The sequence below is a fragment of the Azospirillum thiophilum genome, from assembly GCF_001305595.1.
GTDB classification, from domain to species: Bacteria; Pseudomonadota; Alphaproteobacteria; order Azospirillales; family Azospirillaceae; genus Azospirillum; species Azospirillum thiophilum.
This window is the reverse complement of the sequence record NZ_CP012401.1, coordinates 1,657,306-1,712,003: the sequence shown is the minus strand read 5'-3', so window position 1 is coordinate 1,712,003 and position 54,698 is coordinate 1,657,306. Positions and strand designations below refer to the sequence as shown.

Below are 54,698 nucleotides of genomic sequence, written 5' to 3'. Positions count from 1 at the left end.
GCGCATAGGTGCTCTTGCCAAGGCAGATCACCAGCACGTCGCGCGGGATGCGGAAATACTCCACCGTGCGGGCCAGCGCGAAGCTGTTGGGCGGGATGATGCAGACGTCGGTCTTGCGGTCGACGAAGCTCGAGTCGTCGAAGCGCTTGGGATCGACGATGGCATTGTCGACATTGGTGAAGATCTTGAACTCGTCGGCGACCCGGGCGTCGTAGCCGTAGGACGACACGCCGTAGGAGATCACGCCTTCGCGCTTCTGGGTCTCGACGAAGGGTTCGATCATGCCCTTGGTCTCGGCCATCTCGCGGATCCAGCTGTCCGGCATGATGCCCATCGCGGGGGTACTCCTTGGCGTATCGATTGGAGGGTGGGTCGTGAAGGCTGGTTTGTAGCCGAGCGCGCGGCAAGGCTCAAGGAAACGAAGGCCGCTCGGCACGCATGGTCGGCTCTTTATCACGGCGCTGGTCTTCGCCGCCGCGGGCACTAAGCTCGGCCGCCATGAACCGAAGCCTCACCCTGTCCGTGACGGACACCCCCGCCCCGGCCGATCTGGCCGGCGTCTATGACGGCCTGCGCGCCTACAACGAGGCGTCGCTCGGCCGCGCCTACGACCGCCGCGACCTGGTGGCGGCGGCCCGCGCGCCGGACGGCACGCTGAAGGGCGGGCTGGTCGGCTACACCAACTGGGACTGGCTGTATGTCGACCTGCTGTGGGTCGACGAATCCACGCGCGGCAGCGGTCTCGGCGGACGGCTGCTGGACGCGGCGGAAGCGGAGGCGCGGGCACGCGGCTGCCGCTGGTCCCGGCTCTACACCTACGACTTCCAGGCCCCCGGCTTCTATCCGAAGCAAGGCTACGAGGTGTGGGCGGAGATGGAGGGATACCCGCCGGGGCACCGGCAGATCTGGTTCAGGAAGGCGCTGGGCTGAGCGTTCCGCTCCACGCCACAGGACGCCAAGGGAGACGCCATGGAGGAGGGCTAGCCCTCCTCCTTCTCCCGTTGCCGGGCCTGTTCCTTGCGCTTGCGCAGATTCTCGCGCAGGCGGGCGGCGAGACGGTCGTCACGCCCACCCGCCGGCTTTGGCTTTGGCGGAGCCGGCGGGGGCTTCATACTTTCCGCGGTATCGTCCATCGGCGCGGCTCCGCCCCGCGGGCTCAGTGGTCGGAATGATGCAGGATCTGGTCGCGCAGACCGGTCTCATAGGCGACGCCGGTGGCGGTCAGGATCGCGGCACCGGGGGTGCGCTTGACGATGCCCTTGCGCTCCAGGATGGTCCAGACCGCATCGTTCTGCAGGCCGGTGGCATCCTTGGTGGCGACGACGGCATGGCCGACGTGGAAGTGGTTGCCATGGGCATGCGGCAGGGCGGTGATCTGGAAGCCGCCCTCCTCGTCCTCCGCCGGCTTGTTCTCCAGCCGGGCAAGCTCCTGCAGCAGGGTCAGGGTGCGCAGTTGCAGCGGGTTCAGGTTCAGCGGATTCTTCTTCGGGGGCATCGGAATGGTCCCATCGGTCCTGGTGGTGGCTTGTCGCCTGTGTCGCGGTCGCGCAGTAGACCGGCAGGGCCGAGCGGCTGTCAAGCATGCGAACCGCCGGGCGGCAAGCATGGGAAGGAGGCTGGCGCCCCGGTCGCCGCTGGGGCATAAGACCGGCGGACCATCGGCAGAGAGGCCCCGACCATGACCATCCTAGTCACCGGCGCCGCCGGCTTCATCGGATCGCACGTCGCCGCGGCGTTGCTGGACCGGGGAGAGGACGTGCTCGGCCTCGACAACCTGAACGACTATTATTCGGTGGCGCTGAAGGAGGCACGGCTGGCCCGGCTGCTGGACCGGCCCGGCTTCCGCTTCGTCAAGGCCGACATCTCCGACCGGGCGGCCGTCGAGGGGCTGTGGCCGCAGTTCGCCGACGTGACGGGCGTGGTCCATCTGGCGGCGCAGCCGGGCGTGCGCTATTCCATCGAGAACCCCTACGCCTATGTCGACGCCAACGTCACCGGACAGGTGACGCTGCTGGAGGCGGCGCGGCGGATGCCGGAGCTCCGGCATTTCGTCTATGCCTCGACCTCGTCGGTCTATGGCGCCAACCGCAAGATGCCCTTCTCGGTGGAGGACCGGGTCGACAGCCCGGTGTCGGTCTATGCCGCCACCAAGAAGGCGGCGGAGATGCTGGCCTTCACCTACAGCCACCTCTACCGGCTGCCGATGACCGGCCTGCGCTTCTTCACGGTCTACGGCCCGTGGAGCCGTCCGGACATGGCGACCTGGTTGTTCGCCGACGCCATCACCGCCGGCCGGCCGATCCGCGTCTTCAACGGCGGCCGGATGAAGCGCGACTTCACCTATATCGACGACATCGTCGCCGGCGTGCTGGCCGCGCTCGACCGTCCCGCGCCCGTCGATGCGGAGACCGGCGCCCCGCACCGGCTGTTCAACCTCGGCAACAACCGTTGCGAGGAGCTGATGCATTTCATCGCCGTGCTGGAACGGGCGCTGGGCCGGGAGGCGGTCAAGGCGATGGAGCCGATGCAGGCCGGCGACGTGCAGGAAACCGCCGCCGACATCGAGCTGAGCCGCGAAATCCTCGGCTTCGAGCCGAAAACCCCGATCGAGGTCGGCCTGCCCCGCTTCGTCGAGTGGTACAAGGGCTACCACAAGCTCTGACCCGTCCCATCCCCGTCCTCGCAGCTGGGCCGCCATGACCTCCACCGCCTATTCGACCGTGCTGACCGTTGTCTTCCTGCTGTGTCTGGCCACCGGCTGGTATCTGTCGACGCGGGTGCTGCGATACCTGCTGGCCCGCCAAATCATGGACATCCCGAACGAACGGTCGAGCCATCAGGCGCCGACCCCGCGCGGCGGCGGCTGGGCGGTGATGCTGACGGTCGTTCCGGTCTTCGCCGCCGCCGGGATCGCCTTCGGCAAGCCGCTGGAGACCGGGGCCGTGCTGCTGGGCACGCTGGCGCTGATGGGCGTGTCGTGGATGGACGACCGGCGCGCGCTGTCGCCGCTGCTGCGGCTGGTGGTGCAGGCGCTGGCGGTGGCCTTCGGGCTGCTGGCTCTGCCGGCCGATCAGATGGTGTGGCAAGGCTGGCTGCCCTGGGGGCTCGACCGGGCGGCGACCGCCTTCCTGTGGCTGTGGTTCGTCAACCTCTACAATTTCATGGACGGGATCGACGGGCTGGCCGGCAGCGAAACCGTCCTGGTCGGCGGCGGCGTGGCGCTGGTGTCGCTGGCCACGGCGGATTTCGGGCTGACCGGCACGGCGGGCGCGGCGCTGGCCGGAGCGGCGGCCGGCTTCCTCACCCACAATTGGCGGCCGGCCCGCATGTTCATGGGCGATGTCGGCAGCATCCCGCTCGGCCATATCCTGGCCTTCCTGCTGGCGTCGCTGGCGGCGCGGGGCGACTGGGCCGCGGCGCTGATCCTGCCCGCCTATTACCTGACCGACGCCACCATCACCCTGCTGCGCCGGCTGCTGCGCGGCGAGAAGATCTGGCAGGCCCATCGCGAGCATTTCTATCAGAAGGCCGCCAAGGGCGTCGGCCGGCACGACCGCGTGGTGCTGACCATCATCGCCTACAGCCTGGTTCTGGTCGCCGCCGCGCTGGCCGCCGGCGCGTTCGGCGCCTGGACGCTGGCGCCCGGCGCCGTCACGGTGGCGCTGCTGCTGGTGACGCTGACCCGCATGTCGAAGGCCTGACCCATCATGACCGCACTTCTCGACCTGTCGGTCGTCCTCTATCACCCCGATCCGGACCTGCTGGCCCGCTCGCTCGACACCATCGGAGCCGCCGCCGACCGGCTGGCGGAAGAAACCGGCGTGCAGACGCGGCTGTGGGTGATCGACAACGGCGCGCCCCTGGGCGGCAGCGCCCCAAACCCATTCCGGGCGCTGCTGGACCGTTATGCCGAGGGGGGACGGCCGCCCGCGACGCTGATCGCCGGCCAGGGCAATGTCGGCTATGGCGCGGGGCACAATCTGGCGATCCGGCGGGGCGACGCGCCCTATCACCTGATCCTCAACTACGACATCCTGCTGGAGCCGGACGCGCTGCTGGCCGGCTGGCGCTACATGGAGGCGCATCCGCGCACCGTGCTGCTGACACCCAAGGTGTTCGGCCCGTCGGGGGAGCAGGAGTTCCTGTGCAAGCGCCGGCCGACCGTGCTGGATCTGGCCTTGCGCGCCTTCGCGCCGGCAGCGGTGAAGCGGATGTTCGCAGCGCGGCTGGACCGCTACGAGATGCGCGACGTCACCGGCGACGCCGTCGTCACCGGGCTGGAGCAGGTCAGCGGCGCCTTCATGCTGTTCCGGCGCGACGCGCTGGCCCTGCTGGGCGGCTTCGACGACGGCTATTTCCTGTATTTCGAGGATTTCGACCTGTCGCGCCGGGCGATGGCGATGGGCGAGATCGCCTATGTGCCCGACGTGCGCATGGTGCATTTCGGCGGCAAGGCAGCACGCAAGGGCGGCGCGCACATCCGGATGTTCGCGCGCTCGGCCCTACGCTTTTTCAATACCCACGGCTGGCGGCTGATCTGACGGGTGCGCCTTGCGCAGCCCCGGCCTGCCACGCGTCTTCAGCAACAGCGGGTTCCAGGCGATCATGCGGGCGACCTGCCACAAGCTGGCCTTGCGGTCGCGCTGGATGGCGCGGCGCTTGGCGATCATGCGCGGCAGGCCGCAAAGCGCGTCGCGGATGCCGCGGCCGATGGCACCGGTGCGCCCGCTGCCCAGGCTGCGGAAGACCAGATAGACCACCAGCAGCGAATGGCCGAAGAACGCCAGCGGCAGCAACGGCAGCGGCATGTTCTTCACCATGGTCCACACCAGATTGCGGACGCCGTGATACTGGGCGAAGGTTCCGTACTGCTTGGACACCCCGCTGCTGACATGCTCGACCACCGCGTCGCCGACCTGGACCGCCGGAGCGCCGCGCAGCCGGATGCGGAAGCCGAGGTCGACATCCTCGCAATAGCAGAAGAAATCCTCGTCGAAGCCGCCGACGGCTTCGTAGTGGTCGCGCCGGTACATGGCGGCGGCGGCGCAGGGCGAGAAGACCGCACCGCTGTAGTAGGGCGGCTTCAGCATGCGGCGATAATTGACCCGCCAGGCGAAGCCGAAGATGGAATACTGGTCGCCCTCCCCGTCCACCATGCGGGGATCGTGCGAGAACAGCTGGGTCGAACCGAACATCGCCACGTCCGGCTGCGCATGCGCGGCAGTCTGCAGCCGCTCCATCCAGTCGCGGCGCGGAAAGGCGTCGGGGTTCAACGTCACGATCCAGGGAACGGTAGCGCCGGCGGCGCCGACGTTGTTCGCCTTGGCGAACCCGACATTGCTGTCCATCCGGATCATGCGGAAACGCGGGTCGGCGGGCAAGGCGATGCCGTCGACGTCCTTCGACGCATTGTCGACGATCACGACCTCGAAAGCGGGATCGGTCTGGTCGAGCAGGCAGCCAATGACGCGGTTGACGAAGTCGGCGCAATTAAAGCTGACGATGATGATGCGGCTGTGCCGATCATTCGCACCGTCCACGAAGTGTGACATGTCTTGGTAGCGTCCTTATTCACGCGTCCCTGCCCAGCTTATAACCATTCCTTCACCCGACCGAAAGCCGGAAAAGGGTAGTGGGACTTTGTGCCATGGCGCCCCCAGGCCAAACCGGATAATAAAGCGCCGTTCAGTCGTCACTACGATTTCAGTCGGGACACTCCTGCACATGCGCGTTCTCCTGACCGGCGCAACCGGCTTCGTCGGCCGCAACACCGCCCCCCTGCTGGCCGCCCGCGGGCATCGGGTGCGCGCGGCGCTGCGCGCGCCCTCGGAGAGTCCATGGGAACCGGCGGTGGTCGGAGAGATCGGCCCCGATACCGACTGGAGGGCCGCCCTGACCGGGGTCGACAGTGTCGTCCATATGGCGGCACGTGTCCATGTGATGCGCGACAGCGCAGCCGACCCGCTGGCGGAGTTCCGCCGCGTCAACACCGCCGGCACGATCCGGCTGGCGGAACAGGCCGCTGCGGCCGGGGTGAAGCGCTTCGTCTTCCTCAGCAGCATCAAGGCGGTGGTCGACGAAAGCCGCCCCGCCCCGCTGGACGAGGCGACGCCCCCCGCCCCTCACAGCCCCTATGGAGTCTCGAAACTGGAGGCCGAGCGGGCGCTGGCGGAGATTTCGGCCCGTACCGGCATGGAGCTGGTGGTGATCCGCCCGCCGCTGGTCTACGGCCCCGGTGCCGCCGGCAACATGCGCTCCCTGGTGAAACTGGTGGCGACCGGCCTGCCGCTGCCGTTGGGGGCCATCCACAACCGGCGCAGCCTGATCTATGTCGGCAACCTCGCCGATGCGGTGGCGACGGTGCTGGAGCATCCGGCGGCAGCCGGACAGACCTTCCTGGTTCAGGACGGGGAACCGGTATCGACCGCCGGCCTGGTGCAGGCCATCGCGACGGCGCTGGGCCGGCCGGCGCGGCTGGTCCCGGTACCGCGCCCGCTGATGGCGCTGGCGGCGGGCCTGACCGGAACGCGGGCGCTGTTCGACAGGCTGGCCGGAACGCTGACGGTGGACGATGGCCCCATCCGCAAGAGGCTGGGCTGGCGCCCGCCCCATGACCTTGCGTCCGGGTTGCGCGCCACCGCGGAATGGTTCAATGCTTCCCGCGACCGACCCCGCCGCCGCTCGCGCGGGCGGGCGAACGGCGACTAGATTTGGCGACAAGGTTGAGCGGCATGCGTATCCCGTCCGCGCGGGCGTCCCTGGTGTTCCTGCACGATCTGGCGATGACCGGGGTGGCCCTGGTCGTCGCCCTGTACCTGCGGGTGGGCGGGTCCGCCTTTGGCCTCTATTCCGAAGCGCTGGCGACAGCATTGCCGGTGCTGGTCGGCGTGTCGGCGGCGGTGTTCGTCCTGTTCGGGCTGTACCGCGGCATCTGGCGCTACGCCTCCATCCCCGACCTGATGCAGGTGGTGCGCGCCGTCACCGTGGCGGTGCTGTGCTTCGTGCTGGCGATGTTCCTGCTGACCCGCGCCGAACTGCTGCCGCGCTCGCTGCCGCCGATCCTGTGGCTGGTGCAGATGCTGCTGCTGGGCGGCCCGCGCTTCGCCTACCGCTTCCTGAAGGACCGCCGCTTCAGCTGGGCCGAGGCGGTGGAGGGCGTTCCGCGCATCCCCGTCCTGCTCCTCGGTGTCGGCGACGCGGCCGAGCTGTTCATCCGCTCGCTCGACCAGCCGGGGCAGTCGGCCTACCGCGTCGTCGGCATCCTCGACGACAAGGGCCGGCGCGTCGGCCACGCCGTGCGCGGCGTGCCGGTACTGGGCGGTCCCGACGACCTGGAACAGGTGGTCCGGACGCTGGAGCGCAAGGGCGAGCGGCCGCAGCGGCTGATCGTGACCAAGGGCAACGCCGAGTTGAAGGGGTCGATCCTGCGCAGCCTGCTCGACCGGGCGGAGGCGCTGGGGCTGGTGCTGTCGCGCCTGCCCAGCCTGACCGAGTTCAAGTCGGCGCTGGGCGAGGGCAAGGGCATCGAGGTGCGCCCGATCGCGCTGGAGGATCTGCTGGGCCGGCCGCAGGCGGTGCTGGACCGCGGCGCGATATCCGGGCTGGTCGGTGGGCGGCGGGTGATCGTCACCGGCGCCGGCGGCACAATCGGCAGCGAGCTGGTCCGCCAGATCGCGGCGCTGGGGCCGGAACGGCTGATCCTGCTCGATGCCGGGGAATTCAACCTCTACAGCATCGAGATGGAGCTGCGGGAGAAGTTCCCGGCCCAGGACACCCGCGCGGTGATCGCCGACGTGCGCGACCGCGAGCGCATCATGCGCCTGTTCCAGGACGAGCGCCCCGCCCTGGTTTTCCATGCCGCGGCGCTCAAGCATGTGCCGCTGGTGGAGGCCAACCCGTGCGAAGGCGCGCTGACCAACGTCGTCGGCACCCGCAACGTCGCCGACGCGGCGCGCGCCGCCGGCTGCCTCGCCATGGTGCTGATCTCCACCGACAAGGCGATCCGCCCGACCAGCGTGATGGGAGCGGCCAAGCGCTTCGCCGAGACCTATTGCCAGGCGCTGGACGTGCTGCCGCCGCGCGACGGAACGGAGCATGCCACCCGCTACATGACGGTGCGCTTCGGCAACGTCCTCGGCTCGTCGGGCTCGGTGGTGCCGCTGTTCACCCGGCAGCTGGCCCAGGGCGGCCCGCTGACCGTCACCCATCCCGACATGCGCCGCTATTTCATGACGGTGCGCGAGGCGGTGGAACTGGTGCTGCAGGCTTCGGCCCATGGCGTCACCCGCGCCGAAGACCGCGGCAAGATCCTGGTGCTGGACATGGGGGAGCCGGTGAAGATCGCCGACCTCGCCCGCCAGATGATCCGGCTGGCCGGCTACCGCCCCGGCGTGGACATCGCCATCGCCTATACCGGGCTGCGGCCCGGCGAGAAGCTGTTCGAGGAGATCCTGACCGCCGCCGAGGCGCCGAGCCGCACCGAGGCCGATGGCGTCTTCCTCGCCTCGCCCCGGCTGATCGACTATGCGCTGATCAACCGCGCGGTGGGCGAGCTCGAGGCGGTGGCGCGGGCCGGCGACGGGGAGCGGGTGCTGTCGATCATCGGCACGATCGTGCCGGATTTCCGTGCCGAGGCGGTGCTGCCGCCCGCGGCGACGCAGGCGTAGGTCCGGGCATAAATCCGGAGGCGGAGAAAAGTGCGGCGTGGGGTGATTTTAAGCGCTTGCATCCCCCAAGGGCCTGTGGCATAACCCGCGCCACTTCGGGGGGCGGCCTAGCCTGGACGCCTCACCCGGACGCATCGCCCCGGCGATGATCGGTTATCGGGGCTGCCGTAGCTCAGTGGTAGAGCACTCCCTTGGTAAGGGAGAGGTCGAGAGTTCAATCCTCTCTGGCAGCACCATTCCTCCGATCCCGTCAGCGGGCGCCTGCATCTGGCGCTGCCGTAGCTCAGTGGTAGAGCACTCCCTTGGTAAGGGAGAGGTCGAGAGTTCAATCCTCTCTGGCAGCACCATTCCCTCTTTTGAAATTCCACCTTAAAATCAGCGCATCGCCTCCTTGACCTTGCCGCCGAAAGGCCGCAAGAAACGCGGCACCCGCCATCAGGTCGCGGGTTCGTCTCGGGAGGATGTCACCATGGCCGGCAACAGCTTCGGCACGCTTTTCCGTTTCACCACCTGGGGCGAAAGCCACGGTCCGGCCATCGGCGTCGTCGTCGACGGCTGCCCCTCGCTGCTGGACCTGACGGAAGCGGACATCCAGCCCTGGATGGAAAAGCGCCGCCCCGGCCAATCGCGCTACACCACCCAGCGCCAGGAACCCGATCAGGTGAAGATCCTGTCCGGCGTGTTCGAGGGCAGGACGACCGGCACCCCGATCTCGCTGCTGATCGAGAACACCGACCAGCGCTCCAAGGACTACAGCGACATCGCGGCCAAGTTCCGGCCCGGCCATGCCGACTACACCTATTGGCAGAAATACGGCATCCGCGACTATCGCGGCGGCGGCCGCTCCTCGGCGCGGGAAACCGCCTGCCGGGTCGCCGCCGGCGCGGTGGCGCGCAAGGTGCTGGGCAGTGCCATCCAGGTGCGCGGCGCCCTGGTGCAGATCGGCCCGCACAGGATCGACCGCAGCCGCTGGGACTGGGCGGAGATCGACAACAACCCCTTCTTCTGCCCCGATCCGGTCGCGGCCACACAGTGGGCCGACTATCTCGACGGCATCCGCAAGAGCGGCTCGTCGGTCGGCGCGGTGGTGGAGCTGGTGGCGTCCGGCGTGCCGGTCGGGCTGGGCGACCCGCTCTACGACAAGCTCGACAGCGACCTTGCCTGCGCGATGATGACCATCAACGCGGTGAAGGGCGTCGAGATCGGCAACGGCTTCGCCGCCGCGGAACTGACCGGCGAGGAGAACGCCGACCAGATGCGCATGGGACCCGACGGCCTGCCGCAGTTCCTGTCCAACCAGTCCGGCGGCATCCTGGGCGGCATCTCCACCGGGCAGGACATCGTCGTCCGCTTCGCCGTGAAGCCGACCAGTTCCATCCTGACACCGCGCCAGACGGTGGACACCGCCGGCAACGACACCGACATCCTGACCAAGGGCCGCCACGACCCCTGCGTCGGCATCCGCGCCGTCCCGGTCGGCGAAGCGATGATGGCCTGCGTGCTGGCCGACCATCTGCTGCGCCGGCGGGTGGAGCGGCGCGAGTAAAGGGCGGAGGCTCCTTGGGAGGTTGGACCCCCACCTATCCTCCCCCGCTCTCAGCGGATCTTTGGTCCGCCTGCCGCGTCAGCACAAAGCGTTGCTTTGTGCGAAAGCTGGGCGGAGAGGGACTTGCCGGCACTCTCCCGCACGCAGTTTCCCGCACAAGCACTTGTCCCCTCCCCCGCCCAGCGGGGGAGGGTTAGGGTGGGGGCGACACCCTCCCGTCTCAGAACAGCTCCACAGGACCGCCCCATGCCCGCCTGCCTCCACGGACTGCGCCTGATCCTCGCCCTGGCGATGCTGATCGCCGCCGCTCCCGCGGCCGTGGCGGACAACCGGCCCTTCCAGGAGTTCGACGAAACCTTCAAGTCCTGGAAGCTCTACTGCCAGCTCTGGCCATCCACCCGGCAGGTGGAATGCGAACTGACCGCCCGCGGCGCCAACGACCGCACCGCCCGGCTGGTCTGGCTGCGGTCGACCGAGAAATGGCGGGAGGGGCTGCGCTTCCGCGTCTCCGCCGACTCGCTGGATTTGGACAAGCTGGTGCGGGTCTGGTCCGACCGCGCCGTGTTCAAGCCCGATTCCCCCTGCAAGCCCTACCGCTTCGAAACCAACACCTGTGCGGTGACCGATCCCGACATCAACCGCCGCATGGTCGAGAAGATCGCTCCGGCGCCGGAGGTCTCCATCGTCGGCCAGTCGCCGGCCGGCGAGAAGACGGAGGTGCGCTTCCCGCTCGCCGGCTTCCGTGAGGCGCTGGAGCGCAGCGAGGCGGTGCGCGCGATGGCAGGCCGACCCTGGGCGACGAGCCCCGGCGCGGATTGATCCCTATATAGCCTTTCCCACGACAAGAACCGACGGACCCCCCGCCCCGTGACCGACAGCCGTTTCCCCAGCAAGGACGCCATCCTCGCCTTCATCCGGTCCAGCACCACCCCGGTCGGCAAGCGCGAGATCGCCCGCGCCTTCAAGCTGTCCGGCTCGGCCGACCGCGAGATGCTGAAGGATCTGCTGCGCGATCTGGAGGCCGACGGCACGGTGGAGCGCGGGCGCAACAAGCGCGTCGCCCCGCCGCAATCCCTGCCGGCCGTCGCCGTGCTGCTGGTCACCGGCGCCGATGCCGACGGCGAGCTGTCGGCCCGCCCGCTGACCTGGACCGGCGAGGGCAACCCGCCGCGCATCTTCCTGCTGCCCGAGCGCAGGAGCCGCGGCGAGGACAGGCCGCCCACCGTCGGCGACACGCTGCTGGCGAAGCTCGCCCGCATCAACGACCGTCTCTATGAGGCCCGCGTCATCCGCCGCATCGGCAGCGGGGACGGTGGCGAGCGCGAGGGCCGCATCCTCGGCGTCTACCGGCCGAGCGCCGAAGGAGGGCGCCTCCAGCCGACCGACCGCCGCCACAAGACCGAATTCCTGGTTCTGCCGCCCAACCGCGGCGAAGCGGAGCCCGGCGACCTCGTCTTCGCCGACATCCTGCCGGCCGGGCGCGCCGGCCAGCCGCAGGCTCGCGTGGTGGAGCGGCTGGGCTCCACCAAAGAGCCGCGCGCCTTCAGCCTGATCGCCATCCATGCCCATGGCCTGCCCACCGTCTTCCCCCACGCAGCGTTGCGCGAAGCGGAACTGGCGGCGGTGCCGGCGCTGATGCAACGCGAGGATCTGCGCGACATCCCGCTGGTCACCATCGACGGGGCCGATGCCCGCGATTTCGACGATGCAGTGTGGGCCGAGCCCGACAGCGATCCGGAGAACCCGGAGGGCTGGCACCTGATCGTCGCCATCGCCGACGTGTCCTATTATGTGCGGCCCGGATCGGCACTCGACCGGGCGGCGTACGAGCGCGGCAACTCGGTGTATTTCCCCGACCGCGTCGTGCCGATGCTGCCGGAGGCGCTGTCGAACGGGCTTTGTTCGCTGCGGCCGGGGGAGGATCGCGCCTGCCTCGCCTTCCACCTGTGGATCGGCCGCAACGGTGTGCTGATCCGGCATCGGCTGGTCCGTGGCCTGATGCGGTCGGTGGCACGGCTGACCTATGACCAGGTGCAGGCGTGCCACGACGGGCGGCCCGACGAGGAGACGGCGCCGCTGGCCGGCAGCGTGATCGCCCCGCTGTTCGCCGCCTATGCCCGGATGGCCGGCGCGCGCGCCAAGCGCGGCACGCTGGAACTGGACCTGCCCGAACGCCGGGTGCGGATCGACGGGCGCGGCCGGGTCGCCGAGATCGCGGTGCGCGAACGCCACGACAGCCATCGGCTGATCGAGGAGTTCATGATCGCCGCCAACGTCGCGGCCGCCGAGGTGCTGGAGGGGCGCAGCATGCCCGGCCTCTACCGCATCCACGACCGCCCCTCGATGGACAAGATGGAGGCGTTGCGCGGCTTCCTCGCCGGCATCGGCCAGCCGCTGGGCAAGAGCGCCGACCTGACGCCCGACCAGTTCACCCGCATCCTGCGCAAGGTGGCGGGCACGTCGCATGCGACGCTGGTCAGCGAGGTCATCCTGCGCGCCCAGGCCCAGGCCGCCTACAGCCCCGACAATATCGGGCATTTCGGGCTCGCGCTGCACCGCTACGCCCATTTCACCTCGCCGATCCGCCGCTATGCCGACCTGATCGTCCATCGGGCGCTGATCCGCACGCTGGGGCTGGGGGTCGGCGGGTTGGACGACGAGACGCTTGGCCGGCTGGCGGAGGTCGGGGAGCATCTGTCCCGGACCGAGCGCCGCGCCGCAACGGCGGAACGCGATGCGGTGGACCGCTACACCGCCGCCTTCCTCGCCGACCGGGTGGGGGAGCGGTTCGGCGGCCGCATCTCCGGCGTCAGCCGCTTCGGCCTGTTCGTCCGGCTGGACGAGAGCGGAGCCGACGGGCTGATCCCGGTCAGCACCTTGCCCGACGACAGGTACGACCATGACGAAGCCGCACATACGCTGACCGGCCAGCGTACGGGCCGGACGTACCGCCTCGGCAGCCCGGTAGGGATCGTACTGGTGGAGGCGGATCCGATCAGCGGCAGCACGCTGTTCCGGCTCGCCGACTCGAACGGCTAAGCGGTAACCATCCGATACCGTGGCGCCACGGCAACGCTTGGGCACTGTGGCGGTTTCGTGGCCGCGCCTGGGGTTTGCCACAGTCCCACCATACAAGCGTGGCCTTGGCGCCACAGGGCGGGACATTTCACGATATTGCGAAATCCTCCGCAATTTTGTCCCGCCCGCCCTCCTGAACGAAGGTGTATCTATCACCCATCCGGGATCGGGAACATCCTCCTCCGATCCGGTTGCAGGAAAGGGAGGCCGCGGTTAGCCCCATGGCCAAGTGCGATCACACCGTGCCCTCGCGCGTATCGCCGCTTCGGATCCCCGCCATGTCGAGCTTGGCGCAGCGCCTGCGCCAATCGCTCAAATGTCCGGCATTCCGGCATTCGGCCCTCCTTCCCGCCGCCGCCCTGCTTGCCCTCACCGCCACAACCGCCCTCCATGCCGCCCCGTCCCGGGCCGCGGGCGGAGCCGCGCCGGGCGCCGCCTCCGAATCCATCAGCGAGCAGGTCTTCGCCGTCGGCTTCGGCAAGATCGCCGAGGTCTATCTGGAGGCGGTGTCCTTCGACCGGCTGGGCATGGACGGGCTGAAGGGACTGACATCCGTCGATCCAGCCGTGACGGTGGAGCGCACCGGCAGCATCGTACGTCTGTACGTGTCGGGCTCGCTCGCGGCGGAGTACGGCGTCGCCTCGGCAGGTGATGCCAGCGGCTGGGCCACTCTGACCACCCGCGTCATCGACCGCGCCCGCAGCCATTCCCCGGCGCTGTCCAAGGCGACGTCGGAACGGCTCTACCAAGTGGTGTTCGACGGAGTCACCGCAGACCTCGACGGCTATTCCCGCTATACAGGCGTTCAGCGTGCGACCAACGAGCGGGCGCAACGCGAGGGTTATGGCGGCGTCGGCCTCTCGCTGGACAGCGGCACGAACGGCCGCGTCACCGTGCATGACGTCACGCCGCACAGCCCGGCCGAACGCGTCGGCATCCTCGACGGCGACCAATTGCTTGCGATCGACGGCGAGCTGACGAGCCGGATGACCGGGACGGACATGCGCGACCGGCTGCGCGGCCCGACGGGCACCCTCGTCACGCTGACGGTCGCACGCGACGGCACCCCCCCTCGGCGCCTGCCGCTGCGACGCGAGCGGGTCGTGCCCAACACCATCTCCTATTCGCTGTCCGGCGACGTCGGGCTCGTAAAGCTGGACCGCTTCAACGCCACCACGGCATCCAGCCTGCGGACTGCGGTGACCACCATCCGCCAGACCGCCGGCCCGACCCTGCGCGGGATGGTGCTGGATCTGCGCGGCAATCCTGGCGGTCTGCTCGACCAGGCGGTTTCGGTGGCCGACCTGTTCATGCGCCGGGGCCGGATCATCTCCACCGAAGGGCGAAACCCCGAAAGCCGCCAGCGCTTCGACGCCAATCCCGACGACCTGCTCGACGGGCTGCCGCTGGTGGTGCTGGTCGACGGCCGCTCCGCCTCCTCCGCCGAGGTGGTGGCGTCGGCGTTGCAGGACTCGGGCCGCGCGGTGGTGGTGGGGGCGTCCAGCTACGGCAAGGGCAGCGTCCAGACGGTGACGCGCCTGCCCAACGACGGCGAGCTGTTCCTAACCTGGAGTCGCATCTACACCCCGGCCGGCTACACACTGCACCGTCAGGGCGTGCAGCCGACCGTCTGCACCAGCCGTGCCGGCCAGACCGATCCGGACATCCTGCTGTCCGACCTGCGCGAGGGGCGGCTGCGCCCGGCGCAGATTGCCAGCTGGCGCTCCAAGGCCGCGGACGACGAACAGGCCTTGAGCCATCTGCGCGAGGCCTGTCCGTGGAAGGAGCATGAGCCCGACCTGGACCTGAAGGTCGCGATGCGGCTTTTGTCGGAGCCGGCGCTGTACCAGCGCGCGGTCGCCATGGCCGTGGTCAACACCGTGGCGGAACGCTGAAACTGAGGGCACCGGGGCATCGGTGGGGCATCCGCCGATTTGACCGCAGTCCGACCGTCCATAGGGCTTGACATCGCGGCGTCAGACGGTATGTTCCGCCGCTACGACGCCGCCCCCGCCGGGCCGGCGGGGCACGGATTTTTTTGTCGGGATCGAGATCATGGCCAAGCAGAACACCGTCCTCATCAAGCTGGTGAGCACGGCTGACACCGGTTTCTTCTACGTGAAGAAGAAGAACCCGAAGAAGACCACCGAGAAGCTGTCGTTCCGCAAGTACGACCCGGTGGCGCGCAAGCACGTCGAGTTCAAGGAAGCCAAGATCAAGTAAGGCTTGGCCGACACTGAGCTGTGCTTCGAATGAACAAGGCCGCCTTCCTGGCGGCCTTTTCGTTTTGGTCTTTTCGCTTTTCGGCCTTTGCAAGTGCGGCATCCGGCCGCTCCCGCTAATTGCGGTGACGGTCGCACCACGGATGCATGCATTCCAATCGGTCCGTTCCAGGTGGACACTCTCCGGAAGACGTCGTTCCAGAGGGACCGCCCGTGCCCGACACACATCCGATTCCACTTTCCGGCCCGTTTCCCAGCCCGGGGCCTGACGCATCGACCGGCGACCGCCGCCAGGCGCTGGCGACCCGGTTCCAGAAGGCGCGCGCCCGCACGGCGGAACTGGTCGCCACCCTGACGCCGGAAGACCTGATGGTCCAGACGGTGCCGGACGGCGCCCCGGCGAAATGGCACCTCGCCCATACCAGCTGGCTGTTCGAGGTGGCGGTGCTGATTCCCTTCAGCCCAGGCTATCGCCCCTGCGACCCTGCCTTCCTCGACCTGTTCGGGACGCGCGGCGACCTGCATCCCGCACCACCCCGCATAGTGTCGCGTCCCGGCGCCGCCGAGATCATGCGCCACCGCGATCAGATCAACGCCGCGGTGCTGCACCTGATCGACCAGATCGATGACGGGTTGTGGGACGAGGCCGAATCGGCGCTGGCAATGACCATCGCCCACGAGCGCCGCCATCAGGAGCGCATGCTGTTGCACATCAAGCACGCGTTCTGGTCCAACCCGCTGCGGCCTGCCTATGAGCCGGTGCCCGACCACCTTCATCTCGGCGCGCCGCCCGACGGCTGGCTGGAGCAACCCGGCGGGCTGGTGGAGGTCGGCCGTCCTGAGCCGCTGCCCGGCTTCGACCATGAGGGGCCGCGTCACCGCGTCTGGCTGGAGCCCTACCGGCTGGCCGCCCGCCCGGTCACCTGCGGCGAGTTCCTGGACTTCATCGAGGCCGGCGGCTACGGCGACCGCAAGCTGTGGCTGTCCGACGGCTGGGAGGTCGCCCGGGCGGAAGGCTGGATGGCACCGCTCTATTGGGAACGCAGCGGCAGCGGATCGGGCGGGGCCTCGGGGTCGGGCTGGCAGATCTTCACCCTCTACGGCATGCAGCCGTTCGATCCCGGCGAACCGGTCTGCCATGTCAGCTGGTACGAGGCCGACGCCTATGCCCGCTGGGCCGGCAAGCGTCTGCCGCTGGAGGCGGAGTGGGAAACCGTGGCAGCATGCTGCGACAGCATGGGAAATCTGCTGGGCTCCGGCCACCGCCACCCGCGCGCCGGAACCTGCCACGGCACCGGCCCCTGGCAGATGTGCGGCGACGTCTGGGAATGGACCGCTGACGCCTTCACCCTCTACCCCGGCTACCGCCGTCCCGACGGCCCGGACGAGGCGGTGAATGGCCGCCTGGCAAGCAACCGCATGGTCCTGCGCGGCGGCAGCTGCCTGACGCCCTTCGACCATGCGGGCCCCTGGACCCGCCATTGCCTGCGTCCCGAAACCCGCCTGTCGATGACGGGATTCAGGCTGGCGGAGGATGGAATCTAGGAGGTCGCCGAGAGCAGGCCCGGCCCATCGCCCGCGATCAATGCACGCGCCTGGCCCTGGGTGACTATGCCCCGCTCGGTGAGACGGGCGAACAGCGCAGCGGCCAGTTCGGCCTGCGCGAGCGCCTCCGCCTGGGGGCCGATGCGCGGGCGGCGCGTCAGGGAGAAGGCATCCGCCAGCCGGTCGAAGGACGCGCCGGCCAGCGTCGGATCGAGCGCCGCCGCCAACCCGCCGATATCGAAGCCCGGCGGCAGGACCGGTTCGGCGACACCGGCCTGGACGGCCGAGCGGCTCAGTGCCGCGAGTGCCGAATCGACGCCGACCCCAACGGCGATGCAATGGTGCAGCGCGTCCCGGATGGCCGGCCAGACTTCGGGAAAATGGCGTTCACCTGCCACCATGGCCGTGTCGATGCCGTGGCGCGCGGTCGCTTCGGCCGGCACCGGATCGACCGGGTCGATCAGCAAGGCCAGCGATACGGTGCGGAAAATGCGCGTTCCGGCAAGACGCACGGTTCCCACCGCGATCACCGGCCCGGAGTCCGGCTCGATGCCGGCGGTCGCCACCCACAGCGCGACGAAGGGTAGTGCGGCCAGCGGCTCCTCGTCGCCCAAGGCAACGGACGGCTGGGCCGGGCGCAGGCCAAGGGTGCGCATGCCGGCGGCGTGACCCAGACCACCATGGCCCAGGCCGCCATGCCCGGCAGCGAAGGCCATGCCGCGTGCAGGAAAGGAAAGGACCACCCCGGCATTCAGGCCGAGATCGGCGATTCGTGCCGGCAGTTCGCCGGCGTCGATCCGGCGCAGCACCGCCGCGACGGGGGTGCCGCTGCCGCGCGCCCGTTCGATGGCGCGGGCCAGATCGTCGCGGAACAGCGATTTGCCGATATCGCTCCCCTCCTCCGACCCCAACAGACGGGCGGCAGCAGGATTCTGCCGCTCCACCCGCCCATGCTCGTCGAGGATCAGCAGAGGCTCTTCCGTCAGCGCCAGCACACCCTGCACCACCCGCTCCCAACGTCCGCCGCCGGGAACACCGCCAAGCGGACCGTCGCCGCCGCGGACCAGCCCAGCCGCCGCGGCAGCCAGACGCGCCACCTCGCCGCCGCGACCGCCGGACCACGGATCCAGATCGACACGGCCCGGTTTCCCCGACAGCCGGTCGGACAGGCGATCGAGATCGCGGAAGTGACGGGACAGCCTGGAAAAGACATACCAGACCGCCAGCAGCCCGACACCGCAACCCACCAGTCCGCGCACCAGAGCGGTACGGTCATCGGCGGCATGCCCACCGGCCGTCAGCTGCATGACCCCCACGCCCAGAAAGACCAGCGCCGCGGCCGCCATCGCCAGACCCGGCATCACCACACGCCACACGCCGCCCTTCATCGGGCCGCCTCCCCATCGTTATGCCCCAAGACTAGCCGGCGGAAGGGAAACGGTGAAGCGAAGCCGGTGATCCGGAGTCCGTCGCGAAAGCCAAGGATCCCTTAACGGAGCAGCCTGTCAGTGCCGATGCCCCACTTTTGTCTTCGCCACGCGGCAATTCGGCGCCCAATTCGCAAATGGAGAACGTGCTTTTCACGTCACGAGCAGGCGCGCGCCCTTTGTTGCCCGCCCTGCGCTTTCAGGCTACCGCCTTTGTATAAAATACATGGAAACTCCCGACCAATCTTTTGCTCTGTCTTTGCTGCATTTCCCGGTTTGCCTGCTTGTCGGATGATGCTAAGAGTCATGCATCCAACGACAACAGTCCTTTTCGCATAGATATTTGCTTGGGAGGCCGGCAATGACTTTGGTCTATCGTCCCCTGCCCTATGGCGGGCACGAAGACCGGCGGACGGGCCGCCACCTGCTGCTGGTGGTCGCCCTGATCCTCGCCATCCCGACCGCGCTCGGCGCAGGCTGCACCGTCGACGCCTTGCGCAGCTATGCGGTCGAAGCGAGGCTGTCACAGGCCGTCGACTCCGCCGCGCTGGCTGGCGGGCGGGTGATGTTCGATTCCCAGCGCGATGGCCATATCAGAAGCTTCTTCGACAAGGCCTTCCCCAACGGCTTCCTCGGGTCGAGCCTGTCGCCGCTGACCATCGCGGAGGATACGGCCGCCGGCACCCTGACGGTCAGCGCCCACGCCACCGTCAACGCCATCTTCCTGCGCCTGTTCGGCAAGAAGGAAGTGACAGTGGAGGCCCAGTCCATCGTCCGCCGCGCCCAGCACGCGCGCAGCAAGCTGCAATAGACAGCCGCAGCTCTCCCCCTCACCCTCGACCTATTCGCGATGCTCGCATTCGCGGAATGCAGCCCGCGGACTTCGCGGCTGCGGTAGAAGGACGCTCAGAGCCCCTTCCACCGGAGTCCGCGATGCTCGGAACCCTGACGCTACTGCTGCTCTGCCAGCTGGCCGGCGAGTTGGTCGCCCGTCTGCTGCACCTGCCGGTTCCCGGCCCCGTCCTGGGGATGCTGCTGCTGTTCGGCGGCCTGTTGCTGCGCGGCGGCGTGCCGGCTGCGGTGCAGGACACGGCGGTAGGGCTTCTGCGCCACCTGTCGCTGCTGTTCGTGCCGGCGGGCGTCGGCGTCATGGTCCATGCCGCCCGGCTGGAAGCGGAGGCGCTGCCCATCGTCGTCGCCCTGTTCGGCAGCACCCTGTTCGGCGTGGCGGTGACGGCGAAGATCATGGCCGCCTTGCTGCGCCGGACCGACGTCGGCCTGAAAGACGAACCGGCGGACGGAGAGCGGCCATGAGCGCCGATCTCCACCAAATCTGGGTCTATCTGTCGGCGTCTCCGCTGGCCGGGCTGACCCTGACCCTGGTCGCCTACCAGATCGGCCTGTGGCTGTTCGAGAAGCTGGGACGGCGGCCGATCCTGAACCCGGTGCTGATCGCCGTCATCCTGCTTGCCGGCGTGCTGACGCTGTCGGGCATCGACTACCGCACCTATTTCGACGGCGCGCAATTCGTCCATTTCCTGCTGGGTCCGGCGACGGTGGCGCTTGCCGTGCCGCTCTACAACCAGTTCGAGGAGGTGCGACGTTCGGCCCTGGCGCTGGTGGTGGCGCTGCTGGTCGGGTCGGCCGCCTCGGCGCTGAGCGCGGTGGCGCTGGTGTGGGCGTTCGGCGGTTCCATGGTGACCGTCCTGTCGATGGCGCCAAAGTCGGTCACCTCGCCCATCGCCATGGGCGTGTCGGAACAGATAGGCGGCCTGCCGTCGCTGACCGCGGTGTTTGTCATCATCACCGGGATCGTCGCCGGCACCTTCGGTACCTGGGTGTTGAACCTCGTCCGGGTGAAGGACTGGCGCGCCCGCGGATTCGGCATGGGGGTGGCGGCGCACGGCATCGGCACCGCCCGCGCCCTCCAGGTCAACGAGGTGGCCGGCGCGTTCGCCGGGCTCGGCATGGGGCTGAACGGGCTGGCCACCGCGCTGCTGCTGCCGACGCTGTATCGTCTGATCTGGGGCTGATCCGGGGCCGATGCGCAGGAGCGATGCAGGCCGTACCGGTTGCGGGGCATGCCGATAATCCGGGAAACGGGAATCCACCCTTGACAGCCTTGCCGCACCTGCGCACAGTGCGACCCATGATCACCATCGACCGCACGAACGCCCTTCTTCGACTTCTCGGCCCGGCGCTTTAAGCGTCCGGGTTTGTCGCGTTCGTCATCCGTCTCCATCGGTCGAAGTGTCTGTTCCATGAGCGATGTCTGCAAAGACGCCGGTATCGGCGTCGCCCGGCCGGGGCCGGGGCTGCGACTTACCGACGGTCGTCGAGCCACATCCGGCGGCTCCGCGGCCGTACTCCTCGCCGGTCCCTCGCCTTTGAAATCCGATCCGACGCCCCGTCCGCGCAGATGACATGCCCGGGGCCGCCACTGGAGCCGAACGACGCCATGAGCACCGCCACCCAGACCAGCACCGCCGCCCAGACCACTGCCCAGACCAGCGCCTCTTCCAACATCCCGGCCCTGCCGAAATCCCCGTCCAAATACGCCGCCTTCCCGCAGGTGCAGCTGACCGATCGCCAATGGCCGTCGCGCACGCTGGACAAGGCGCCGGTCTGGTGCTCGGTCGACCTGCGTGACGGCAACCAGGCGCTGATCGAGCCGATGGGACCGGACCGCAAGCGCGCGATGTTCGACCTGCTGCTGCGCATGGGCTTCAAGGAGATCGAGGTCGGCTTCCCCGCCGCCTCGCAGACCGATTTCGACTTCTGCCGCGAGGTCATCGACGGCAACAAGATCCCAGACGGCGTCACCATCCAGGTGCTGACCCAGGCGCGCGAGGAGCTGATCCGCCGCACCTTCGAGGGCATCAAGGGGGCCAAGCGCGCCATCGTCCATCTGTACAACTCGACCTCCGAACTGCAGCGCCGCGTGGTGTTCGGGCTGGACCGCCAGGGCATCGTCGACATCGCCGTCCAGGGAGCCAAGCTGATCAAGCAGCTGGCCGACCAGACGCCGGAGACGGAGATCGTCCTGCAATATTCGCCGGAGAGCTTCACCGGCACCGAACTGGACTTCGCCGTCGAGATCTGCGAGGCGGTCATGGAAGTCTGGCAGCCGACGCCTGAGCGCAAGATCATCCTGAACCTGCCCTCGACGGTCGAGATGTCGATGCCGAACGTCCACGCGGACCAGATCGAGTGGTTCTGCAAGACGATGAAGAACCGCGAATCGGCGATCATCTCGCTGCACCCGCACAACGACCGCGGCACCGGCGTCGCCGCGGCGGAGCTGGGACTGCTGGCCGGTGCCGACCGCGTCGAGGGCACCCTGTTCGGCAATGGCGAGCGCACCGGCAACGTCGACGTCGTGACGCTGGCGCTGAACATGTTCACCCAGGGCGTCGATCCCGAACTGAACATCGACGACATCAACGAGATCGTCCGCGTGTCGGAATACTGCACGCAGCTGCCGGTCCACCCGCGCCACCCCTATGCCGGTGAACTGGTGTTCACCGCTTTCTCGGGCTCGCACCAGGACGCCATCAACAAGGGCTTGAAGGCGCTGACCAAGTCCAACACCGGCAAGTGGGAGGTTCCGTACCTGCCCATCGACCCGCAGGATCTGGGCCGCAGCTACGAGGCGGTGATCCGCATCAACAGCCAGTCCGGCAAGGGCGGCATCGCCTATGTGCTGGAAAAGGACTACGGCCTGCAGATCCCGCGCCGCCTGCAGATCGAGTTCTCCAAGGTCGTCCAGCGCGTCGCCGACGAGACCGGCAAGGAGCTGTCGCCCGCCGACATCCATGCCGCCTTCAAGACCGAGTATCTGGAAGCCGACAGCCCGCTGGAACTGGTCGAGCATTCGACCGAGCCGCGCGGCCCGAACTCGGGCGCCCGAGTCATGAGCGTGGTGATGCGCCGCAACGGCGAGATCGTCACCACAAAGGGCAAGGGCAACGGCCCGATCGACGCCTTCCTGGACGCCCTGCGCCAGGGCTGCGGCACCGACCTGCATGTCGTCGACTATCGTGAGCATGCCATCGGCGCCGGTGAGGATGCCCAGGCCTGCGCCTATGTCGAGGTCAAGAGCGGCGAGCACACCCTGTTCGGCGTGGGCATCGATGCCGACATCGTCACCGCCAGCCTGCGGGCACTGGTGAGCGCGGCGAACCGGTCGACACGGTAAACTTCCGAAACCGGCACCGGGGAAGGCACCTTCCTTCCCCGGAAAGCCCCGGCAGCAACTCAGGCGCAGCGCACCCCGCTGAGGAAACTGGCGATTTCGCGATCGAGCTGGTCGGCCCGCTGCTGCAAGCTCTCGGCCGCGCCGTTCACCAAACGGGATGCCTGTTCCGTGCGGGTCGCGCCATCCATCACGCCGCCGACCTGGACCGCGATCTCCCCGGTTCCATCCTGCAATTGCCGGATGTTGACGAGGATGTCGCCCGTCATCGCCGTCTGGTTCTCGATGGCGGCAGCAATCTCGCTCGAGTTCCTGCTCATGCCGTCGATGGTTCCCACGATGTCGCGCAGAGCGGCTGCCGCCTCGCCGGTGGCGTTCTGGATCGCCGCCACATGGTCTGCGATCTCCGCCGCCGCCCGGGTCGTCTGGCCGGCAAGCGACTTCACCTCGCCGGCCACCACGGCGAAGCCCTTGCCCGCCTCACCGGCGCGCGCCGCTTCGATGGTCGCGTTCAATGCCAGAAGGTTGGTCTGGCCGGCCACCTCGCCGACCAACCGGATGACCATCCCGATCCGCTCGGCCGCCCTGGTCAACCCCCCGATCAACTCGTCGGTTCGGCGGGCGTCGGCGGCTGCACAACGAGCGATCTCCGCCGATTGAACCACCCGGTTTCCGATCGCACCGATGGATTCGACCAGATGCTCCGCCGCCACCGTCACGCTTCGGGCATTCGCCGCCGCCTGGTCGATCGTCGCGGCCATCCCGGACGTCTGGCTGGTGGTGCGGTCGGCAATCACCGCCATGTCCCGCGATGTCCGGCCCAACTGCCCGACCGCGGAAATGGTTTCGTCGATGACGGTCTTGGATGTGGCATCGAATTGCCGCGAAAGATCGGCGATCTGATCGGCGCGCCGCCGCTGTACCGCACTGCTGGCTTCGCTTTCCGTCATCATGCGCTGGCGATCAGCGACATGCCCTGCCAGAATATGGATCGCGGCGGCGATGCCGCCGATCTCATCCCGCCTTGATGGCAAGGCCGCGTCGACCGCCATGCCGATCCGCCCCCCGGACAACTCCCGCACGACGGCGGCGAGATGGGCGAGCGGCCGGGCGATGTCGCGCTGCGTGAACCGGTAGAGCAGCCAGACAACCACCATCGACAGCAGGATCTGAAGCAGCACGACACCGTATGAGACCGCGATCGACCTTTCGGTCTGCCGCTCCGCCTCCTGCACCAGACCATTGTAGAGCGTTGAAATCTCTGAAACCGCCGTGGCCAGGATGTTGGCCTGCTTCTCCAGCCCGCCCATGAAAGCCAGGGTGGTGGATACGTCGCCATCCAGGATGTCGATCAGATCCGCGCTGCGGGCGGTGTATTTGCCGACCGCCTCGTTCAGGGTGCGGGCCAGCCCCTCGCTGTCGAGGTCGGTCAATCCGGCGGCCAGCGCAGTTCCATTGTCGACGATGCTGCCGCCCGCCTGGACGACCCGCTGCTTCGCCGCCTCGATGCGGTCTTCCGGCAGTTGGACCGACATCTGGGCGACCAGTTCGTACATCAGCTTGCGGTGCACGGCCAACGCCTGGGAAAATTCGGCGGCCCGGCCGGAGCCCGCAATGGCGCGGGCCAGCATGGTGGAAACCTGCCCTTCGACCGCAGACAGGGCGAAGACCTGGACGCCACCCAAAACGGCCACGGCTGCCGCCACAGCCATGAAATAAGCCACAAGCTTTCTCGAAAGCGTCATCGTAGCCACCTTTCGACTTTATTTATTGTTATTGCTTGTAGACTCCGGCGCAAACGATGTTCTCAGCAGCGACTTCACAGTACATCTGCTTTGGTTCGACTTTTTTATTCGTCGGGTTGGTGAATTTGTAATCCTGCCAGAAATTCGGCTTGGAGTTCGCCAGCTCGATTCGTTCCTTCACATAGAGTTTTCCATCGATATCCTGAGCGTCGATCAGATCCTTGCCGATCAATTTCAGGTTGGCACCATGGGCAATACAGCGCCCCGAAAAATCATAGACCACCACATAGAGATCACGGTCGGTGAAGCCGCCATTCTTGTCGTTGAAGGCGGCGAACGCCTTATCCTTGCCGGCCGACTTGAGATGGGCGACCGCCTTGCCCACCATCGCCACCGCCTCATCCTTGGTAGCGAAGGTCTCGGCAGCGGCGGACATGCTTGCCAGCACCAGCAAGGCTGCGGCAACGGACGCAAGAGGGGAGAAATGCATGGTCGCTTTCCTTATGCTAACGGACACCAATCGTTGGTCATGCTCACATCTCTCCCGAGCAGCCGGCCAGCTGGGAGCAACCCTTACAAAGTTCATGCGGCGCATTCTTTCCTGATATTGCGCAAAAACTGCGTTGCCCCGTTGCCCCGGGACGACATGCCCCGACGCTTGCGACCGTCTCCGCCACTGCCTATAAGGGCTGGGACTTCGGGCCGCAGCGGACAGCAGGGACATCGGTATGATCGTGGTCACCGGCGGGGCCGGCTTCATCGGGTCCAACCTTGTCGCGGCGCTGGCTGCGCGCGGCATCACCGACGTGGCGGTCGTCGACCGCTTCCGCGATGGCGAGAAGTGGCAGAACCTCGCCAAGCGCGAGGTCGCGGCCCTGGTGCCGCCCGAACAGACGCTGGCCTTCCTCGACCAGCATGCGGCGGAGATCGACACCGTCTTCCATCTCGGCGCCATCTCCGCCACCACCGAGCGGGACGTCGACAAGATCGTCGCCAACAATGTGGCGCTGACGCTGGACCTGTGGCGCTGGTGTTCCTGGCGCGGCTGCCGGCTGATCTACGCCTCCTCCGCCGCAACCTATGGCGATGGATCGGCCGGTTTCGACGATGACGGATGCTGCGAGGGGCTGGCACGGCTGCGACCGCTGAACGCCTATGGCTGGTCCAAGCATCTGGTCGACCGCCGGATAGCCCGCTCGGTGGCCGGCGGCGACCTGGTGCCGCCGCAATGGGCCGGCCTGAAGTTCTTCAACGTCTACGGTCCCAACGAGGCCCACAAGGGCGACATGATGAGCGTGGTCGCCAAGCTCCACCCGCAGCTGACGGCAGGCGAGCCGGCGCGCCTGTTCAAGTCGCACAAGGACGGTTTCGAGGATGGCGGCCAGTTGCGCGACTTCATCCATGTCGACGACTGTGTCGCCGTGATGCTGTGGCTGCACGACCATCCCGAGGTGAGCGGCCTGTTCAATGTCGGAACCGGCAAGGCGCGCAGCTTCAGGGATCTGGCGCTGGCGACCTTCGCCGCGCTGGGGCTGCCCCCCCGGATTGAGTACTTCGACATGCCCGGGCATTTGCGCGGCAAATACCAATATTTCACGCAGGCGACGACGGATCGCCTGCGCGCCGCCGGATTCGACCAGCCCTTCACCGAGCTGGAAGAGGGTGTCCGGAGCTATGTGCAGGATTTCCTGTCGCAGCCCGACCCGTATCGCTGACCGGAGCCCCCATGTTCGCCGCCCTGCCTGTCGTAGCCTTTCCCACCATCGACCCGGTGGCCTTCGCCGTCGGCCCCGTCATCGTCCGCTGGTACGCGCTGGCCTATCTGGCCGGATTCGTGCTGGGCTGGCGCTATTGCCTGGGGCTGGCACGGCTCGATCCCGACCGGCGTCCCAAGCCGGAGGAATTCGACGATTTCCTGACCTGGGCGGTGATCGGCACCATCCTGGGCGGGCGGCTCGGCTATGTGCTGTTCTACAATCTGCCCTATTATCTGGAAAATCCGCTGGACGCCCTGCAGGTCTGGCATGGGGGCATGTCCTTCCACGGCGGCATGGTCGGCGTGCTGACGGCCATCGGGCTGTTCTGCTGGCGCCGCGGCATCTCGCCCTTCGTCTTCGGCGACATCATCGCGGCCTGCGCCCCCATCGGCCTGTTCTTCGGCCGCATCGCCAACTTCATCAATGGCGAGCTGTATGGCCGGCCGGCGCCGGATTTCGCCTATGCCATGGTGTTCCCGCGCGACCCGCTCCAGGTCCCGCGCCATCCCAGCCAGCTCTACGAAGCGGCGCTGGAAGGGCTGCTGCTGTTCATCCTGCTGGCGGTTGCCATCCGCACGCCGGCGCTGCGCAACCGGCCCGGCACGATCGGCGGGCTGTTCCTGATCGGCTACGGCCTGTCGCGCATCGTCGTGGAGTTCTTCCGAGAGCCCGACCCGCAGCTGGGCTTCCTGTTCGCCGGGGCGACGATGGGTCAGCTGCTGTCGCTGCCGATGGTGGCGATCGGCCTGTGGCTGGTCCTGCGCGGCCGGCGCCACCCCATCCCGGCCTGACGCCATGGCCGGAGAAGAAAGCGCGGGAGACGGAGCACTGGCCCGCCTGCTGGCCCGCCGCATCCTGATCGACGGGCCGCTCAGCGTCGGCGCCTTCATGGCGGAGGCGCTGGGCCATCCGCGCTTCGGCTACTACATGCGCCGGGATCCCTTCGGCAGCGGCGGCGACTTCACCACCGCGCCGGAAATCAGCCAGATGTTCGGCGAGCTGGTCGGGCTGTGGTGCGTCGACAGCTGGGCGCGGCTGGGCGGCCCCGGTCCCTTCCATCTGGTCGAGTTGGGTCCCGGCCGCGGCACGCTGATGGCCGACGCGCTGCGGGCGGCGGCGGTGCTGCCGCTGTTCCGCGACAACGCGACGGTGCATCTGGTGGAGACCAGCCCGGCCATGCGCGAGCGGCAGCGCCAGACCCTGCAGCCCATTCTGGGCGACGCCATCCAGTGGCACGACCGGCTGGAGGATGTGCTCGACGGCCCGACCATCCTGATCGCCAACGAGTTCTTCGACGCCCTGCCGATCCGTCAGGTGCAGAAGACCAATCATGGCTGGTTCGAGCGGCTGGTGGATCTGGAGCCGGACAGCAGCGACTCCGATCCGCGCTTCCGCTTCGTGCTGGAGGCCTTCGGCAGTTCCGGCAGCCGGCTGGTGCCGGACGCCCTGCGCGACGCACCGGAGGGCAGCGTGGTCGAGGTTTCCCCCGCATCACAGGCGGTGGCCCGGACCATCGGCGCCCGGCTGGCGGCGGCGCCCGGCGCGGCGCTGGCCATCGACTACGGCCATGCCGATGGCCCGGCGGTCGGCGACACGCTGCAGGCGCTGCGCCGCCACGCCTTCGCGCCCGTGCTGGAGGCGCCGGGCGAGGCCGACCTGACCGCGCATGTCGATTTCGCCGCCATCGCCGCCGCGGCGAAGCAGGGCGGCGCCCAGTGCTTCGGCCCGGTGGAGCAGGGGGAATGGCTGACCCGCCTGGGCATCCGGCAGAGGGCCGCCGCCCTGGCGGCCAAGGCCAGGCATGATCAGGCGCGGGACATCGGCGGCGCGCTGGACCGCTTGATCGATCCGGCGCAAATGGGCAGGCTGTTCAAGCTGGTCGCACTGGCCACGCCCGGAGCCTTCACCGACGCCCCGCCGGCCGGCTTCTGACCGGCGTGGCCGGGGAGACGGCCCCCGAGGCTGACGAAGCCGGGGTTGGAGACACCGCACCATAACCGCCGCAACAACCAACCGGGCGGACCGTGCATCGCGGCCCCCTGCCCCATCGGGCATCGGGAGCCATTGAACAGGGAAGGACGGCGTTCGTGATCACACTCGGCGCGCTGAACGACATCACCCATATCCGCCACGCCTTTTTCACCCGCACCGGCGGCGTCTCGACCGGACTGTACGATTCGCTGAACTGCGGGCTCGGATCCAACGATTCGCCGGCGGCGGTGCATGAGAACCGCGCCCGCGCCGCTGCCCGGATGGAAGTGCCGCCCGGCCATCTCGTCACCTGCCATCAAATCCACAGCCCGACCTGCGTCGTCGTGGAGGAGCCGTGGACACCGGACACGGCGCCCCGGGCCGACGCCATGGCCACCCGCAATCCGGGCATCGCGCTGGGCATCCTGACCGCGGACTGCGCACCCGTCCTGTTCGCCGACAGCAAGGCGCGGGTGATCGGCGCCGCCCATGCCGGCTGGAAGGGCGCCAAGGCCGGCGTCGTCGAGGCGACCGTCGCCCGCATGGTGGAGCTGGGGGCCAAGCCCGGCCGCATCGTCGCCTGCATCGGTCCCTGCATCGCTCAGCGTTCCTACGAGGTGGGGCCGGAGTTCCCCGCCCCGTTCGAGGAGGAGGACGAGCGCAACCGCGACTATTTCGCCCCGTCCCGCAAGCCCGGCCACTTCCTGTTCGATCTGGCCGCCTTTGTTACCCGGCGCCTCGGCGACTCTGGGGTCACGGTGATCCAGCGCTGCCCCAACGACACGGTGGCCGAGGAGGACCGCTTCTTCAGCTACCGCCGCTCCTGCCTGCGCGGCGAGGCGGATTACGGCCGCGGTCTTTCGGCCATCGTCTTGCAGGGCTGATCCGGCGCGGACGGGCGGGCGGCGGCACCATGGTCATGCCGCCCGCGCAGGGCGGCATTCCCCGATGAGGGAATCCCCGACCGTCATGGAACGTTTACATGCGCACGACCCTTTGTTATGGTCCGCCCCGTTTTCAAGGGCCGGCGGCGCGCAAGCGCGCGGGCGTGCCTTGAGCCGTACCCCTGCAAAGAGAGCCGACCCCGATGAAGGTGCTTGCCGGCAACAGCAACCGTCCGCTGGCCGAGGCGATCTCCACCTGTCTCGGCGTGCCGCTGACGAAAGCGAGCGTCCGCCGTTTCTCCGACATGGAGGTGTTCGTCGAAATCCTGGAGAACGTGCGCGGCGAGGACGTGTTCGTCGTCCAGTCGACGTCGTTCCCGGCCAACGACAACCTGATGGAACTGCTGGTGACGATCGACGCGCTGCGGCGCGGGTCGGCCCGGCGCATCACTGCGGTCCTCCCCTATTACGGCTATGCCCGGCAGGATCGCAAGACCGGTCCGCGCACGCCGATCTCGGCCAAGCTGGTCGCCAACCTGATCACCCAGGCCGGCGCCAACCGCGTGCTGACGATGGACCTGCATGCAGGCCAGATCCAGGGCTTCTTCGACATCCCCACCGACAATTTGATGGCCGCCCCGGTCTTCGAGAAGGACATCCGCCAGTCCTTCGCGGACATCAACGAGGTCACCATCGTGTCGCCGGACGTCGGTGGCGTGGTGCGTGCCCGCGCCTTGGCCAAGCGGCTGGACGTCGACCTCGCCATCATCGACAAGCGGCGCGAGCGCGCCGGCGTGTCGGAGGTGATGAACATCATCGGCGATGCCGATGGTCGCCGCTGCATCCTGCTGGACGACATCGTCGACTCGGGCGGCACGCTGTGCAACGCCGCGGTGGCGCTGATGGAAGCCGGCGCCAAGTCGGTCCACGCCTTCTGCACCCATGGCGTCCTGTCCGGCGGTGCGGTCGCCCGCGTCGCCGTGTCGCCGCTGGAGCAGCTGGTGACCACCGACAGCATCCAGGCGACCGAGGCGGTGCGCGGGTCGCGCAACATCCGCCAGCTGACCATCGCCCCGCTGCTCGCCGAAGCGATCATGCGCATCAGCGAGGAACGGTCGGTGTCGAGCCTGTTCTCGTAAGGGACACGTTTTCCGAAAAAGGCCCTCTCCCGCCGGGAGAGGGCCTTTTTCGTTGGCGGAGCGTCCTACTCCCCTCCCGCCAGCCCGTGGAAGTCGTTCGCAGTCACCTGTCCGCCGGTCACGGCGACGATGCGGACCATCACGGCAGGACGGGGAACCCGGCGGCCATGGCGGTAGCGGTTGACCGTCGCCTGGCTCGTCCCGATCAGGGCGGCGAAGGCCTCTTCCTTGGTTGCGGTGCTGGTGAGCCAGTCGTCGAGCGTCATACCGCAATGGTTTAGACCAAACCGGCTTCTGCTCGCAACTGGATTTATTCCATGGCATTGGACTTTCCAAAGCCGTTTTGGTATGAAAGCCGCATGACCACCATGCGCGAACTGCGGCAGGCCGCCGGACTGAGCCAGGAGAGGCTGGCTGAACTGGCGGGCACCTCCCAGCCCCAGATCAACAAGCTCGAGACCGGCCAGCGCAAGATGACCGTCGACTGGGCGGTCAAGCTCGCCCATCCCCTGGGGGTGGAGCCGGCAGCCCTGCTCGGCCTCGACTTTCCTCCGGTCGGAGCCGCCGGCGGTACGATGCCGCGGCCGTCCCGTGCCACGGCCCCGCCGCTGGTGCGAACACCGGCGACGGCTGCACAGCAGCCCGGAAAATCCGCCTCCATGCCGGTGCGGGCGGCGGCCCGCGGCGGGGTGGATCAGGAGATGTTCCTGGAGGACGGCCCCATCGACTGGATCGTCCGGCCGGATTACCTGAAGAATGCGCGCGATCCCTACGCCATGTACGTGGTGGGCGAATCGATGATGCCACGCTTCCGCCCGGCGCAGTTGCTGCACGTCAACCCGCACAAGCCGCCGGCGCCAGGCGCCGGGGTGGTGGTTGTCAAGCGCAACAAGGCCGTGCTGGTGAAGGAGTTCGTCCGCCGCGGCCCGGAGGCCGTGGTCTTGCGCGAATACAATCCGGCGGACCGCGAATTCGCCGTGCCCCTGGAGGAACTCGACACCCTGCACACCGTCGTCGGGCTGCAGGAACCCTGAGCGGCATACCGTTCCGGTATCAGGTTTTCATGTCAGAATAAGTCCATTATGGATTATTCCTTGTGCATCAGCGGCCCGCCTTTCGTTTCAGCGCGCCGCCCAAGCCAAGGAGACCCCGCCCATGCCCCAGCCCTATCCCCGCTTCCACCCCGGCCCGTCGGGCGGCCGACTCGATGGCTTCAGCGAACGCGGCGCCCGCGAGCTGGCCAACCGCATCCGCTCCGCCTGGGCGCGCATCGGCTGGGACGTCGAGGTCAGGGTCGAACGGATCGCCAGCGAAGAGCTGGGCGACGGGCGCAGCATCGCCCATTTCACCGTCCGCAGCGATCTGGTCAACGGCCTGCCGCAACGGCGCCTGGACCGGTCGGCGCCGGTGCCGCGGGCGCGGGCCGCCTGACAGCACCTCACTTCAGCCGCTCATCCAGCTCCACCTGATAGCCGACGGCGAGCCGGTTGGTCTCGTTGGCCATGCCCACCACCGCCATCAACTCGCCGAACTGGGCATCCGTCATTCCCAGCCGTCGCGCCGCCGCCTCGTGCGAGCGGATGCAGTACTGGCAGTTGTTGGTGACGCTGACCGCGACGAAGACCATCTCCTTCACCAGCGCATCCAGCGCGCCGGGGGCCATGACCTCCTTCAGGCTGTCCCAGGTCCGCGCCAGGGTCGGCGGGTGGTGGGCGATCATCTTCCAGAAATTGTTCACGTCCGGGACATTGCGCGCCGCCTTGATGTCTTCGTAGACGGCGCGCACCTCGGGGCCGGCGTCGGCCTGTTCGATCGGGGTCAACGGCATGGCGGCAAGCCTCCTGAAGGGAATTGGGGATCCGACGATAAGGCCGGACAATGTGCCGCAAGGCAACCATCGGCCTATGCCTGCATCGCATCCATCGGCTGCGTTGACCGCCACCCGTCACACTGGTAAGACCAGGGGCAAGGTCGCGCAAACGTTCGGGCAATGATCGTTCGGGCAGCGATCCGGCCAGAGCCGAAGATCGGCGGACATCCCGCCAAAGGCCCGGCAAAGCCAGGAAAGTCGCCAAGACACGAAATCCATTCGTGAAGCGTTCCCACACGGACCGGTTCCGGCACGCGCCCGGCCCGGCCCGAATGCCGGGAGGAACAGCGTGGAGAGCACGGTTCTCGAGACGGCCGCCTTGCCGCCCTGCCGGGGCGAGCCCTCCATCCCGGATGCCCGCGTCCGTGCGGACGAACCGGCCTTTGCGGATGCGGCGGAGGCGTTGCGCCATCTCGTCCGCTTCCAGGCCGAGGAGCCTACCCCATCCCTGTTGGCTGCCCTGCGCAAGATTCCCGTCAGCCGCGGCCCGCTGGCGCTCGACCGCGACGACGCCATCCAGGCCGCGGCCCTGATCGACGAGGTGGTGAGCGACCTGCCGCAGCGGATCACCCGCCGCAGCCTGGTGCCACTGGCCGCCGATTTCGCCGCCATCCACCGCAGCGGCGACCTGGGCGCCTGTCCGACGGAATCCCCCTGGCTCGACGAAGGGGCGCGGCCCGATGCAGCCGCCTCTCTGCAGTGCTGGCGCGCCGGGTTGGAGTGGGACCTGCGGCGCCCGCCGCTGGACCGGCTGCCCGAGGACCATGTCGCGGCTGAACTGGCGCTGCTGGCCCTCCTGCTCGACCGGGGCCGGCCGGCAGACGCCGTCCGCTTTCTCGATCGCCATCCGTTGCGCTGGGTTCCCGGCTTTTGCAGCCGGATCGCCACCCGGTGCCGCGAGCCGTTCTTCGCCGGCGTCGCCATCCTGACCAATGCGCATCTCGACCATCTGCGCGACCGGCTCGGCGCCGCCTGCGGCCTGCCGCGCGCCAACGACGACGGGTCCGACATCCGCCGCCGCCGATGGACGGAGGGCCGCTTCCCCCGTGCCTGCGCCTGCGATCCGTAACCTCTGCCGAAAAACCACCTCAGTTCGAGGAGCCGCCGGCCGCAGCGGCGCCTGCCGGTCCTGTCGGCAAAATCGCCACTGCCGGAAAGTCGGAGTTGCCCCCGCTTCGATGCTTCGGCCATGGTGACCGGATCGATGCCGGCAGCGCCGGCACGATGCGAGGCCGGCCCGATTCGATTTTCAAGCACTGGATGGCGATGCCCTTTCGCAGCCTCGACAGCCGGACCGACCGCAGGGGCTCCCTGCGGCTGCTGCGCCTTCTGCTCGCGGTATCGGTGGCGCTGCCCCTGGTGCTGTTCGCCGGCATCGGCTGGCGCGAACGGTGGGAGGCGCAGGAGGAGGCCGAGCAGAGTGGACGCAAGAACGCGCTGATCCTGCACGAGCATATGCTGAAGGTGTTCGACACCATGGCGCAGGCGCTGGACCGTGTGGACGAGCGCATTCACGGCCGCGGCTGGCGCGAGATCGCCGAATCGGACACTCTGCACCGCTATCTGCGGACACTTGAAGGCGAACTGGAGCAGATCGGCGCCATCGGGCTGATCGATCCCGACGGAACGATGCGCAATTCCAGCCTGACCTTTCCGGTGGAGTCCACTTATATCGGCGACCGTGCCGATTTCCACGAACAGCGGGAGCGCGACGCCGGGCTGGCCGTCGCCGGCCCGATCGCCGACCCCGTCACCGGCAAACCAAGCTTCGGTATCGGCAGGCGCCGCAGCGGGCCCGGCGGGCCCGACGGCGACTTCGACGGGGTGATCAACGCCACGGTCGATCCCGAGTATTTCTCCAGCTTCTACCGGAAGGTCATTGGCAGCGAAGGCGAATCGATCACGCTGTTCCGTGACGATGGACGGATGCTGATGCGCTACCCGCCGCTCGGCTGGGAGATGCCGGATCCCCTTCCTGCCGACCGCGGCCTGCGCGCAGAAATCCGCAAGCAGCCGGATGAAGGGGTCTTCCGCACCGACAACAGCGGTATCCAGGGGCTGTCGCGGGTGTTCGCCTACAAACGTGTCGGCGATTTCCCGGTCTATGTCGTCTATGGCCTGGACCAGAGGCAGGTGACGCAGGCCTGGTTGCGCAACATGGCGCTGGACGCCGCCTTCGTCGCACCGGCGACGCTGGCATTGGCGCTGATCGCCTGGCTGGCCTATGGCCGCGCCGTGTCGGAGGACAGCGCCGTCCGCCGATGGGCGGAAGAGGTGCGCAACCGCGAGAGGCTCGAGGAGGCGCTGCGCCAAAGCCAGAAGATGGAGGCGCTGGGGCAGTTGACCGGCGGAGTCGCGCACGACTTCAACAATCTGCTGACCGCGGCGCTGGCGAACATGCATCTGCTGGGCCGCCACCTGCCGCCGGAGGGACAGCGCTTCCTGGCCGGCGCCAACACCGCGCTTGAACGGGCGGAGAAGCTGACACGGCAACTGCTGTCCTTCTCGCGGCAGGAGGCGGTGAACCTGTCAGTGGTCGACCTCGGCGACAGCCTGCGGCGGATGGGCGATCTGCTGGAACGGTCCGTCCGCGCCGACATCGCGCTGGACTGGGACATCGCGCCGGTGCCGATGGCGGTCGCCGTCGATCCGGTGCAGTTGGAAATGGCGGTGCTGAATCTGGTGCTGAACGCCCGCGACGCCATGGCCGGCGGCGGGCGTATCCGCATCGCCGCGGCCCTTGGTCCGGAACCGCGGACCGCAAGGATCGCCGTGTCGGATACCGGCGCCGGCATGCCGCCGGAGGTGATGGAGCGCGCCTTCGACCCCTTCTTCACCACCAAGGGCGTGGGCAAGGGCACCGGGCTGGGCCTGTCGATGGTCTACGGCTTCGCCCGCCAGTCGGGCGGCAACGCCACCATCGACAGCCGGCCCGGCGCCGGCACGCGGGTCTGCATCGATCTGCCGCTGACCGAGGCCCGGCCGATCCCGGCAGTCCCCGCCACGGTCGAACCGGTGATGGAACGCCGGCCACTGCGCATCCTGGTGGTGGAGGACAACGCACTGGTCCTGATGGCAACGGTCGAGGGGCTGACCGAGGATGGCTTCATCGTGGAGACCGCCGAGCATGGCGTCGCCGCGCTGGACCTGCTGGAGGCCGACCAGGACTTCGATCTTGTGGTCTCGGACGTGGTCATGCCACACGGCGTATCGGGCATCGACCTCGCCCGGCGCATCCGCGAGCGCTGGCCGGCCCTGCGGGTGCTGCTGGCCTCCGGCTACAGCCCGGAGTCGCTGGCGAGCATGGGGGCCGACACCGCGTCGGTGCTGGCGAAGCCCTTCACACCCGACCAGTTGGCCGCGCGCATCCGCGCCCTGGCCGGCCCGGGCGAGGGTCCGGACAAGACAGGAAGCGCATGAGCAACTCCCCGGCAATCGCGACCCCGGCTTGTGACCGGCCGCCATCGAAGGCAGCCGGCTCCCCGTTCAGGCCAGGGCGCTGATGAACATCGGCGTCCACAAGGCCATGCACCAGACCAGGCCCAGGCACAGGCCGCGCGTCAAATCGTCGAAGGTTGGCGACTCCAGGCGATGCATGCGCCACATCGCGTTCAGTTCGCCCGGCGTCGGCGGCTGGTTTCCGGCCTCCGGCTGGGCAGTTCGGTCGGTCCGGGGATCGCCCCGGTCACGGTATGCGGCTGCGCGCCGATCTGGGTCGGGTGACGGCATGGCTGGGCCTCGCATCGAAAGCGGAATGCCCAGGTAACTTGTTCGCTCCGCGGCTTCCCGCCACCCTGTCTTCCGTCATCTGCGGAATTTTGTCGGCATACGAAAAAAGGCCGCCGCCCGCTGGACGGGCGACGGCCTTTTCCGTACATCACCGACCGGTGCGGCGGATGCCGGTCACTTGCCGGGACGGATCACCGGGGTCAGCTGGTCGCCCCAGTTGCCGGTTTCATTGTGGTAGCGGGCGGTGCGCATCAGCTCGACCGTCACGCCGGCCTCGACCGCCTTGACGACGGCGTCGTTCAGGCGATGCAGGTTGTTGGCGACGATGCGGATGGCGCTTTCCTGTTCCGGCGTCAGCTCCGAACGGTCATCCGGCGGCGCGTCCTTGAATCCCGACATGCGTTGTTCCTTCCCCTGGATTTGGGACCGCCCCGGAACGGGACCGGCTGCGGTCCAGAACTTTGGTCATGATCCTGGCCGGCCCCGAAGGCCGGTGCCCATCATGTACCACATCTTGTGCGCCGCGACAAAGTTCCCGACGCGTCAAGCGCTTGCGACCATTGGCCTCTTGCAACCGCCGAACGGCCTTCCCCCAACCCCCGGCACCCCGTTCACCTTCCCTACGAGGCCGCCTCGAGGTTGGCCGCGCCGGCAAGATCGACGGATTGAAACCTGAACGCGGCCGGATGTGGAGACCATTCACGCGAAACGAGAGACTCTCGGCAGTTTATTTCTTTCATACGAAAGAAATAATCGTTCAGGGTCGTATCTAATATTCCGGATATCTCGACTATTGACGTATATCGATTGCGATGCCCAGAATTCGCCACAAACTGTTTTTCCCAAACGGAGACTATCTTGAAGCACGTCGCTGCGAAGGCCCTTCTTTTTGCGTCCTCGCTGTTTCTGATGCATGGCGCCGCGCTCGCCGGGGACCAGGACTTCACCATCGTCAACAAGACCGGCTATCCGCTGAAGCATATCTACGTATCGGAGGCGAAGAGCGACAGCTGGGACGAAGACATCCTCGGCCGTGACGTCCTGAACGACGGCGAGTATTTCGAAGTATCCTTCGGCAAGGGCGAGAAGACCTGCAAATGGGACATGAAGGTCGCCTATGACGACGGTGAGACCGCCGTCTGGGAGGCCCTCGACCTCTGCAAGATCTCCAAGCTGACCCTGAAGTGGAACAAGAACACCGGTGTGACCTCCGCCATCAAGGAGTGATGCCCGGCAGGTGAGCCCTTCCGCCTTGGCTTCCCGTCAGCGGAAATTGTCGGTGCTGCGGTTCATCAGGTGGATGAAGACGTCTTCCAGCGTCGGGTCCGTCATGGTGATCCGCAGGTCCGGCTGGCCGAGCCAGGGAGCAAGCGCCCGGTCCAGCGCGGCGGCGTCGGTGCCGCTGATATGCAGGCGGCTGCCGAAGACCGCGACCATCTCCACCCCCGGCCGGCCTTCCAGCGCGGCGGCGATGCGGTGCAGGCCGTTGCCGCTGACCAGACGGGTGTGCAGGCCGGACTCGGCGATCACCCGCTCGATCGGTCCATCCACCATCAGCGCGCCGTAGGCGATGTAGGCGATGCGGTGGCAGCGTTCCGCCTCGTCCATGTAATGCGTGCTGACCAGCACGGTCAGCCCCTCCCCGGCCAGCCGGTGGATCTCGTCCCAGAATTCCCGCCGCGCCTTGGGATCGACGCCGGCCGTCGGCTCGTCGAGCAGCAGCAGCTTCGGCTCGTGCAGGATGCAGGCGGCCAGCGCCAGGCGCTGTTTCCATCCGCCGGACAATTCGCCGGCCAGCTGTTTGCGGCGGTTGGCGAGCCCAAGCCGGTCCAGCGCATCCGCCACCCGGCGGCGACGGTCGGACAGGCCGTACATGCGTGCGACGAAGTCAAGATTCTCGGTGATGCTCAGATCGTCCCAGAAGCTGAATTTCTGGGTCATGTAACCGACTTGGCGCTTGATCGCCGCGCTCTGCCGCCGGATGTCCAGGCCGAGGCAGCTTCCCTCTCCCGCATCCGGGGTCAGCAGCCCGCACAGCAGGCGGATCGTCGTGGTCTTGCCCGACCCGTTGGGACCGAGGAAGCCGTAGATCTCCCCCGTCTCGACCCGGATCGACACGTTGTCGACCACGGTCTTGCTGCCGAAGCGCTTGACCAGCCCGCGCACGTCGATCGCCGGGGCGTCCGCGGCGGTCAACGGTCCATCCCCACCGGCTGGAGATCGACCGGCCAGACATCGACCGGCAGGCCGGGGTTCAGCGGCTGGCCGGGCGCGGCCTCCACCCGGAAGACCAGCTTCTCACGGCTGCCTACGCTGTAGATCACCGGCGGCGTGTATTCGGCCTGGGAGGCGATGCGGGTGACCCGCGCCGACAGGCCCGGCGGACAGCCGTCGCAGCGCACCGCCAGCTCCGTCCCCGGCACCAGCCCGGCCATGGCGGTCTCCGCCACGAACAGGACCAGCTTCACCCGCTCCGGCGGCAGCAGCGAGACGACGGGGGAGCCGGCCGGCACCCATTCGCCTGGATTGTAGAGCGTGTCTTCGACCAGCCCCGCGACCGGAGCGGCGGGCGCCAGATCGGCCAGCCGGCGGTCTGCCTGGACCAGCGCCGCTTCCGCCTGGGTCACAACCTCGTCGGCGGCCCGGCGCTGCTCCGGCCGGGCCGCCAGCGCGGCGACGTCCAATTGCGCCTCGGCCTCGGCCAACTGGCCGCGGTCGCGATCATAGGCCGCCAGCGCCTGGTCGAGCTTGTCAGGAGAGCTGACCCTGCGGGCGACCAGTTCACGCTGACGGGCCAGTTCGGCGGAGGAATAGCGCAGCGCCGCCTCGGCACGCGCCTTCTGCGCCGCCAGCACCGCCACCTCCTGCGGCCGCTTGCCGGTGGCGAGGTCCGCCTGCTGCGCCCGTGCCTGGGCCAGCGCCGCGGCCAGACGGTCGCGCTCGGCGCGGGCGGTGGCACGGTCGATGGCGAACAGCGGTGTCCCCGCCGCCACCTGCGCGCCACGGCCGACCGACAGGCTTTCCAAGGTGCCGGCGCTGGGCGCGGCGATGCGCAGATACTCGCCCTCGACATAGCCATGTGCGAGCGGCGGCGGCCCGGCGCCGCCGAAGGGCAGCCCCACGGCCAGGGCCAGCGCCGCCAGCCAGTCCGGAAAGCCGCTCATGGCACACCCTCCCCCGCATCGTCCTGCAGCAGCACCCGGCGCAGGTGGTCGATGTGGGTTTCGACCAGGGCCGGCACATCCAGCGGCGCCGCTCCGTCGAGACCGTCGAAGGTGCCGCGCCATACCGCGCTCATCAGCAGCGGTGCCACGATCAGCCGGACGCCATGGTCGATCTCGACCGGGCGGAATTCCCCCTGCCCGATCCCCCGCCGAAGCAGGCCGGCCAGCACACCGAAGCCTCGGCGGATCACCTCGCGATGGTAAAAGGCGGCGAGCTCGGGAAAATTGCCGGCCTCCGCGATCACCAGCCGCGGAATGGTCGCCGCCCGCGTCGTGGCGATCAGTTGCGCCACCATGCGCAACAGCCGCTCCAGCACCGGGAATGCGGGTCCCTCCCCCGCCGCGGCCAATGCCTCGGCCTGTTCCAGATTGGGCAGGATGGCGGTGCGGACCACCGCCTTGAACAGATCCTCCTTGCTGGGGAAATAGAGGTAGAGCGTGCCCTTGCCGATGCCGGCGCGCGCTGCGATCTCCTCCAGCCTTGCGGCTGCGAAGCCGCGTTCGGCGAAGATGTCGGTCGCCGCGGCAACGATTTCCTGCGGACGGGCATCCTTTCGCCGGCGGCGGTGCGGCTTGATGGCCGGATCGGAAGCGGAATCGAAATCGGGCATTGGGCGGCCCTTTTACTGACTGACCGGTCGGTAATTACCATGAAACCCACCCCGCCTCCAACGGCGAAGGTCATTGTGCAACGCAGCGGAACCTATGCAAAAAGTCTTGCCTTTCCGCGAGCAGTCACAGACACTTTCCACCGGCCGGTAGCGTACGAACAGACAGTGCGGCCACGCTCGACCCGTGAAAATGCCCGAAAACATGCGGGCCCAATAAGGTTGCCGGATCAACGGCAGCCGCGATCTTGGGGGAACGGATCAAGGCGCCGAAGCCGGGAGCCGATCTGCCGCTGCGTCCGGGCCGAGCCGTCCGGACCAAGCGCCGGCCCGGGTCCACAGCCGAGCGAGGGGATCGATCATGCCGAGTGCCGCCCAATCCGCCTCATCCTCCAGCCTTGAGCTGCTGACGATCTACGAGGTCAGCAAGATCCTCGGATCATCGCTGGATCTGGAGCAGACCCTGCGCGAAGTGCTGCGGGCGCTGTCGTACCAGTTGCAGATGCATCGGGGCCGAGTCTATCTCCAGGGCGAGGACGCGGCGCTGCGGCTCGTCGCCGCGCATGGGCTGCCCAAGGGGTCGCCGGCACAGGAGATCGACTACAACCAGGGCGAAGGCATCAGCGGCCGCATCCTGAAGACCGGCATGCCGGCGGTGGTCCCAAATCTGGCCGAAGAGCCGCTGTTCAACAACCGCTCCGGCGGGCGCGACGATTTGGACGAGCAGGTGGCCTCGCTGGTCGGCGTGCCGATCAAGGCCGCTGGGAGCGTCATCGGCGTGCTGACCATCGACCGCATCTCCGACGAAGGGCCGAGCGGCCATTTCGGCGCCGATGTGCGCTTCCTGACCATGGTCGCCAACCTGATCGGCCAGACCGTGCGCCTGCACCGCACCGTTGCGGAAGAGCGCCGCTTCATGATGCGCGAAACCTTCCGTGTCCAGAAGGAGCTGCGGCCGGTGGTGGCGCCGGTCAACGACGTCGTCTGCACCAGCCCCAACATGGTCGACGTGCTGGCCCAGGTGCACCGGGTGGCGCCCTTCAAGTCGACCGTGCTGATCCGCGGCGAGAGCGGCACCGGCAAGGAACTGATCGCCCGCGCCATCCACAACCTGTCGCCGCGCAAGGACGCCCCCTTCATCCGGGTGAACTGCGCCGCCCTTCCGGAATCGCTGCTGGAATCGGAGCTGTTCGGCCACGAGAAGGGATCCTTCACCGGCGCGCAGAAGGACCACAAGGGCCGGTTCGAGCTGGCGTCCGGCGGCACGCTGTTCCTGGACGAGATCGGCGACATCTCCTCCAACTTCCAGGCCAAGTTGCTGCGCGTGCTGCAGGAACAGGAGTTCGAGCGGGTCGGCGGGTCGAAGACGATCAAGACCGACGTCCGCCTGATCTGCGCCACCAACCTGAACCTGGAGGAGGCGGTCGGTCACGGCAAGTTCCGCGCCGATCTGTATTTCCGCATCAACGTGGTGACCATCCATCTGCCGCCGCTGCGCGAGCGGCGCGGCGACATCGCGATGCTGGCCAAGCATTTCGTCGGCAAGTTCGGCCGCGACAACGGGCTGAACCTGGACATCGACCATGACGCGCTGGAGGTGCTGAACCGCTGCACCTGGCCCGGCAACGTGCGCGAGCTGGAGAACTGCATCGAGCGCGCCGCGACACAATGCCGCAACGGCACCATCCGCGTTCCCGACCTGTCCTGCAGCATGAACCTGTGCAACTCGTCGGTCCTGTTCCAATACCGCACGATGGGTGCGGCGGTCGGCGGGCTGGCTCCGTCGATGAGCGGCACCGCGACGACACCCTCCCCGACGCCGGGCAATCCATCCTTCGCCCGGCCGCAGCCGGCAGGATCGAACGGCGCCGCCATGCCTCCGGCGGTGCCCGCCCCTGCCAACGGGGCGCAATGGCCGGCCTGCGCGTCCGGCTGTTCCGCCGGGCCGACGCCGGGTTGCAGCGCGTCCAAGCCGCTGGCGCCGGACGCCATCGCCCCCTTGCCCGCACCACAGCCGACCGCGTCCGCTCCGCCGATTCCCTCCGCCCCTGCGCCGCAGCCGGCGCCGGCCGGCACCGCAGCCGTCGACCTGCCCCTCGACGAGCCGGAGTCGGGCCCCTTGCGCGACCGTCTGGTCTGGGCGATGGAGCGTACCGGCTGGGTCCAGGCCAAGGCCGCCCGCCTGCTGGGCATGACCACCCGCCAGGTCAGTTACGCCCTGCGCAAGTACAATATCGAGATCAAGAGATTCTAGGAGGCAGCCGGCGCTCCACCGCTGGCGACCACTCCCGTCGCACCACGCCCCGAATTCGTGTTACCCTTGCGGGCCTTCGGTTCGATGGCAGTTCCCCCGGTCGAACGGATCCCCGTCTTGCCCTCGCTTGAGAAGCCACTCGCCCTGATGTTCGTCGACATCGCGGACAGCACGATGTTGTACGAGCGCATCGGCAACGCCGCCGCCGCCGCGCAGACGCAGCAGGTGCTGGCGCATCTCCGGCATCTGGTGGAGGACAACCGCGGCGGCGTGATCAAGAGCCTGGGCGACGGCTTGCTGGCCGCTTTCCCGGTCTGCGACGACAGTGTTCGCGCCGCCTGCGCGATGATCGACACCCAGGACCGGCACGGGCTGCGGCTGCGCGTCGGCATCCATTACGGCACGGTGATCGAGGGGGTGGTGGGCGACCTCTATGGCGACGCCTGCAACGTGGCGGCACGGGTGCAGCAGATCGCGCGGGCCGGCGAAATCCTGGCGACCCAGGCGCTGGTCTCCGGCCTGTCGCCCGACCTGCGCAACCGGACCAAGCCGCTGAGCAATGTCGCGATGAAGGGCAAGGCGGCACCGATCCGTGTCCACCAGATCCGCACCGACGACGATACCGAAGACGCCGTCGAGAGCACCACGCTGGGCTTTTCGATGGCGACGGATGCCGGCGATGCCATGGTGACGCTGCATCTGTCCTACCGCGGGCAGGAGATCGCGATGAGCCGGGCGCTTCCCCGCGTCACCATCGGGCGGGAGGACAGCAGCGGCCTGCGCATCGCCTCGCGCCAGACCTCGCGCCAGCATGCGGTGATCGACTTCACCCGCGAGAGCTTCCTGCTGACCGACCATTCCACCAACGGCACCTTCATCCGCAGCGGCGGGTCGCCGCCGGTGGTTCTGCGGCGCGATTCGACCAAACTGGTCGGCAGCGGCCTGATCGGCTTCGGGGCGGAGGCGCAGGACGAAAGCCAGGACCATGTCATCGCCTTCCGCGGTGAGCTGGCCTGACGGGATCCGGCCCCAGCGATCTTGTCGACTCCCCGACAGCCGTCCCGACAATGCTCGCAGCCGCTCCCGCCATTGTCGCAATGACGACAGCGTCCGGACGGCTGACAATCCACAGCAAGCCTTTGAAATGGCTGAGTTCCTCAGACTGGCCCCGAATTTGCTCTTCCTTCCTTCGTCCAACGGTGTCGTCCGGCACGGCAGGGAAGGAGTGGATGATGAGCAACGTGGTTTCGCTCGACAGCATCTTCGGTCTGGGGCAGTTGGCCCCGCCCGAGACGATGCCGACCGCGCCCGAGGGGGCGTCCGGCTGTTCGTCGTCGTCCTGCGGATCGTCCGACGGTCCGGCCGACATGGATCCGGCAGTGTGGGAGAAGGTGAAGAACCACCCCTGCTATTCCGAAGAGGCGCACCATTACTTCGCCCGCATGCATGTCGCGGTCGCCCCGGCCTGCAACATCCAGTGCAACTACTGCAACCGGAAATATGATTGCTCGAACGAGAGCCGGCCGGGCGTGGTTTCCGAGAAGCTGACCCCCGATCAGGCGCTGAAGAAGATCCTCGCGGTCGCCCAGGAAATTCCGCAGCTGTCGGTCATCGGCATCGCCGGTCCGGGCGACAGCCTGGCCGCCGCCGGGAAGAACACCTTCGCCACCTTCGAGATGCTGCAGAAGAAAGCGCCGGACCTGAAGCTGTGCCTGTCCACCAACGGGCTGGCCCTGCCCGAACAGGTGGACACCATCGCCCAGTACAACATCGACCACGTCACCATCACCATCAACATGGTCGATCCCGAGGTCGGGGCGCAGATCTATCCCTGGATCTTCTACAAGCACAAGCGCTGGACCGGGCTGGACGCCGCCAAGATCCTGCATGAACAGCAGATGCTGGGTCTGGAGATGCTGACCTCGCGCGGCATCCTGGTGAAGGTGAATTCCGTCATGATCCCCGGGGTCAACGACGAACACCTGCTGGAAGTGAACAAGGCGGTCAAGTCGCGCGGCGCCTTCCTGCACAACATCATGCCGCTGATTTCCGACCCGGCGCACGGCACGTATTTCGGCCTGAACGGCCAGCGCGGCCCGACGGCGCAGGAACTGAAGGTGGTGCAGGACGCCTGCGAGGGCGGGGCCAAGCTGATGCGCCATTGCCGCCAGTGCCGTGCCGACGCCGTCGGCCTGCTCGGCGAGGACCGTGGCGACGAATTCACCGCCGACAAGATCGAGGCGATGGGCATCGCCGACTATGACGACGAGGCCCGCCGCACCTACCGCGAGCATGTCGAGGCCGAGCGTGCCGGCCGCAACGCCTCCAAGGCCGCGGCCCAGGCCGACGTCCAGGAGAGCATCGGCTTCGCGGTCGATCCGATCCTGATCGCCGTCGCCACCAAGGGCGGCGAGCGCATCAACGAACATTTCGGCCACGCCAAGGAATTCCAGATCTACGAGGTCGGCCCGAACGGCGCCAAGTTCGTCGGCCATCGCCGCGTCGACCAGTATTGCGAAGGCGGATCGGGCGACGTCGACACGTTGGACGGCGTGCTGGCGGCTATCAACGATTGCACCGCGGTGTTCGTCGCCAAGATCGGCGGCTGCCCGTCCAAGTCGCTGGCCGATGCCGGGATCGAGCCGGTCGACCGCTTCGCCTTCGACTACATCGAGGAATCGGCGCTGGCCTACTTCAAGGACTATGCCGAGCGCCTCGGCCAGGGCGTCGTCCAGTCGCGCGCCGGCCAGGATGCGGTGATCCGTACCGGCGCGCTGACCGCAAGGCGCGCCTGACCCTTCCCCAACCACAGCCATCCCCAACCGTCATTTCATCGAAGGAGAGAGCCATGGCCTACAAGATCAAGTCCGCCGAATGCACCGTCTGCGGCGCCTGCGAGGCCGAGTGCCCGAACATCGCCATCAGCCTGAAGAAGGGCACCTACGTCATCGACCCGGCCAAATGCACCGAGTGCCAGGGCCAGTTCGACAGCCCGCAATGCGCAGCCGTCTGCCCGGCCGACTGCTGCGTCCCGGCGTGACGACCCGATTTTCCCTCTCCCACCCCTGGATGGGAGAGGGAAAGACCATGGAGCGCCGCCATGCTGGACGAGGTGGATGAGGACTGGCTGGCCCGCCGCTACTACGGCGGGGATCTTCCGCCCGAGGCGGAGCGCTGCCTGCATCTGGCCGCGGCCAGCTATGCCGACGGCGAGGCGGCGCTCGCCCATCTCGCCCGCGCGGCCGAGGCCGCACCCGGCCACCGGCTGGTCGATCTCGGCCATTACAAGTTCCACTTCTACAAGGCCAACCTGGACCAGGCGCTGGTCTATGGCGAGCGCATGATCGGCCACGCCATGGCCGCGCTGGGCATCAATCACGCCGATTGGCGCGCCGTGACCCCGGCCGCCGCCGATTTCCGCGGGCTGGAGCCGCCGCCCCGCCTGTTCCTGTTCGCCCTGGTCGCCATCGGCTATCTGCTGCTGCGCACCGGACGGCTGGATGCCGGGCGCAAGGCGCTGGGCAAGGTCTGCGAGTTGGACCCCGACGACCGCTTCGGCGCCGCCCGCCTGATCGCCGTCGCCGACCGGCACGAGCAGGAACGCGCGCTCGATCCCGAGGAGGCCGGCGCATGAGCGACGACATCCTCGAAACGCTGGACTGGCGCGGCGAACCGGTCGATTGCACCGCCTGCGCCCACCGCGACCGCCGCCTGGACGACGGCACCATCCCGGCTCCCGGCGCCAAGCTGCCGGGCCGTTGCCTGCTGACGAAGGCCTGCGTCCACGACCGCTATGCCAAGCGGATCCAGCGCTTCTTCGAATGGAACCCCGACCTGTCGGCGGACCATCTCGACCATCCCTATTTCGAGGTGCGGGCCAATGCCGCGCGCTTCGCCCCGATCTTCCAAATCCCCCGGCTGATGAACGACCCGGACGAGACGGTCCGCTCGGTCCTGGCCCGCCGGCTGCCGCGCCGGCTGCTGCTGAAGCTGCGCGACGATCCCGACCGCGAAGTGCGGATCGCCGTCGCCTCCCGGCTGGAGGATGCCGACCTCGCCCCGCTGATGCGCGACGCCGACTGTTCGGTCCGCCTGCGCGTCGTTCGCCGCATTCCAGACGGCATGCTGCCGGCGATGATGCATGACGAGGATCCGGAGGTGCGGGTCGAGGTCGCCCGCCGGCTCGCCATGGACTGGCTGCCCAGCCTGGCCTGGGACGACAGCCCGCGGGTCCGGCTGGTGGTGGCGCAGCGGCTGCCGCCGTCCAAGCTGCATGTGCTGGTGCCCGACCCCGACTGGATGGTCCGCCTCGCCGTCGCCGGGCGCATCGACACCGCCCAACTCGGCCCGCTGGCCGATGATCCCGAGGAGGAGGTTCGCGCCATCGCCCGCCAGCGTGCCGCCGGCCTCGCCATCGCCAACGACCTTCCGCCCCTCTAGCGGCCACCCAAGAGACGGAGCGCCAGCGCCATGACCACCGAAACAGCCGCCCCTTACCGCCGCGAGCGGGCCCGCAGCGCCGAGGACGCCAACGAACTGGTCGGCCCGCCGGTACTGGAACAGGGGTTCAAGGTGCGGGCGCTGCGCGACGTGCGCAACGACGGCACCTATCCGGGCCGGCCGGTCGGCGATTTCCTGATCCGCGAGGGCGATGTCGGCTACGTCATCTCCGTCGGCACCTACCTGCAGATGTATTACATCTACGCCGTCGATTTTTACGAAAAGCGGGTCGTCGTCGGCATGCGGGCGCGCGAGCTGGAGGTGGTCGACGCCCGTTGCAACGACCCGCAGTGAACGCACCGCCTCATTCCCACCCCCGGTCCCCACGCTGAAGGAGCCTCCGCGATGTCCGACGTCGAAACCGTCCAGAAGCCCGGTTTCATCCCGCCGCGGGAACCGCTGTACGACTGGGGCCTGCGGGTCACGGTACAGGAGGACCTGTTCAACGACGGCAGCCATCCGCAGGTGCCGGACGGCGCGCTGCTGGCGCCCAAGGGCACGCCCGGCACCATCGTCCGCGTCGGCCGCACCGAGGAGGGCAGCCTGCCGGTCTATCTGGTCGAATTCCCCGGCGGCACCGTCGTCGGCTGCCTGGAGGAGGAGATCGCCCCGGCGGACGGGTCGCGCCGCGGCGTGCCGGGGGTGATGGAATGACGGTCTATCTCGACAACAACGCCACCACCGCACTGGCGCCCGAGGTGCGCGAGGCGATGCTGCCGCACCTGTTCGGCGAGTTCGCCAACCCGTCCAGCCCCCACTCCCCCGGCATGGCCGCCCGCCGCGTGGTGAGCGAGGCGAAGGCGCAAGTGGCGGCGCTGATCGGCGCCAGGCCCGCCGACATGGTGATGACCGGCAGCGCCACCGAGGCGACACATGCGGCCATCCTGGGCGCGCTTCGCGTCATCGAGGAGACCGACCACCGCCGCGACCACATCGTGACCACCGCGGTGGAGCATCCGGCGACGCTGGCCCTGTTCGACGACCTGCGCCAACGCGGCTGGCGGACCACCATCCTGCCGGTGAACCGTGACGGCGTGCCCTCGCTGGTCGATCTGGCCGCCGTGGTGACGGAGGCGACGGCGCTGGTCTCCATGATGTGGGCCAACAACGAGACCGGGGTGCTGATGCCGGTCGAAGGCGCGTCGGCCATCGCCCATGCCCATGGCGCGCTGTTCCACACCGACGCGGTGCAGGCGGCCGGCCGGTTGCGGGTCGATTGCGGCATCGCCGACTACCTGACGCTGTCCGCCCACAAGATGCACGGGCCGAAGGGCGTCGGTGCGCTCTATGTCCGCAAGGGCGCCCCCTTCCATGCGCTGATCCACGGCCATCAGGAACGCCGCCGCCGCGGCGGGACGGAGAATGTGCCGGGCATCGTCGGCTTCGGCGCCGCCGCCTCGCTGGCCGCCCTGTGGCTGGACGAGGGCGACCTGACCGCCTTCCTGCGCGACCGGCTGGAACAGGGCATCCTCGCCCGCTGGCCTGGCGCGGCGGTCAACGGTGCCGGCGCGGCGCGGCTGCCCAACACCAGCAGCATCCGCTTCACCGACGGCCATGGCCGCCCGGTCGATGCCGAGGAGTTGCTGATGCGGCTCGACCGGGCCGGCATCGCGGTATCGATGGGCGCCGCCTGCTCCTCCGGCGGAAACGAGCCGAGCCATGTGCTGACCGCCATGGGGCTGAGCGGGGCGGAGGCGGCGGCGAGCCTGCGCTTCTCGCTCGGCCGCTACACCACCGCCGCCGAGATCGACGCCGTGCTGTCGGAAATGCCGGCGCTGCATGCGCGGCTGGTGGCTGCTTGACACAAAAAATACAATCAGAACAACAGGCTGGAGTGTCGGTTATGAAGGTGATGATCCGCAAGGTGGCCGAGCAGTACACGATCTACGTCGCCAAGAAGGATCTGGAGGAACCCATCGTCGAGATGGAAAAGCCGGAACTGTGGGGCGGCTGGGTCAAGGTCGCCAACGGCTGGACGCTCGACCTGCCGGAGTTGCCGGCGGACACCCGCCTGCCCATCACCGTCGAAGCCAAGAAACGCGGCACGGAGTGACACCGATGGCCCTATCGTCCGAACGCATCGACAGCATCGCCACGCTGGCCGGCCGGCTGTTCGCCGACGGCCTCAACCTCGACGGCGTGGTCCGCGGCGTCCGCGAGGCGAACCCGGATCTGAAGACCGTCACCGGCGCCATGGCCGCGGTGATGGCGGAAGACCCCTTCCGGGAAGGAGCGGGCTTCGACCTGCATCTGGTGGACGGCAACAACCATTGCTGGCTCATCACCGACAAGCCGGATCTGGCGACCGGCATCGTGATCGCCCAACGGGACGAGGACGAGTGAATGAGCAGCGCCGCCGCCACGATCGAACCGGACGCCTTGTTGGACGCCTCATCGGATGATGATGCGCTCGACGACTACATCCCGCTGACCGACCCCGACATCTCAGGCGCCGAGGTCGAGATCCTGGGCCGCGTGCTGTCGTCGGGGGGCCTGAGCGACGGCCGGATGGTGCGGGCATTCGAGAGCGCCTTCGCCGCCTATGTCGGGCGTGCCCACGCGGTGGCGGTGTCCAGCGGCACCGCCGCCACGCTGCTGATGCTGAAGGGGTACGGCATCGGCGAGGGGGACGAGGTGCTGTGCAGCCCCTTCGGCTGGCATCAGGTCCAGCATGCGGTCGCGCTGGCCGGCGCCATCCCGGTGCTGGTCGACATCGATTACTGGCAGCACACGATCAATCCGGAAAAGGCGGCGTCGCTGGTATCGGCGAAGACCAAGGCGATCCTGGCCGGCAACGTCAACGGCCACCCCGCCCATTGGGACGAGCTGCGCGCGCTGGTCGACGCCAAAGGGCTGATCCTGCTGGAGGATTCGAGCGAAGCGATCGGCTCGGTCTACAAGGGGCGGATGGTCGGGACGTTCGGCGACGCCGCGGTCTTCGACTTTTCCGAGCCGGGCGTGCTGCTGGCCGGCGAAGGCGGCATGATCGTCACCGACGACGGCGACCTCGCCCACCGGCTGCGCTACATGCGCCGGCGCGAGACGGAGCACCGCAACACCGTCGTCATCACCCGGACCCTGCCCTGGCAGGCCGGGATGAGCGACCTGAACGCCGCGCTGGCGCTGGTGCAGTTGAAGCGGCTGCCGGAAATCCTGACCCGCCGCAATCTGGTCATCGCCTATTACGACACGGCAATGGCGAGTTTCGAGGGGATCAAGCCGCCCTACCGCGGTCCGGGGGCGGAGGTGGTCAACCCGATGGTCTATTGCGTCCATCTCGGCACCCGCTTCACCGCGTCGGGACGCCGGTCGATCATCGAGGATCTGGACACCCACGACGTCGACGCCAGCGACTACGGCCAGCCGCTGCACACCCAGCAATATTACATCGAGCGGTTGGGCAACCAGGGCGCCGGCCGCCATGCCTGCCCGGTCTGCACCAAGACGGCCGACCGCGTGCTGGCCCTGCCGCTGCACCGCAAGATCACCAGGGACCAGGTCGCCTTCATCGTCGAGACGCTGAAGGACTCCAGCGTCAACACCGGGGCCGGCGCCGCCATCTACCTTTAAAACCAGGGCTTTGAATCCGGATTTCGGTCCAGGGCTCCGAAGACATCAGGGAAGGGTTTTCCATGACCGACACCACCATCGCAACCGACCCCGACTCCGTCACGGTCCCCGACGCCGCGGCGGCGCTGGCCGACATCGCGGCGGCGCTGGCCGCACAGCAGGTGGTGCCCTATCTCGGCCCGGGCGCCTTCTCCCTGCTGCCGCCGGACCAATGCCCGATCCCGCGCAACTCGGCGGAGCTGGTGCAACGGCTGAACGCCAAGGTCGCCGCCCCCGGCCGCATCCGCAGCAACCTGACCGCGGTCGCCCAGTTCATCGAAACCCGCAAACACCGCAAGACGCTGGAAATCATCCTCAACGAGATCTTCCGCCAGACGGTGCCGGCCACCGCCGTCCACAACCTGCTGGCCGCGATCCCGGCCCCGCCGCTGGTGGTCGACGTGTGGTACGACAATGTGCTGGACACGCTGCTGAGCGCGGCCACTGAGCGGACCTGGGGCCAGATCCAGGGCGTGTCCCATCCGCAATCGACCGGCGAATGGGTGCGCTACTACGCTCCCGACGGGTCGGAGACAACGGCCGAGGCGGCGGCGGGCTGGCAGACGGTGCTCTACAAGCCGTCGGGCGCGGTGACGCCGGCCGGCAACTACCTGATCTCCGACAGCGACTATGTCGAGATCCTGACGGAGATCGACATCCAGACCCCGATTCCCGCCATCGTCCAGGATCGCCGCGCCGGCCGCCATTTCCTGTTCCTGGGCTGCCGCTTCGACCATGAGATCCAGCGCACCTTCGCCCGCCAGATCGCCAAGCGCTCCTCCGACAGCCATTGGGCGGTGATCCCCGGCGAGCTGTCGAAGAACGAGGCCCGCTTCCTGGAGCTGCACGGCATCAGGCGCATCGACATGACATTGGACGAGGCGGCGGCGGTGCTGCAGGCGGCGGTGTGAGGCCACCGCCGCCGGCCACTACCTCCAAAGAAGTCGCATTCCGGCGCAACATGCTCCCCATCTGCCCCGTTATCCTGCGGAACGGATGGAGCGTGCCTGAATGGTGATGAACAGCGGCCGGGTGCCGGCAATGTTGGCCGTGGTCCTGCCGGCAATGGCCCTGCTGGCGGCGGTGCCGGAAGCGGGAGCACAGGAAGCGGCCCCGCCGTCCGGCGATGCGCCCGCCGCCTCCGGCCCGGCGATCGGTTTCTGGATCGACAACGACCTGTTCGGCGGCGGCACCGACCGCTATTACTCGAACGGTTTCCAGTTCTATTATTTCTCCGGCGCGCGCCCGACCTACGGCAGCATCGACTGGCTGGCCGATCTGGTGCCGTGGATCGAGCCGGGCGGGATGCGCCGCTACGGCTTCGCCTTCGGCCAGAACATCTACACGCCGAGCAGCCTGTCGGCGCGCAACCCCGATCCGACCGACCGGCCCTATGCCGGCTGGCTCTATGGCCGGGTGTCGGTGCTGAACGAGGCGCCGACGGCGGTGGACCGCATCGACCTCGATCTCGGCATCGTCGGTCCGTCCTCGCTGGCGGAGCAGACGCAGAAGGCGGTCCACAGGATCGTCGACGGTGCAACATACCCCGAGGGCTGGAACTACCAGCTGCGCGACGAGCCGGGCGTGGTGCTGAGCTACGAACATGTCTGGCGCAACGAGAAGCCGAACACGCTCGGGGCGCTGGAATGGGACGTCAGTCCCCATGTCGCCGGCAGCCTTGGCAATGTGCTGACCTTCGCCGGTGCGGGCGCCACCGTCCGGCTGGGCGGCAACATGCCGCCGCCGGTAGGGGCTCTGGTGAGCCGCCCGACCGCCAGCATCCCCTATCAGGACACGCCCTATTCGGAACGGCCGGGCCGCTTCTCCTGGTATCTCTACGCCAGCGCCGAGGGCCGGGCGGTGGCGCGCAACATCTTCCTGGACGGCAACAGCTTTCGCGACAGCCGGTCGGTCGACAAGCACCCCCTGGTCGGCAGCATGCAGGCCGGCCTGACCCTGCGCTATGGGCGCTACGGCCTGACCTATGCCCAGACGCTGCAGACGCCGGAGTTCCGCGGGCAGAAGTCGCTGACCAATTACGGCTCGCTGCGGCTGTCGGCGCAGTTCTGAGAGCCGGCATCACCCATCCGAATGTCCCGCACGCCAACATTCGCCCCTTTCACGGGGAGCCGGTTCGGGCTATGTCAGGGGAATGAACCAGTTCGCACGACTGGCGATCGAGGCCGGCCCGCTCGCCGCCTTCTTCGTCGCCAACTCCCAGGCCGGCATCATGACCGGCACCGCGGTCTTCATGGTCGCCATCACCATCGCAGTCGCGGTGTCCTGGCGGCTGGAGCGGCGGATTCCGATCATGCCGGTGGTCGGTGCCGGTTTCGTGCTGCTGTTCGGCGGCCTGACGCTGTGGCTGCAGGACGACCTGTTCATCAAGATCAAGCCGACGCTGGTCAACCTGCTGTTCGCCGCCGTGCTGTTCGTCGCGCATGCGATGCGCCGCAACGTGATGAAGCGCCTGCTCGGCACGGTGCTGAACCTGTCGGACGAGGGATGGCGGACGCTCAGCATCCGCTGGGCCTGGTTCTTCCTGGTGCTGGCGGTGCTGAACGAGGCGGTGTGGCGGAACTTTCCCACCGACATATGGGTCAACTTCAAGGTGTTCGGCATCATGCCGCTGACCCTGCTGTTCAGTGCGTTCCAGGCGCCGCTGATCATGCGTCACCAAGTGCCGGAGGAACCGGCGGAAAGCGGCCCGACCGCCTGACCGCCTCTTGTGCGGCGCGGAGGAGGCACTCACATTGGGGGGACGATCGCGACGTCGTCCGCTCCGACCGAATTGCAGAGGTATTGATCGATGGGCAGTTTCAGCATCTGGCACTGGTTGATCGTTCTGGTCATCGTGCTTCTCCTGTTCGGCGCCGGCAAGCTGCCCAACGTGATGGGCGACATCGCCAAGGGCGTGAAGGCCTTCAAGTCCGGCCTGAAGGACGAGGAGGACGAGAAGACCGCGGCCACGAACGCCACCACCCAGGTGCCGCCCGCCGCGATCAATCCGGCCGCCCAGCCGACCGCGTCCACCGCGCCCCAGCCCCAGCCGCCGGCCGACCCGGCCAAGCCGCAGCAGGGCTGATCCGGCGGGGATGAACACCCCCGGCGGGAAGTCCCTTCTTTCGTATCGCCCGACCGCCGGGCGCGACCGCTTGGCGGTTTGATGGGGCGGCAAAATACGATAAGGAGAAGGGGCTTTCCGCCGCCGGTCCGTGTCCCACGGCCCCGTCCGCCGGAAGGCCCCTTGTCGTTTCCAGCCGGCCCGCCGTGACGGGCAAGCGCAGGTCCCCCGTGACGCTCAAGCCCCCGCCCCGTCAGGCCCCCACCCTGACGACACCGACTTTCAAGGACGAGATGAAGGCCAACGGCAAACCTTCCGAGGCTCCCCCGCCGGAGAACGAGGACATCGCCAAGCTGCTTCGCGCCTTGAACGAGGACCTGCGGGCCGATCCGCAGGCCGACGACATCGAGGACGAGGAGGAGGAGCCGGCCGGCCGCAGCCTGCCGGTGGGCAAGATCGCGCTGGCCCTGCTGGCTGCCGGCGGCATCGCCGTCGCCGTGGTCGTCCTCGGTTCTGGCAGCGACGTGCCGGAGACGACGGCCGACTCCTCGGCACCGATGGTGCCTGCCCCCGCCATCACCCGCGCGCCTTCAAATGCACCGTCGAATGCGGCCCCGGCCAATGGCGCGGCATCCAATGGCGGCGCACCGGAGGCGATGATCGGCCGGCCGGCGGGCCAGACCGCAGCACCGCATTCGGCGCCTCCCTCTGCACCGCCGCCCGCGGCATCCGCCGCGCCGCCGCCGCCGGTTGCCGCCCTGCCGGCCAACCCGCCGCCGGTGCTGAAGGTGCCGGAACCTCCGTCGGTTCCGGCCACGGCACCCGCCGCAGCCCCGAAGCCGCGCGCCGCCGCCCCGGCCGACACGCCCCCGCCGAAACCGGAAGCAGCCAAGCCTGAACCGGCGCCCGCCCAGCCCGCCCAAAAGGATCCGGCAAGGGAAACGGCGGCAGGCGAGTCGGCCGACACCGGCTCCCTCCAGGCGATGCTGGCACCGCCGAAGGAGGCCAAGCGCCCGCCAGCCGCCACCGCAACGCCGGCCGCACCCGCCGCGCCGCCGGCAGCCAAGGCCTCGGCCACCGCAACTCCGCCGGCCGGGCGCTACACCGTTCAGGTCGGCACCTTCCAGATGACGGCCAACGCCGATTCGCTGGCGCATCGGCTGCAGGGCAGCGGGTTCCAGGCCTATACGGTGGACTGGACCGACGGGTCCAACCGGTCCTGGCGCGCGGTTCGCGTCGGCGGCTTCGCCGATCCGGCCGCGGCCAAGCGCGAGGCGGAACAGTTGAAGTCTAAGATGGGGCTCAACCCGGTCGTCGTGACCGCCCGCTGATCCGCGGCGGAGCCGGGCGCGGCATCGGTTCCGCGCCTGCGACACCGTGTCCTCCAACCGAAAGCCCGGCGGCGACATTTGGTCGCAGCCGGGCTTTTTCTTTGGGCTCCCACCCCCGTTCTTTGGTCGGGGGAGCCGGGTGGCCGGCTTGATCCTTCCTTCTCTTTGCTTGTACCATCGACAGTCAAGGACGCGAACGCATCGATACGGCCGCAATCATCGGCGCGAACGCAATTCAAGCGAGCCGGCACAAGACCGGCAACCGGAGGACGCCCAGCCATGAAGCCGACCATCCTGGTCGTCGACGACGAACCCAGCATCCTCCTGTCGCTCC

General features: G+C 68.3%; 58 protein-coding genes and 2 tRNA genes (2 of these 60 only partly in view). 46 read left to right on the top strand and 14 right to left on the bottom strand.

Annotated elements, in window-relative coordinates:
- On the bottom strand, positions 1-334 hold the 5' portion of the coding sequence (gene dcd, locus AL072_RS07940; RefSeq protein ID WP_012974761.1) for a dCTP deaminase. It extends 221 nt beyond the left edge of the window; the window shows 334 of its 555 coding nt (coding positions 1-334); the start codon lies at positions 332-334; its stop codon lies off the left edge, out of view.
- A gap of 164 nt (positions 335-498) precedes the next feature.
- Here dcd and AL072_RS07935 point away from each other — a divergent pair, with 164 nt between their 5' ends.
- Positions 499-930: a GNAT family N-acetyltransferase gene (locus AL072_RS07935; RefSeq protein ID WP_052709905.1), complete on the top strand. Its 432-nt coding sequence runs from the start codon at positions 499-501 to the stop codon at positions 928-930.
- Positions 931-980: 50 nt separating this feature from the next.
- Here AL072_RS07935 and AL072_RS35960 read toward each other — a convergent pair whose 3' ends face one another.
- On the bottom strand, positions 981-1,112 hold the full coding sequence (locus tag AL072_RS35960) for a hypothetical protein (RefSeq protein ID WP_281178618.1): 132 nt from the start codon (positions 1,110-1,112) through the stop codon (positions 981-983).
- Positions 1,113-1,156: 44 nt separating this feature from the next.
- Positions 1,157-1,495: a hypothetical protein gene (locus AL072_RS07930; protein ID WP_045580790.1), complete on the bottom strand. Its 339-nt coding sequence runs from the start codon at positions 1,493-1,495 to the stop codon at positions 1,157-1,159.
- Between the two features lie 183 nt (positions 1,496-1,678).
- Here AL072_RS07930 and AL072_RS07925 point away from each other — a divergent pair, with 183 nt between their 5' ends.
- From AL072_RS07925 to AL072_RS07915, 3 genes are read left to right on the top strand one after another with little or no spacing between them, the layout of a single operon-like run.
- The gene (locus AL072_RS07925) at positions 1,679-2,662 is read left to right on the top strand and encodes an SDR family NAD(P)-dependent oxidoreductase (RefSeq protein ID WP_045580791.1); all 984 of its coding nucleotides are present in this window, start codon (positions 1,679-1,681) and stop codon (positions 2,660-2,662) included.
- 34 nt (positions 2,663-2,696) lie between these two features.
- Positions 2,697-3,701, top strand: coding sequence for an MraY family glycosyltransferase (locus AL072_RS07920; protein ID WP_045580792.1), 1,005 nt, complete (start codon positions 2,697-2,699; stop codon positions 3,699-3,701).
- A 6-nt stretch (positions 3,702-3,707) separates the two neighbouring features.
- Complete coding sequence (locus AL072_RS07915) at positions 3,708-4,541, top strand: glycosyltransferase family 2 protein (RefSeq protein ID WP_045580793.1); 834 nt, start codon at positions 3,708-3,710, stop codon at positions 4,539-4,541.
- On the opposite strand, the gene AL072_RS07910 is transcribed toward AL072_RS07915, so the two are convergent.
- A complete protein-coding gene (locus AL072_RS07910; protein WP_045580794.1) occupies positions 4,503-5,552 on the bottom strand; it encodes a glycosyltransferase family 2 protein in 1,050 nt (349 codons plus the stop codon). The genes AL072_RS07915 and AL072_RS07910 overlap by 39 nt on opposite strands.
- A gap of 172 nt (positions 5,553-5,724) precedes the next feature.
- On the opposite strand from AL072_RS07910, the gene AL072_RS07905 reads away from it, so the two are divergent.
- The 10 genes from AL072_RS07905 (at position 5,725) to egtB (ending at position 17,057) form a co-directional block, all read left to right on the top strand.
- On the top strand, positions 5,725-6,708 hold the full coding sequence (locus AL072_RS07905) for a UDP-glucose 4-epimerase family protein (RefSeq protein ID WP_045580795.1): 984 nt from the start codon (positions 5,725-5,727) through the stop codon (positions 6,706-6,708).
- Between the two features lie 23 nt (positions 6,709-6,731).
- Positions 6,732-8,666: a polysaccharide biosynthesis protein gene (locus tag AL072_RS07900; RefSeq protein WP_045580796.1), complete on the top strand. Its 1,935-nt coding sequence runs from the start codon at positions 6,732-6,734 to the stop codon at positions 8,664-8,666.
- A gap of 161 nt (positions 8,667-8,827) precedes the next feature.
- A tRNA-Thr gene (locus AL072_RS07895) sits at positions 8,828-8,902 on the top strand.
- Positions 8,903-8,938: 36 nt separating this feature from the next.
- A tRNA-Thr gene (locus AL072_RS07890) sits at positions 8,939-9,013 on the top strand.
- A gap of 122 nt (positions 9,014-9,135) precedes the next feature.
- Positions 9,136-10,212, top strand: coding sequence for a chorismate synthase (gene aroC, locus AL072_RS07885; RefSeq protein ID WP_045580797.1), 1,077 nt, complete (start codon positions 9,136-9,138; stop codon positions 10,210-10,212).
- Positions 10,213-10,458: 246 nt separating this feature from the next.
- Entirely contained in the window at positions 10,459-11,031 is a 573-nt protein-coding gene (locus tag AL072_RS07880) for a hypothetical protein (RefSeq protein WP_045580798.1), read from the top strand.
- Positions 11,032-11,079: 48 nt separating this feature from the next.
- On the top strand, positions 11,080-13,251 hold the full coding sequence (rnr, locus tag AL072_RS07875) for a ribonuclease R (protein WP_045580799.1): 2,172 nt from the start codon (positions 11,080-11,082) through the stop codon (positions 13,249-13,251).
- Positions 13,252-13,568: 317 nt separating this feature from the next.
- Positions 13,569-15,185, top strand: a complete 1,617-nt coding sequence (locus AL072_RS07870) for a S41 family peptidase (RefSeq protein ID WP_045582397.1) — start codon at positions 13,569-13,571, stop codon at positions 15,183-15,185.
- 160 nt (positions 15,186-15,345) lie between these two features.
- Complete coding sequence (gene rpmG, locus AL072_RS07865; RefSeq protein ID WP_012974790.1) at positions 15,346-15,513, top strand: 50S ribosomal protein L33; 168 nt, start codon at positions 15,346-15,348, stop codon at positions 15,511-15,513.
- A 212-nt stretch (positions 15,514-15,725) separates the two neighbouring features.
- The gene (egtB, locus tag AL072_RS07860) at positions 15,726-17,057 is read left to right on the top strand and encodes an ergothioneine biosynthesis protein EgtB (protein WP_052709906.1); all 1,332 of its coding nucleotides are present in this window, start codon (positions 15,726-15,728) and stop codon (positions 17,055-17,057) included.
- Here the strand turns inward: egtB and AL072_RS07855 are convergent.
- Complete coding sequence (locus tag AL072_RS07855; RefSeq protein WP_045580800.1) at positions 17,054-18,445, bottom strand: PAS domain-containing protein; 1,392 nt, start codon at positions 18,443-18,445, stop codon at positions 17,054-17,056. The two genes, egtB and AL072_RS07855, sit on opposite strands and share 4 nt — an antisense overlap.
- 400 nt (positions 18,446-18,845) lie before the next feature.
- On the opposite strand from AL072_RS07855, the gene AL072_RS07850 reads away from it, so the two are divergent.
- The 4 genes from AL072_RS07850 to leuA all read left to right on the top strand — a co-directional run bounded on the left by AL072_RS07850 (position 18,846) and on the right by leuA (position 22,682).
- Positions 18,846-19,295: a pilus assembly protein TadG-related protein gene (locus AL072_RS07850; protein WP_045580801.1), complete on the top strand. Its 450-nt coding sequence runs from the start codon at positions 18,846-18,848 to the stop codon at positions 19,293-19,295.
- Between the two features lie 122 nt (positions 19,296-19,417).
- Entirely contained in the window at positions 19,418-19,798 is a 381-nt protein-coding gene (locus AL072_RS07845) for a CidA/LrgA family protein (protein WP_045580802.1), read from the top strand.
- The gene (locus AL072_RS07840) at positions 19,795-20,517 is read left to right on the top strand and encodes an LrgB family protein (RefSeq protein ID WP_045580803.1); all 723 of its coding nucleotides are present in this window, start codon (positions 19,795-19,797) and stop codon (positions 20,515-20,517) included. The genes AL072_RS07845 and AL072_RS07840 overlap by 4 nt, the downstream gene beginning before the upstream one ends.
- 425 nt (positions 20,518-20,942) lie before the next feature.
- Positions 20,943-22,682 carry a 2-isopropylmalate synthase gene (gene leuA / locus AL072_RS07835; protein ID WP_082108827.1) on the top strand — a complete coding sequence of 580 codons (1,740 nt, stop codon included), beginning with the start codon at positions 20,943-20,945 and terminating at the stop codon, positions 22,680-22,682.
- A 59-nt stretch (positions 22,683-22,741) separates the two neighbouring features.
- Here the strand turns inward: leuA and AL072_RS07830 are convergent, their stop codons facing one another.
- Positions 22,742-24,373, bottom strand: coding sequence for a methyl-accepting chemotaxis protein (locus tag AL072_RS07830; RefSeq protein WP_158511048.1), 1,632 nt, complete (start codon positions 24,371-24,373; stop codon positions 22,742-22,744).
- A 79-nt stretch (positions 24,374-24,452) separates the two neighbouring features.
- The gene (locus AL072_RS07825; protein WP_045580804.1) at positions 24,453-24,914 is read right to left on the bottom strand and encodes a cache domain-containing protein; all 462 of its coding nucleotides are present in this window, start codon (positions 24,912-24,914) and stop codon (positions 24,453-24,455) included.
- Between the two features lie 238 nt (positions 24,915-25,152).
- On the opposite strand from AL072_RS07825, the gene rfaD reads away from it, so the two are divergent.
- The 5 genes from rfaD (at position 25,153) to AL072_RS07800 (ending at position 30,175) form a co-directional block, all read left to right on the top strand.
- Entirely contained in the window at positions 25,153-26,139 is a 987-nt protein-coding gene (gene rfaD, locus AL072_RS07820; protein WP_060721697.1) for an ADP-glyceromanno-heptose 6-epimerase, read from the top strand.
- Between the two features lie 11 nt (positions 26,140-26,150).
- Positions 26,151-26,972, top strand: coding sequence for a prolipoprotein diacylglyceryl transferase (lgt, locus tag AL072_RS07815; RefSeq protein ID WP_045580805.1), 822 nt, complete (start codon positions 26,151-26,153; stop codon positions 26,970-26,972).
- 4 nt (positions 26,973-26,976) lie between these two features.
- Positions 26,977-28,113: a class I SAM-dependent methyltransferase gene (locus tag AL072_RS07810; protein ID WP_045580806.1), complete on the top strand. Its 1,137-nt coding sequence runs from the start codon at positions 26,977-26,979 to the stop codon at positions 28,111-28,113.
- 155 nt (positions 28,114-28,268) lie between these two features.
- Entirely contained in the window at positions 28,269-29,036 is a 768-nt protein-coding gene (gene pgeF, locus AL072_RS07805) for a peptidoglycan editing factor PgeF (protein ID WP_045580807.1), read from the top strand.
- Positions 29,037-29,239: 203 nt separating this feature from the next.
- Positions 29,240-30,175, top strand: a complete 936-nt coding sequence (locus tag AL072_RS07800) for a ribose-phosphate pyrophosphokinase (RefSeq protein WP_045580808.1) — start codon at positions 29,240-29,242, stop codon at positions 30,173-30,175.
- Between the two features lie 65 nt (positions 30,176-30,240).
- On the opposite strand, the gene AL072_RS07795 is transcribed toward AL072_RS07800, so the two are convergent.
- Complete coding sequence (locus AL072_RS07795; protein ID WP_045580809.1) at positions 30,241-30,441, bottom strand: helix-turn-helix domain-containing protein; 201 nt, start codon at positions 30,439-30,441, stop codon at positions 30,241-30,243.
- Between the two features lie 93 nt (positions 30,442-30,534).
- Between AL072_RS07795 and AL072_RS07790 the strand changes: the two genes are divergently transcribed.
- Both AL072_RS07790 and AL072_RS07785 read left to right on the top strand, forming a co-directional pair.
- Positions 30,535-31,209 (top strand): XRE family transcriptional regulator, encoded by a 675-nt coding sequence (locus AL072_RS07790; RefSeq protein ID WP_045580810.1) that lies wholly within the window; start codon positions 30,535-30,537, stop codon positions 31,207-31,209.
- 121 nt (positions 31,210-31,330) lie between these two features.
- Entirely contained in the window at positions 31,331-31,606 is a 276-nt protein-coding gene (locus tag AL072_RS07785; RefSeq protein WP_045580811.1) for a hypothetical protein, read from the top strand.
- A gap of 7 nt (positions 31,607-31,613) precedes the next feature.
- Here the strand turns inward: AL072_RS07785 and AL072_RS07780 are convergent, their stop codons facing one another.
- A complete protein-coding gene (locus AL072_RS07780; protein WP_045580812.1) occupies positions 31,614-32,003 on the bottom strand; it encodes a carboxymuconolactone decarboxylase family protein in 390 nt (129 codons plus the stop codon).
- A gap of 331 nt (positions 32,004-32,334) precedes the next feature.
- Between AL072_RS07780 and AL072_RS07775 the strand changes: the two genes are divergently transcribed.
- Together AL072_RS07775 and AL072_RS07770 are read left to right on the top strand one after the other, a co-directional pair.
- Positions 32,335-33,114: a molecular chaperone TorD family protein gene (locus AL072_RS07775; RefSeq protein WP_245636624.1), complete on the top strand. Its 780-nt coding sequence runs from the start codon at positions 32,335-32,337 to the stop codon at positions 33,112-33,114.
- Positions 33,115-33,305: 191 nt separating this feature from the next.
- Positions 33,306-35,465 carry a hybrid sensor histidine kinase/response regulator gene (locus tag AL072_RS07770; RefSeq protein ID WP_245636623.1) on the top strand — a complete coding sequence of 720 codons (2,160 nt, stop codon included), beginning with the start codon at positions 33,306-33,308 and terminating at the stop codon, positions 35,463-35,465.
- A gap of 66 nt (positions 35,466-35,531) precedes the next feature.
- On the opposite strand, the gene AL072_RS34215 is transcribed toward AL072_RS07770, so the two are convergent.
- Together AL072_RS34215 and AL072_RS07765 are read right to left on the bottom strand one after the other, a co-directional pair.
- Positions 35,532-35,774 carry a hypothetical protein gene (locus tag AL072_RS34215; RefSeq protein WP_144428171.1) on the bottom strand — a complete coding sequence of 81 codons (243 nt, stop codon included), beginning with the start codon at positions 35,772-35,774 and terminating at the stop codon, positions 35,532-35,534.
- A 174-nt stretch (positions 35,775-35,948) separates the two neighbouring features.
- The gene (locus AL072_RS07765; RefSeq protein ID WP_042443767.1) at positions 35,949-36,173 is read right to left on the bottom strand and encodes an SMc00767 family acetate metabolism repressor; all 225 of its coding nucleotides are present in this window, start codon (positions 36,171-36,173) and stop codon (positions 35,949-35,951) included.
- 459 nt (positions 36,174-36,632) lie between these two features.
- Here AL072_RS07765 and AL072_RS07760 point away from each other — a divergent pair, with 459 nt between their 5' ends.
- Positions 36,633-37,001, top strand: a complete 369-nt coding sequence (locus tag AL072_RS07760; RefSeq protein ID WP_082108829.1) for a hypothetical protein — start codon at positions 36,633-36,635, stop codon at positions 36,999-37,001.
- A 36-nt stretch (positions 37,002-37,037) separates the two neighbouring features.
- Here the strand turns inward: AL072_RS07760 and AL072_RS07755 are convergent, their stop codons facing one another.
- The 3 genes from AL072_RS07755 to AL072_RS07745 are packed head-to-tail and all read right to left on the bottom strand — an operon-like array spanning position 37,038 to position 39,609.
- Complete coding sequence (locus tag AL072_RS07755; RefSeq protein WP_045580813.1) at positions 37,038-37,970, bottom strand: ABC transporter ATP-binding protein; 933 nt, start codon at positions 37,968-37,970, stop codon at positions 37,038-37,040.
- On the bottom strand, positions 37,967-38,938 hold the full coding sequence (locus AL072_RS07750) for an HlyD family secretion protein (RefSeq protein WP_045580814.1): 972 nt from the start codon (positions 38,936-38,938) through the stop codon (positions 37,967-37,969). Before AL072_RS07750 ends, AL072_RS07755 begins: the two co-directional genes overlap by 4 nt.
- Positions 38,935-39,609, bottom strand: coding sequence for a TetR/AcrR family transcriptional regulator (locus AL072_RS07745; RefSeq protein WP_045580815.1), 675 nt, complete (start codon positions 39,607-39,609; stop codon positions 38,935-38,937). Before AL072_RS07745 ends, AL072_RS07750 begins: the two co-directional genes overlap by 4 nt.
- Before the next feature lie 358 nt (positions 39,610-39,967).
- On the opposite strand from AL072_RS07745, the gene nifA reads away from it, so the two are divergent.
- The 18 genes from nifA to AL072_RS07655 form a co-directional block, all read left to right on the top strand.
- The gene (nifA, locus tag AL072_RS07740) at positions 39,968-41,860 is read left to right on the top strand and encodes a nif-specific transcriptional activator NifA (protein ID WP_045580816.1); all 1,893 of its coding nucleotides are present in this window, start codon (positions 39,968-39,970) and stop codon (positions 41,858-41,860) included.
- Positions 41,861-41,977: 117 nt separating this feature from the next.
- On the top strand, positions 41,978-42,877 hold the full coding sequence (locus tag AL072_RS07735; protein ID WP_245636622.1) for an adenylate/guanylate cyclase domain-containing protein: 900 nt from the start codon (positions 41,978-41,980) through the stop codon (positions 42,875-42,877).
- Between the two features lie 212 nt (positions 42,878-43,089).
- Positions 43,090-44,655: a nitrogenase cofactor biosynthesis protein NifB gene (gene nifB, locus AL072_RS07730; protein WP_425388536.1), complete on the top strand. Its 1,566-nt coding sequence runs from the start codon at positions 43,090-43,092 to the stop codon at positions 44,653-44,655.
- Between the two features lie 53 nt (positions 44,656-44,708).
- On the top strand, positions 44,709-44,900 hold the full coding sequence (locus AL072_RS07725) for a 4Fe-4S dicluster domain-containing protein (protein ID WP_014248512.1): 192 nt from the start codon (positions 44,709-44,711) through the stop codon (positions 44,898-44,900).
- Between the two features lie 60 nt (positions 44,901-44,960).
- Entirely contained in the window at positions 44,961-45,494 is a 534-nt protein-coding gene (locus tag AL072_RS07720; protein ID WP_045580818.1) for a hypothetical protein, read from the top strand.
- The gene (locus AL072_RS07715; RefSeq protein ID WP_045580819.1) at positions 45,491-46,300 is read left to right on the top strand and encodes a 4Fe4S-binding leucine-rich repeat protein; all 810 of its coding nucleotides are present in this window, start codon (positions 45,491-45,493) and stop codon (positions 46,298-46,300) included. The genes AL072_RS07720 and AL072_RS07715 overlap by 4 nt, the downstream gene beginning before the upstream one ends.
- Before the next feature lie 30 nt (positions 46,301-46,330).
- Complete coding sequence (locus AL072_RS07710; RefSeq protein ID WP_045580820.1) at positions 46,331-46,654, top strand: nitrogen fixation protein NifZ; 324 nt, start codon at positions 46,331-46,333, stop codon at positions 46,652-46,654.
- A 51-nt stretch (positions 46,655-46,705) separates the two neighbouring features.
- Complete coding sequence (locus tag AL072_RS07705) at positions 46,706-47,014, top strand: nitrogen fixation protein NifZ (RefSeq protein ID WP_045580821.1); 309 nt, start codon at positions 46,706-46,708, stop codon at positions 47,012-47,014.
- Positions 47,011-48,162 carry a cysteine desulfurase family protein gene (locus AL072_RS07700; RefSeq protein WP_045580822.1) on the top strand — a complete coding sequence of 384 codons (1,152 nt, stop codon included), beginning with the start codon at positions 47,011-47,013 and terminating at the stop codon, positions 48,160-48,162. The genes AL072_RS07705 and AL072_RS07700 overlap by 4 nt, the downstream gene beginning before the upstream one ends.
- A gap of 41 nt (positions 48,163-48,203) precedes the next feature.
- Positions 48,204-48,413, top strand: coding sequence for a putative nitrogen fixation protein NifT (nifT, locus tag AL072_RS07695; RefSeq protein WP_045580823.1), 210 nt, complete (start codon positions 48,204-48,206; stop codon positions 48,411-48,413).
- A gap of 5 nt (positions 48,414-48,418) precedes the next feature.
- Positions 48,419-48,703, top strand: a complete 285-nt coding sequence (locus AL072_RS07690; RefSeq protein ID WP_052709908.1) for a hypothetical protein — start codon at positions 48,419-48,421, stop codon at positions 48,701-48,703.
- On the top strand, positions 48,704-49,930 hold the full coding sequence (locus tag AL072_RS07685) for a DegT/DnrJ/EryC1/StrS family aminotransferase (protein ID WP_200909737.1): 1,227 nt from the start codon (positions 48,704-48,706) through the stop codon (positions 49,928-49,930).
- Between the two features lie 62 nt (positions 49,931-49,992).
- A complete protein-coding gene (locus AL072_RS07680) occupies positions 49,993-50,880 on the top strand; it encodes an SIR2 family NAD-dependent protein deacylase (RefSeq protein ID WP_045580824.1) in 888 nt (295 codons plus the stop codon).
- Between the two features lie 100 nt (positions 50,881-50,980).
- Positions 50,981-52,039, top strand: a complete 1,059-nt coding sequence (locus AL072_RS07675; protein WP_144428170.1) for a lipid A deacylase LpxR family protein — start codon at positions 50,981-50,983, stop codon at positions 52,037-52,039.
- Between the two features lie 82 nt (positions 52,040-52,121).
- Positions 52,122-52,688 carry a septation protein A gene (locus AL072_RS07670; protein WP_045580825.1) on the top strand — a complete coding sequence of 189 codons (567 nt, stop codon included), beginning with the start codon at positions 52,122-52,124 and terminating at the stop codon, positions 52,686-52,688.
- A 90-nt stretch (positions 52,689-52,778) separates the two neighbouring features.
- The gene (locus tag AL072_RS07665; RefSeq protein WP_045580826.1) at positions 52,779-53,054 is read left to right on the top strand and encodes a twin-arginine translocase TatA/TatE family subunit; all 276 of its coding nucleotides are present in this window, start codon (positions 52,779-52,781) and stop codon (positions 53,052-53,054) included.
- 209 nt (positions 53,055-53,263) lie between these two features.
- Positions 53,264-54,364 carry an SPOR domain-containing protein gene (locus tag AL072_RS07660; RefSeq protein ID WP_245636621.1) on the top strand — a complete coding sequence of 367 codons (1,101 nt, stop codon included), beginning with the start codon at positions 53,264-53,266 and terminating at the stop codon, positions 54,362-54,364.
- A gap of 279 nt (positions 54,365-54,643) precedes the next feature.
- A protein-coding gene (locus AL072_RS07655) for a response regulator transcription factor (RefSeq protein WP_045580828.1) crosses the window boundary here: on the top strand, positions 54,644-54,698 show its beginning. It continues 347 nt past the right edge of the window; only the first 55 of its 402 coding nucleotides appear in the window; its start codon is at positions 54,644-54,646; its stop codon lies off the right edge, out of view.

Bases quoted from the DNA above. Each gene is read 5' to 3' on its own strand.
- AL072_RS07935 (WP_052709905.1), top strand. From the start codon at position 499: ATGAACCGAAGCCTCACCCTGTCCGTGACGGACACCCCCGCCCCGGCC.
- AL072_RS35960 (WP_281178618.1), bottom strand. From the start codon at position 1,112: ATGAAGCCCCCGCCGGCTCCGCCAAAGCCAAAGCCGGCGGGTGGGCGT.
- AL072_RS07930 (WP_045580790.1), bottom strand. From the start codon at position 1,495: ATGCCCCCGAAGAAGAATCCGCTGAACCTGAACCCGCTGCAACTGCGC.
- AL072_RS07925 (WP_045580791.1), top strand. From the start codon at position 1,679: ATGACCATCCTAGTCACCGGCGCCGCCGGCTTCATCGGATCGCACGTC.
- AL072_RS07920 (WP_045580792.1), top strand. From the start codon at position 2,697: ATGACCTCCACCGCCTATTCGACCGTGCTGACCGTTGTCTTCCTGCTG.
- AL072_RS07915 (WP_045580793.1), top strand. From the start codon at position 3,708: ATGACCGCACTTCTCGACCTGTCGGTCGTCCTCTATCACCCCGATCCG.
- AL072_RS07910 (WP_045580794.1), bottom strand. From the start codon at position 5,552: ATGTCACACTTCGTGGACGGTGCGAATGATCGGCACAGCCGCATCATC.
- AL072_RS07905 (WP_045580795.1), top strand. From the start codon at position 5,725: ATGCGCGTTCTCCTGACCGGCGCAACCGGCTTCGTCGGCCGCAACACC.
- AL072_RS07900 (WP_045580796.1), top strand. From the start codon at position 6,732: ATGCGTATCCCGTCCGCGCGGGCGTCCCTGGTGTTCCTGCACGATCTG.
- aroC (WP_045580797.1), top strand. From the start codon at position 9,136: ATGGCCGGCAACAGCTTCGGCACGCTTTTCCGTTTCACCACCTGGGGC.
- AL072_RS07880 (WP_045580798.1), top strand. From the start codon at position 10,459: ATGCCCGCCTGCCTCCACGGACTGCGCCTGATCCTCGCCCTGGCGATG.
- AL072_RS07870 (WP_045582397.1), top strand. From the start codon at position 13,569: ATGTCGAGCTTGGCGCAGCGCCTGCGCCAATCGCTCAAATGTCCGGCA.
- rpmG (WP_012974790.1), top strand. From the start codon at position 15,346: ATGGCCAAGCAGAACACCGTCCTCATCAAGCTGGTGAGCACGGCTGAC.
- AL072_RS07855 (WP_045580800.1), bottom strand. From the start codon at position 18,445: ATGAAGGGCGGCGTGTGGCGTGTGGTGATGCCGGGTCTGGCGATGGCG.
- AL072_RS07850 (WP_045580801.1), top strand. From the start codon at position 18,846: ATGACTTTGGTCTATCGTCCCCTGCCCTATGGCGGGCACGAAGACCGG.
- AL072_RS07845 (WP_045580802.1), top strand. From the start codon at position 19,418: ATGCTCGGAACCCTGACGCTACTGCTGCTCTGCCAGCTGGCCGGCGAG.
- AL072_RS07840 (WP_045580803.1), top strand. From the start codon at position 19,795: ATGAGCGCCGATCTCCACCAAATCTGGGTCTATCTGTCGGCGTCTCCG.
- leuA (WP_082108827.1), top strand. From the start codon at position 20,943: ATGAGCACCGCCACCCAGACCAGCACCGCCGCCCAGACCACTGCCCAG.
- AL072_RS07825 (WP_045580804.1), bottom strand. From the start codon at position 24,914: ATGCATTTCTCCCCTCTTGCGTCCGTTGCCGCAGCCTTGCTGGTGCTG.
- rfaD (WP_060721697.1), top strand. From the start codon at position 25,153: ATGATCGTGGTCACCGGCGGGGCCGGCTTCATCGGGTCCAACCTTGTC.
- lgt (WP_045580805.1), top strand. From the start codon at position 26,151: ATGTTCGCCGCCCTGCCTGTCGTAGCCTTTCCCACCATCGACCCGGTG.
- AL072_RS07810 (WP_045580806.1), top strand. From the start codon at position 26,977: ATGGCCGGAGAAGAAAGCGCGGGAGACGGAGCACTGGCCCGCCTGCTG.
- AL072_RS07800 (WP_045580808.1), top strand. From the start codon at position 29,240: ATGAAGGTGCTTGCCGGCAACAGCAACCGTCCGCTGGCCGAGGCGATC.
- AL072_RS07795 (WP_045580809.1), bottom strand. From the start codon at position 30,441: ATGACGCTCGACGACTGGCTCACCAGCACCGCAACCAAGGAAGAGGCC.
- AL072_RS07790 (WP_045580810.1), top strand. From the start codon at position 30,535: ATGACCACCATGCGCGAACTGCGGCAGGCCGCCGGACTGAGCCAGGAG.
- AL072_RS07785 (WP_045580811.1), top strand. From the start codon at position 31,331: ATGCCCCAGCCCTATCCCCGCTTCCACCCCGGCCCGTCGGGCGGCCGA.
- AL072_RS07780 (WP_045580812.1), bottom strand. From the start codon at position 32,003: ATGCCGTTGACCCCGATCGAACAGGCCGACGCCGGCCCCGAGGTGCGC.
- AL072_RS07770 (WP_245636623.1), top strand. From the start codon at position 33,306: ATGGCGATGCCCTTTCGCAGCCTCGACAGCCGGACCGACCGCAGGGGC.
- AL072_RS34215 (WP_144428171.1), bottom strand. From the start codon at position 35,774: ATGCCGTCACCCGACCCAGATCGGCGCGCAGCCGCATACCGTGACCGG.
- AL072_RS07765 (WP_042443767.1), bottom strand. From the start codon at position 36,173: ATGTCGGGATTCAAGGACGCGCCGCCGGATGACCGTTCGGAGCTGACG.
- AL072_RS07750 (WP_045580814.1), bottom strand. From the start codon at position 38,938: ATGAGCGGCTTTCCGGACTGGCTGGCGGCGCTGGCCCTGGCCGTGGGG.
- AL072_RS07745 (WP_045580815.1), bottom strand. From the start codon at position 39,609: ATGCCCGATTTCGATTCCGCTTCCGATCCGGCCATCAAGCCGCACCGC.
- nifA (WP_045580816.1), top strand. From the start codon at position 39,968: ATGCCGAGTGCCGCCCAATCCGCCTCATCCTCCAGCCTTGAGCTGCTG.
- nifB (WP_425388536.1), top strand. From the start codon at position 43,090: ATGATGAGCAACGTGGTTTCGCTCGACAGCATCTTCGGTCTGGGGCAG.
- AL072_RS07725 (WP_014248512.1), top strand. From the start codon at position 44,709: ATGGCCTACAAGATCAAGTCCGCCGAATGCACCGTCTGCGGCGCCTGC.
- AL072_RS07720 (WP_045580818.1), top strand. From the start codon at position 44,961: ATGCTGGACGAGGTGGATGAGGACTGGCTGGCCCGCCGCTACTACGGC.
- AL072_RS07715 (WP_045580819.1), top strand. From the start codon at position 45,491: ATGAGCGACGACATCCTCGAAACGCTGGACTGGCGCGGCGAACCGGTC.
- AL072_RS07710 (WP_045580820.1), top strand. From the start codon at position 46,331: ATGACCACCGAAACAGCCGCCCCTTACCGCCGCGAGCGGGCCCGCAGC.
- AL072_RS07705 (WP_045580821.1), top strand. From the start codon at position 46,706: ATGTCCGACGTCGAAACCGTCCAGAAGCCCGGTTTCATCCCGCCGCGG.
- AL072_RS07700 (WP_045580822.1), top strand. From the start codon at position 47,011: ATGACGGTCTATCTCGACAACAACGCCACCACCGCACTGGCGCCCGAG.
- nifT (WP_045580823.1), top strand. From the start codon at position 48,204: ATGAAGGTGATGATCCGCAAGGTGGCCGAGCAGTACACGATCTACGTC.
- AL072_RS07690 (WP_052709908.1), top strand. From the start codon at position 48,419: ATGGCCCTATCGTCCGAACGCATCGACAGCATCGCCACGCTGGCCGGC.
- AL072_RS07685 (WP_200909737.1), top strand. From the start codon at position 48,704: ATGAGCAGCGCCGCCGCCACGATCGAACCGGACGCCTTGTTGGACGCC.
- AL072_RS07680 (WP_045580824.1), top strand. From the start codon at position 49,993: ATGACCGACACCACCATCGCAACCGACCCCGACTCCGTCACGGTCCCC.
- AL072_RS07675 (WP_144428170.1), top strand. From the start codon at position 50,981: ATGGTGATGAACAGCGGCCGGGTGCCGGCAATGTTGGCCGTGGTCCTG.
- AL072_RS07670 (WP_045580825.1), top strand. From the start codon at position 52,122: ATGAACCAGTTCGCACGACTGGCGATCGAGGCCGGCCCGCTCGCCGCC.
- AL072_RS07665 (WP_045580826.1), top strand. From the start codon at position 52,779: ATGGGCAGTTTCAGCATCTGGCACTGGTTGATCGTTCTGGTCATCGTG.